Origin of the sequence: Amnibacterium sp. (genome assembly GCF_036559085.1) — a bacterium.
Classification (GTDB): Bacteria; Actinomycetota; Actinomycetes; order Actinomycetales; family Microbacteriaceae; genus Amnibacterium.
Genome location: NZ_DATBTU010000012.1, coordinates 1 through 54,164, shown reverse-complemented (window position 1 = coordinate 54,164; position 54,164 = coordinate 1). Strand labels below are relative to the sequence as shown.

The 54,164-nt window shown below is 72.6% G+C and carries 64 protein-coding genes and 1 tRNA gene (1 of these 65 running past the window's edge); 39 read left to right on the top strand and 26 right to left on the bottom strand.

Features of this window, described 5'->3' with window-relative positions:
* On the bottom strand, positions 1-227 hold the 5' portion of the coding sequence (locus tag VIG76_RS01910) for a phage holin family protein (RefSeq protein ID WP_331950463.1). Its footprint begins 190 nt before the window's first position; only the first 227 of its 417 coding nucleotides appear in the window; the start codon lies at positions 225-227; the stop codon falls past the left edge of the window.
* A gap of 63 nt (positions 228-290) precedes the next feature.
* Between VIG76_RS01910 and VIG76_RS01905 the strand changes: the two genes are divergently transcribed.
* The 14 genes from VIG76_RS01905 (at position 291) to VIG76_RS01840 (ending at position 12,496) form a co-directional block, all read left to right on the top strand.
* Positions 291-1,388 carry a histidinol-phosphate transaminase gene (locus VIG76_RS01905; protein ID WP_331950461.1) on the top strand — a complete coding sequence of 366 codons (1,098 nt, stop codon included), beginning with the start codon at positions 291-293 and terminating at the stop codon, positions 1,386-1,388.
* A gap of 78 nt (positions 1,389-1,466) precedes the next feature.
* The gene (locus VIG76_RS01900; RefSeq protein WP_331950459.1) at positions 1,467-2,582 is read left to right on the top strand and encodes a thiamine pyrophosphate-dependent enzyme; all 1,116 of its coding nucleotides are present in this window, start codon (positions 1,467-1,469) and stop codon (positions 2,580-2,582) included.
* On the top strand, positions 2,579-3,556 hold the full coding sequence (locus VIG76_RS01895; RefSeq protein ID WP_331950457.1) for an alpha-ketoacid dehydrogenase subunit beta: 978 nt from the start codon (positions 2,579-2,581) through the stop codon (positions 3,554-3,556). Before VIG76_RS01900 ends, VIG76_RS01895 begins: the two co-directional genes overlap by 4 nt.
* Before the next feature lie 9 nt (positions 3,557-3,565).
* A complete protein-coding gene (locus VIG76_RS01890) occupies positions 3,566-4,861 on the top strand; it encodes a dihydrolipoamide acetyltransferase family protein (RefSeq protein ID WP_331950455.1) in 1,296 nt (431 codons plus the stop codon).
* Between the two features lie 95 nt (positions 4,862-4,956).
* Positions 4,957-5,859, top strand: a complete 903-nt coding sequence (locus tag VIG76_RS01885; protein ID WP_331950453.1) for a metal ABC transporter solute-binding protein, Zn/Mn family — start codon at positions 4,957-4,959, stop codon at positions 5,857-5,859.
* Complete coding sequence (locus VIG76_RS01880) at positions 5,856-6,650, top strand: metal ABC transporter ATP-binding protein (RefSeq protein WP_331950450.1); 795 nt, start codon at positions 5,856-5,858, stop codon at positions 6,648-6,650. Before VIG76_RS01885 ends, VIG76_RS01880 begins: the two co-directional genes overlap by 4 nt.
* Positions 6,647-7,495: a metal ABC transporter permease gene (locus VIG76_RS01875; RefSeq protein WP_331950448.1), complete on the top strand. Its 849-nt coding sequence runs from the start codon at positions 6,647-6,649 to the stop codon at positions 7,493-7,495. Before VIG76_RS01880 ends, VIG76_RS01875 begins: the two co-directional genes overlap by 4 nt.
* Entirely contained in the window at positions 7,492-7,899 is a 408-nt protein-coding gene (locus VIG76_RS01870) for a Fur family transcriptional regulator (RefSeq protein ID WP_331950446.1), read from the top strand. Before VIG76_RS01875 ends, VIG76_RS01870 begins: the two co-directional genes overlap by 4 nt.
* A 113-nt stretch (positions 7,900-8,012) precedes the next feature.
* Entirely contained in the window at positions 8,013-8,249 is a 237-nt protein-coding gene (gene rpmB / locus VIG76_RS01865) for a 50S ribosomal protein L28 (RefSeq protein WP_331950444.1), read from the top strand.
* On the top strand, positions 8,249-8,416 hold the full coding sequence (gene rpmG / locus VIG76_RS01860) for a 50S ribosomal protein L33 (protein WP_414640596.1): 168 nt from the start codon (positions 8,249-8,251) through the stop codon (positions 8,414-8,416). Before rpmB ends, rpmG begins: the two co-directional genes overlap by 1 nt.
* Position 8,417: 1 nt before the next feature.
* On the top strand, positions 8,418-8,723 hold the full coding sequence (gene rpsN / locus VIG76_RS01855) for a 30S ribosomal protein S14 (protein ID WP_331950442.1): 306 nt from the start codon (positions 8,418-8,420) through the stop codon (positions 8,721-8,723).
* A gap of 102 nt (positions 8,724-8,825) precedes the next feature.
* The gene (locus VIG76_RS01850) at positions 8,826-9,107 is read left to right on the top strand and encodes an HU family DNA-binding protein (protein WP_331950440.1); all 282 of its coding nucleotides are present in this window, start codon (positions 8,826-8,828) and stop codon (positions 9,105-9,107) included.
* A 102-nt stretch (positions 9,108-9,209) separates the two neighbouring features.
* Positions 9,210-11,162 carry a bifunctional copper resistance protein CopD/cytochrome c oxidase assembly protein gene (locus VIG76_RS01845; RefSeq protein WP_331950438.1) on the top strand — a complete coding sequence of 651 codons (1,953 nt, stop codon included), beginning with the start codon at positions 9,210-9,212 and terminating at the stop codon, positions 11,160-11,162.
* Positions 11,159-12,496, top strand: coding sequence for an ATP-dependent DNA helicase (locus VIG76_RS01840; RefSeq protein ID WP_331950436.1), 1,338 nt, complete (start codon positions 11,159-11,161; stop codon positions 12,494-12,496). Before VIG76_RS01845 ends, VIG76_RS01840 begins: the two co-directional genes overlap by 4 nt.
* On the opposite strand, the gene VIG76_RS01835 is transcribed toward VIG76_RS01840, so the two are convergent.
* Positions 12,493-13,011: a hypothetical protein gene (locus VIG76_RS01835; protein WP_331950434.1), complete on the bottom strand. Its 519-nt coding sequence runs from the start codon at positions 13,009-13,011 to the stop codon at positions 12,493-12,495. The genes VIG76_RS01840 and VIG76_RS01835 overlap by 4 nt on opposite strands.
* Positions 13,012-13,034: 23 nt before the next feature.
* Positions 13,035-13,508, bottom strand: coding sequence for a DUF4383 domain-containing protein (locus VIG76_RS01830; protein ID WP_331950432.1), 474 nt, complete (start codon positions 13,506-13,508; stop codon positions 13,035-13,037).
* A 225-nt stretch (positions 13,509-13,733) separates the two neighbouring features.
* Between VIG76_RS01830 and VIG76_RS01825 the strand changes: the two genes are divergently transcribed.
* Positions 13,734-14,375, top strand: a complete 642-nt coding sequence (locus VIG76_RS01825; RefSeq protein WP_331950430.1) for a DUF2510 domain-containing protein — start codon at positions 13,734-13,736, stop codon at positions 14,373-14,375.
* 33 nt (positions 14,376-14,408) lie between these two features.
* Here VIG76_RS01825 and VIG76_RS01820 read toward each other — a convergent pair.
* A tRNA-Gly gene (locus tag VIG76_RS01820) sits at positions 14,409-14,482 on the bottom strand.
* Between the two features lie 72 nt (positions 14,483-14,554).
* On the opposite strand from VIG76_RS01820, the gene dcd reads away from it, so the two are divergent.
* A complete protein-coding gene (gene dcd / locus VIG76_RS01815; protein WP_331950428.1) occupies positions 14,555-15,151 on the top strand; it encodes a dCTP deaminase in 597 nt (198 codons plus the stop codon).
* On the opposite strand, the gene idi is transcribed toward dcd, so the two are convergent.
* On the bottom strand, positions 15,148-15,675 hold the full coding sequence (gene idi, locus VIG76_RS01810; RefSeq protein WP_331950426.1) for an isopentenyl-diphosphate Delta-isomerase: 528 nt from the start codon (positions 15,673-15,675) through the stop codon (positions 15,148-15,150). The genes dcd and idi overlap by 4 nt on opposite strands.
* A 111-nt stretch (positions 15,676-15,786) precedes the next feature.
* Between idi and VIG76_RS01805 the strand changes: the two genes are divergently transcribed.
* The 7 genes from VIG76_RS01805 to VIG76_RS01775 are packed head-to-tail and all read left to right on the top strand — an operon-like array spanning position 15,787 to position 21,239.
* Entirely contained in the window at positions 15,787-16,665 is an 879-nt protein-coding gene (locus tag VIG76_RS01805) for a phytoene/squalene synthase family protein (protein WP_331950424.1), read from the top strand.
* Entirely contained in the window at positions 16,662-18,260 is a 1,599-nt protein-coding gene (gene crtI / locus VIG76_RS01800) for a phytoene desaturase family protein (RefSeq protein WP_331950422.1), read from the top strand. The genes VIG76_RS01805 and crtI overlap by 4 nt, the downstream gene beginning before the upstream one ends.
* Positions 18,257-18,580, top strand: a complete 324-nt coding sequence (locus VIG76_RS01795) for a lycopene cyclase domain-containing protein (protein ID WP_331950420.1) — start codon at positions 18,257-18,259, stop codon at positions 18,578-18,580. The genes crtI and VIG76_RS01795 overlap by 4 nt, the downstream gene beginning before the upstream one ends.
* A complete protein-coding gene (locus tag VIG76_RS01790) occupies positions 18,577-18,882 on the top strand; it encodes a lycopene cyclase domain-containing protein (RefSeq protein WP_331950418.1) in 306 nt (101 codons plus the stop codon). The genes VIG76_RS01795 and VIG76_RS01790 overlap by 4 nt, the downstream gene beginning before the upstream one ends.
* Before the next feature lies 1 nt (position 18,883).
* A complete protein-coding gene (locus tag VIG76_RS01785; protein ID WP_331950416.1) occupies positions 18,884-19,744 on the top strand; it encodes a prenyltransferase in 861 nt (286 codons plus the stop codon).
* A 38-nt stretch (positions 19,745-19,782) separates the two neighbouring features.
* Positions 19,783-20,277: a DUF427 domain-containing protein gene (locus VIG76_RS01780; protein ID WP_331950414.1), complete on the top strand. Its 495-nt coding sequence runs from the start codon at positions 19,783-19,785 to the stop codon at positions 20,275-20,277.
* Between the two features lie 56 nt (positions 20,278-20,333).
* A complete protein-coding gene (locus VIG76_RS01775) occupies positions 20,334-21,239 on the top strand; it encodes a rhomboid family intramembrane serine protease (protein WP_331950412.1) in 906 nt (301 codons plus the stop codon).
* 13 nt (positions 21,240-21,252) lie between these two features.
* On the opposite strand, the gene VIG76_RS01770 is transcribed toward VIG76_RS01775, so the two are convergent.
* From VIG76_RS01770 to VIG76_RS01760, 3 genes are read right to left on the bottom strand one after another with little or no spacing between them, the layout of a single operon-like run.
* Positions 21,253-22,581: an MFS transporter gene (locus VIG76_RS01770; RefSeq protein WP_331950410.1), complete on the bottom strand. Its 1,329-nt coding sequence runs from the start codon at positions 22,579-22,581 to the stop codon at positions 21,253-21,255.
* 54 nt (positions 22,582-22,635) lie between these two features.
* Complete coding sequence (locus VIG76_RS01765; RefSeq protein WP_331950408.1) at positions 22,636-22,896, bottom strand: hypothetical protein; 261 nt, start codon at positions 22,894-22,896, stop codon at positions 22,636-22,638.
* A complete protein-coding gene (locus VIG76_RS01760; RefSeq protein ID WP_331950406.1) occupies positions 22,893-23,207 on the bottom strand; it encodes a DUF7882 family protein in 315 nt (104 codons plus the stop codon). Before VIG76_RS01760 ends, VIG76_RS01765 begins: the two co-directional genes overlap by 4 nt.
* 231 nt (positions 23,208-23,438) lie before the next feature.
* On the opposite strand from VIG76_RS01760, the gene dnaK reads away from it, so the two are divergent.
* The 6 genes from dnaK (at position 23,439) to VIG76_RS01730 (ending at position 30,366) form a co-directional block, all read left to right on the top strand.
* Complete coding sequence (gene dnaK / locus VIG76_RS01755; protein ID WP_331950403.1) at positions 23,439-25,310, top strand: molecular chaperone DnaK; 1,872 nt, start codon at positions 23,439-23,441, stop codon at positions 25,308-25,310.
* Positions 25,307-25,903: a nucleotide exchange factor GrpE gene (locus tag VIG76_RS01750; RefSeq protein WP_331950401.1), complete on the top strand. Its 597-nt coding sequence runs from the start codon at positions 25,307-25,309 to the stop codon at positions 25,901-25,903. Before dnaK ends, VIG76_RS01750 begins: the two co-directional genes overlap by 4 nt.
* A gap of 2 nt (positions 25,904-25,905) precedes the next feature.
* Entirely contained in the window at positions 25,906-26,880 is a 975-nt protein-coding gene (locus VIG76_RS01745; protein ID WP_331950399.1) for a DnaJ C-terminal domain-containing protein, read from the top strand.
* Between the two features lie 133 nt (positions 26,881-27,013).
* Positions 27,014-27,433 (top strand): heat shock protein transcriptional repressor HspR, encoded by a 420-nt coding sequence (locus VIG76_RS01740; RefSeq protein WP_331950631.1) that lies wholly within the window; start codon positions 27,014-27,016, stop codon positions 27,431-27,433.
* A gap of 56 nt (positions 27,434-27,489) precedes the next feature.
* Positions 27,490-29,664 carry an ATP-dependent Clp protease ATP-binding subunit gene (locus tag VIG76_RS01735; protein WP_414640595.1) on the top strand — a complete coding sequence of 725 codons (2,175 nt, stop codon included), beginning with the start codon at positions 27,490-27,492 and terminating at the stop codon, positions 29,662-29,664.
* A gap of 33 nt (positions 29,665-29,697) precedes the next feature.
* Complete coding sequence (locus VIG76_RS01730; protein ID WP_331950397.1) at positions 29,698-30,366, top strand: DUF1345 domain-containing protein; 669 nt, start codon at positions 29,698-29,700, stop codon at positions 30,364-30,366.
* Positions 30,367-30,414: 48 nt separating this feature from the next.
* On the opposite strand, the gene VIG76_RS01725 is transcribed toward VIG76_RS01730, so the two are convergent.
* Entirely contained in the window at positions 30,415-31,002 is a 588-nt protein-coding gene (locus tag VIG76_RS01725; RefSeq protein WP_331950395.1) for a nitroreductase family protein, read from the bottom strand.
* A 128-nt stretch (positions 31,003-31,130) separates the two neighbouring features.
* On the opposite strand from VIG76_RS01725, the gene VIG76_RS01720 reads away from it, so the two are divergent.
* The 3 genes from VIG76_RS01720 (at position 31,131) to VIG76_RS01710 (ending at position 33,384) form a co-directional block, all read left to right on the top strand.
* Positions 31,131-32,183, top strand: coding sequence for a zinc-dependent alcohol dehydrogenase family protein (locus VIG76_RS01720; protein ID WP_331950393.1), 1,053 nt, complete (start codon positions 31,131-31,133; stop codon positions 32,181-32,183).
* 102 nt (positions 32,184-32,285) lie between these two features.
* Positions 32,286-32,765 carry a DUF4383 domain-containing protein gene (locus tag VIG76_RS01715; RefSeq protein ID WP_331950390.1) on the top strand — a complete coding sequence of 160 codons (480 nt, stop codon included), beginning with the start codon at positions 32,286-32,288 and terminating at the stop codon, positions 32,763-32,765.
* A gap of 115 nt (positions 32,766-32,880) precedes the next feature.
* Positions 32,881-33,384: a GNAT family N-acetyltransferase gene (locus VIG76_RS01710; RefSeq protein WP_331950388.1), complete on the top strand. Its 504-nt coding sequence runs from the start codon at positions 32,881-32,883 to the stop codon at positions 33,382-33,384.
* 6 nt (positions 33,385-33,390) lie between these two features.
* Here VIG76_RS01710 and VIG76_RS01705 read toward each other — a convergent pair whose 3' ends face one another.
* From VIG76_RS01705 to VIG76_RS01685, 5 genes are all read right to left on the bottom strand, one after another.
* Positions 33,391-34,761, bottom strand: coding sequence for a flavin monoamine oxidase family protein (locus VIG76_RS01705; RefSeq protein ID WP_331950386.1), 1,371 nt, complete (start codon positions 34,759-34,761; stop codon positions 33,391-33,393).
* A gap of 90 nt (positions 34,762-34,851) precedes the next feature.
* Complete coding sequence (locus tag VIG76_RS01700) at positions 34,852-35,634, bottom strand: metal-dependent hydrolase (RefSeq protein WP_331950627.1); 783 nt, start codon at positions 35,632-35,634, stop codon at positions 34,852-34,854.
* A gap of 63 nt (positions 35,635-35,697) precedes the next feature.
* Positions 35,698-36,741, bottom strand: coding sequence for a threonine aldolase family protein (locus VIG76_RS01695; protein WP_331950384.1), 1,044 nt, complete (start codon positions 36,739-36,741; stop codon positions 35,698-35,700).
* A gap of 287 nt (positions 36,742-37,028) precedes the next feature.
* The gene (locus tag VIG76_RS01690) at positions 37,029-38,381 is read right to left on the bottom strand and encodes a DUF6421 family protein (protein WP_331950625.1); all 1,353 of its coding nucleotides are present in this window, start codon (positions 38,379-38,381) and stop codon (positions 37,029-37,031) included.
* 190 nt (positions 38,382-38,571) lie between these two features.
* Complete coding sequence (locus VIG76_RS01685; protein ID WP_331950382.1) at positions 38,572-38,919, bottom strand: hypothetical protein; 348 nt, start codon at positions 38,917-38,919, stop codon at positions 38,572-38,574.
* Positions 38,920-38,953: 34 nt separating this feature from the next.
* On the opposite strand from VIG76_RS01685, the gene VIG76_RS01680 reads away from it, so the two are divergent.
* A complete protein-coding gene (locus VIG76_RS01680) occupies positions 38,954-39,877 on the top strand; it encodes an AEC family transporter (RefSeq protein ID WP_331950380.1) in 924 nt (307 codons plus the stop codon).
* On the opposite strand, the gene VIG76_RS01675 is transcribed toward VIG76_RS01680, so the two are convergent.
* The 4 genes from VIG76_RS01675 to VIG76_RS01660 form a co-directional block, all read right to left on the bottom strand.
* Positions 39,866-40,396, bottom strand: coding sequence for a low molecular weight protein-tyrosine-phosphatase (locus VIG76_RS01675; protein ID WP_331950378.1), 531 nt, complete (start codon positions 40,394-40,396; stop codon positions 39,866-39,868). The two genes, VIG76_RS01680 and VIG76_RS01675, sit on opposite strands and share 12 nt — an antisense overlap.
* Before the next feature lie 124 nt (positions 40,397-40,520).
* On the bottom strand, positions 40,521-40,886 hold the full coding sequence (locus VIG76_RS01670; protein ID WP_331950376.1) for a cupin domain-containing protein: 366 nt from the start codon (positions 40,884-40,886) through the stop codon (positions 40,521-40,523).
* Between the two features lie 42 nt (positions 40,887-40,928).
* Complete coding sequence (locus tag VIG76_RS01665; RefSeq protein ID WP_331950374.1) at positions 40,929-41,786, bottom strand: sulfurtransferase; 858 nt, start codon at positions 41,784-41,786, stop codon at positions 40,929-40,931.
* Between the two features lie 20 nt (positions 41,787-41,806).
* Complete coding sequence (locus tag VIG76_RS01660; RefSeq protein ID WP_331950372.1) at positions 41,807-41,965, bottom strand: DUF1059 domain-containing protein; 159 nt, start codon at positions 41,963-41,965, stop codon at positions 41,807-41,809.
* A 69-nt stretch (positions 41,966-42,034) separates the two neighbouring features.
* Between VIG76_RS01660 and VIG76_RS01655 the strand changes: the two genes are divergently transcribed.
* Positions 42,035-42,793, top strand: coding sequence for an AfsR/SARP family transcriptional regulator (locus tag VIG76_RS01655; RefSeq protein WP_331950370.1), 759 nt, complete (start codon positions 42,035-42,037; stop codon positions 42,791-42,793).
* Between the two features lie 10 nt (positions 42,794-42,803).
* Here the strand turns inward: VIG76_RS01655 and VIG76_RS01650 are convergent, their stop codons facing one another.
* Complete coding sequence (locus VIG76_RS01650) at positions 42,804-43,643, bottom strand: exodeoxyribonuclease III (protein WP_331950368.1); 840 nt, start codon at positions 43,641-43,643, stop codon at positions 42,804-42,806.
* Between the two features lie 59 nt (positions 43,644-43,702).
* Between VIG76_RS01650 and pyrE the strand changes: the two genes are divergently transcribed.
* Both pyrE and VIG76_RS01640 read left to right on the top strand, forming a co-directional pair.
* Positions 43,703-44,254: an orotate phosphoribosyltransferase gene (gene pyrE, locus VIG76_RS01645; protein WP_331950366.1), complete on the top strand. Its 552-nt coding sequence runs from the start codon at positions 43,703-43,705 to the stop codon at positions 44,252-44,254.
* The gene (locus VIG76_RS01640) at positions 44,251-45,207 is read left to right on the top strand and encodes an asparaginase (RefSeq protein WP_331950364.1); all 957 of its coding nucleotides are present in this window, start codon (positions 44,251-44,253) and stop codon (positions 45,205-45,207) included. Before pyrE ends, VIG76_RS01640 begins: the two co-directional genes overlap by 4 nt.
* 4 nt (positions 45,208-45,211) lie before the next feature.
* Here the strand turns inward: VIG76_RS01640 and VIG76_RS01635 are convergent, their stop codons facing one another.
* Positions 45,212-46,462 carry an MFS transporter gene (locus tag VIG76_RS01635; protein WP_331950362.1) on the bottom strand — a complete coding sequence of 417 codons (1,251 nt, stop codon included), beginning with the start codon at positions 46,460-46,462 and terminating at the stop codon, positions 45,212-45,214.
* Positions 46,459-47,259: an HAD-IIA family hydrolase gene (locus tag VIG76_RS01630; protein WP_331950360.1), complete on the bottom strand. Its 801-nt coding sequence runs from the start codon at positions 47,257-47,259 to the stop codon at positions 46,459-46,461. The genes VIG76_RS01635 and VIG76_RS01630 overlap by 4 nt, the downstream gene beginning before the upstream one ends.
* Positions 47,260-47,319: 60 nt before the next feature.
* On the opposite strand from VIG76_RS01630, the gene cls reads away from it, so the two are divergent.
* Positions 47,320-48,789 carry a cardiolipin synthase gene (gene cls / locus VIG76_RS01625; protein ID WP_331950358.1) on the top strand — a complete coding sequence of 490 codons (1,470 nt, stop codon included), beginning with the start codon at positions 47,320-47,322 and terminating at the stop codon, positions 48,787-48,789.
* 117 nt (positions 48,790-48,906) lie between these two features.
* On the opposite strand, the gene VIG76_RS01620 is transcribed toward cls, so the two are convergent.
* Together VIG76_RS01620 and VIG76_RS01615 are read right to left on the bottom strand one after the other, a co-directional pair.
* Positions 48,907-49,755: a DNA-methyltransferase gene (locus VIG76_RS01620; protein WP_331950356.1), complete on the bottom strand. Its 849-nt coding sequence runs from the start codon at positions 49,753-49,755 to the stop codon at positions 48,907-48,909.
* Between the two features lie 20 nt (positions 49,756-49,775).
* Positions 49,776-50,738 (bottom strand): quinone oxidoreductase family protein, encoded by a 963-nt coding sequence (locus VIG76_RS01615; RefSeq protein ID WP_331950623.1) that lies wholly within the window; start codon positions 50,736-50,738, stop codon positions 49,776-49,778.
* Between the two features lie 69 nt (positions 50,739-50,807).
* On the opposite strand from VIG76_RS01615, the gene VIG76_RS01610 reads away from it, so the two are divergent.
* On the top strand, positions 50,808-51,443 hold the full coding sequence (locus VIG76_RS01610; protein WP_331950354.1) for a TrmH family RNA methyltransferase: 636 nt from the start codon (positions 50,808-50,810) through the stop codon (positions 51,441-51,443).
* Positions 51,444-51,510: 67 nt separating this feature from the next.
* Here the strand turns inward: VIG76_RS01610 and VIG76_RS01605 are convergent, their stop codons facing one another.
* The 3 genes from VIG76_RS01605 to VIG76_RS01595 form a co-directional block, all read right to left on the bottom strand.
* Positions 51,511-51,786, bottom strand: coding sequence for an SHOCT domain-containing protein (locus tag VIG76_RS01605; protein WP_331950352.1), 276 nt, complete (start codon positions 51,784-51,786; stop codon positions 51,511-51,513).
* A 128-nt stretch (positions 51,787-51,914) separates the two neighbouring features.
* Positions 51,915-52,583, bottom strand: a complete 669-nt coding sequence (locus tag VIG76_RS01600; RefSeq protein ID WP_331950350.1) for a response regulator transcription factor — start codon at positions 52,581-52,583, stop codon at positions 51,915-51,917.
* Positions 52,580-53,725: a sensor histidine kinase gene (locus tag VIG76_RS01595; protein WP_331950348.1), complete on the bottom strand. Its 1,146-nt coding sequence runs from the start codon at positions 53,723-53,725 to the stop codon at positions 52,580-52,582. The genes VIG76_RS01600 and VIG76_RS01595 overlap by 4 nt, the downstream gene beginning before the upstream one ends.
* Positions 53,726-53,840: 115 nt before the next feature.
* On the opposite strand from VIG76_RS01595, the gene clpS reads away from it, so the two are divergent.
* On the top strand, positions 53,841-54,125 hold the full coding sequence (gene clpS / locus VIG76_RS01590; RefSeq protein WP_331950346.1) for an ATP-dependent Clp protease adapter ClpS: 285 nt from the start codon (positions 53,841-53,843) through the stop codon (positions 54,123-54,125).
* The last annotated feature ends 39 nt before the right edge of the window (positions 54,126-54,164 follow it).

Sequence of the window (54,164 nt, the reverse complement as noted above, 5' to 3'; positions counted from 1 at the left end):
GTGAGCAGGTACAGGGGGAACGCGACGACTCGGATCGCCTGTCCCAGCACGCCGTTCACGACCCCGAACAGGAGGCCGAGCAGCAGGTACGTGAGCACCACCGCGACCGGATCGGACGCGTAGGGCGAGACGTGCAGGGCGGCGGAGGCGCCGACGGCCGCGAACACGAGCGTCTCGAGCCACAGCGCGATCGCGTTGCCGATGACGCGGACGACGAAGCGGCGCATGGCCCCAACTATGGCAGGGGTCGGCCGGACACGACCCGTCCGCGCTCGTAGGATCCTTGATCCATGACCACCCTCCCGCCCGTGCGGCTCCGGCCCGAGATCGCGGCGCTCGCGGCCTACCGGCAGGGCCGCGTGCCGCCGGAGGGAGGGTTCAAGCTCTCCTCGAACGAGAACCCCTTCCCGCCCCTGCCGCAGGTGGCCGAGCGGGTCGCCGCGGCGACCGCGCTGAACCGGTACCCGGACGGCGCGGCTGTGGCGCTGCGGGAGCGGCTCGCGGCCCGGCACGGCGTCGATCCGGCGGCCATCCACGTGGCGGCGGGCTCCGTCTCGCTGCTCGCCCAGTTCATCCAGGCCGCCGCCGGCCCGGGCGACGAGGTGCTCTACAGCTGGCGCGGCTTCGAGGCCTACCCGGGCCTCGTCACCGTCGCCGGGGCGACCAGCGTCCGGGTGCCGAACGACGCGGACGGCGGCCACGACATCGACGGGATGATCGCGGCGGTCACCGAGCGGACCCGCGTCGTGATCGTGTGCTCGCCGAACAACCCGACCGGCGCCGTCGTCCCGGCCGCCGGCTTCGACCGGCTGCTCGCGGCGGTCCCCGGCGACGTGCTCGTGCTGCTCGACGAGGCCTACCGGGAGTTCGCGATCGGCAGCGGCGGCGCGGACGGCGAGGCGGTCGTCGCGGCCCAGCGCGAGGGGCGGCTGCGCAACGTCGTGGTGCTGCGGACCTTCTCGAAGGCGTGGGGCCTCGCCGCGCTCCGCATCGGCTATGCGGTCGGCGACCCCGCGGTGCTCGCCGGGGCCAGGTCGACCGCGATCCCGCTCTCCGTGACCGAGCCGGCGCAGCTGGCGGCGCTCGTCTCGCTCGACCACGAGGACGCCCTGCTCGAGCGCGTCGCGGCCATCGCCGAGCGGCGGGACGTCGTCTGGCGGGCGCTCGTCGACCAGGGCTGGCCGGTCCCGCGCCCCTGGGGCAACTTCGTCTGGCTGCCCGTCCCCGGCGACACCGGGCGGGCGGCCGACGCCTTCCACCGCCGCGGGCTCAGCGTCCGGGAGTTCGCCGGCGAGGGCATCCGCGTGAGCATCGGCGAGCAGGAATCCGTGGAGGATCTGCTGCTCGCGGCCCAGGAGGTTGTCGGATCCCGACAGGCGACGGCCTGACGCCGTCGGTACTGTAGGCCGGGGCCGTCAGGGCCGAGGCGATTCCGGGGCAGCGCGTGCTCCGGGGCGAGGAGTGGCGTGGCGTCGACCGATCCCACCGTCCGCATCATCGGGGACGACGGAGTCGTCGCACCGACCGAGGCGGCCGAGCCCTACGCGGAGCGTGCGCTCGCGCTCGGTGAGGACGACCTGCTGGGGCTTCTGCGCGACATGGTGCGCACCCGCGCGGTGGACGTCGAGGCCGCCAACCTGCAGCGGCAGGGGCACCTCGCGCTCTGGGCGCCGAGCTACGGCCAGGAGGCGGCCCAGATCGGTTCCGGCCGCGCGGCGCGCAGCCAGGACTCGATCTTCCCGGCCTACCGGGAGCACGGTGTGGCGATGGTGCGCGGCATCGCGCCGGTCGACCTGGTGCGGATGATGCGCGGGCTCACGCACAGCGGCTGGGATCCCAAGGAGCACGGCAACTTCCGCCAGTACACGCTCGTGATCGGCTCGCAGACGCTGCACGCCACGGGCTACGCCATGGGCGTGCAGTTCGACAAGGCGACCGCGACGGGGAGCCCCGAGACGGACGAGGCGGTCCTCGTCTACTTCGGCGACGGCGCCACGGCGCAGGGCGACACGAACGAGGCGTTCGTCTTCGCGGCGAGCTACCAGACGCCGCAGGTCTTCTTCCTGCAGAACAACCACTGGGCGATCTCCGTCCCGGTCTCCCGCCAGTCCCGCACGCCGCTCTACCGCCGTGCCGCCGGCTTCGGGATGCCCGGCGTGCAGGTGGACGGCAACGACGTGCTCGCCGTGCTCGCCGTCACCGGCGCCCTGCTCGACGACGCCCGCGCGGGCAACGGGCCCGCGCTCATCGAGGCCCTCACCTACCGGGTCGGTGCCCACACGACCGCGGACGACCCCACGCGGTACCGCACCGAGCAGGAGCTCGCCGAGTGGACCGCGCGCGACCCCATCCTGCGGATGCGCCGGCACCTCGAGAGCCGCGGCGCCGGCCCCGAGGTCTTCGAGGCCGTCGACGCCGAGGCCGCCGAGCTGGCCTCCGAGCTGCGCACGCAGGTGCTCGCGCTGCAGGATCCGCCCCGCTCCCTGATCTTCGACCACGTCTACAGCGAGCCGAACCCCGACGTCGCCGCCCAGCAGGCCTGGCTGGCCGACTACGAGGCGTCGTACGGGGAGGGCGCATGACGCAGCAGCTGCCGCTCGCCCGCGCCCTGAACGCCGGCCTGCGCCGCGCCATGGAGGACGACCCGAAGGTCCTGCTGATGGGTGAGGACATCGGCCGGCTCGGCGGCGTCTTCCGCGTCACCGACGGGCTGCTGTCGACCTTCGGCGAGGAGCGGGTGCTCGACACCCCGCTCGCCGAGTCCGGCATCGTCGGGGCGGCCATCGGGCTCGCCCTTCGGGGCTACCGGCCCGTCTGCGAGATCCAGTTCGACGGGTTCATCTACCCCGGCTTCGACCAGATCACCTCGCAGCTCGCCAAGCTCACGAACCGGCTCGAGGGGACCCAGTCGTTCCCGATCGTGATCCGTGTGCCGTACGGCGGCCACATCGGCTCCATCGAGCACCACTCCGAGAGCCCCGAGACCTACTTCGCGCACACCCCCGGCCTCCGCGTCGTCACCCCCTCGAACCCGAACGACGGCTACTGGATGATCCAGCAGGCCATCGCGTCGAACGACCCGGTGATGTTCTTCGAGCCGAAGAGCCGCTACTGGCCGAAGGGCGAGGTCGACCTGGCCGCACCGTCGGTCGACCTGCACGTGTCCCGCGTCGTGCGCCCGGGGACGGACGCGACCCTCATCGGCTACGGGCCGATGGTGAGCGTGCTGCTGGCCGCCGCCGAGATCGCCGCGGGCGAGGGCCGCAGCCTCGAGGTCGTCGACGTGCGCTCCCTGTCGCCGATCGACTGGGGTCCCATCCTCGGCTCGGTCGAGAAGACCGGCCGGGCGGTCGTCGCCCACGAGGCGCCGACGTTCCTCGGGATCGGCGCCGAGATCGCGGCGACCATCCAGGAGCGCGCGTTCTACTCGCTGGAGGCGCCGGTGATCCGCGTGGGGGCCTTCGACGTGCCGTATCCGCCTGCGAAACTCGAGAAGCTCTACCTCCCCGACGCGGACCGCGTGCTCGACGCGGTCGATCGCACGCTGGCGTACTAGGAAGGCGTCATGTCCATCTCTCGCTTCGCGCTGCCGGACGTCGGCGAAGGCCTCACCGAGGCGGAGATCGTCTCCTGGAAGGTCGCGCCCGGCGACCACGTCTCCGTGAACCAGGTGATCGTCGAGATCGAGACCGCCAAGTCGCTGGTCGAGCTGCCGTCGCCGTATGCCGGACGGGTGGACGCCCTGCTGGTCGCCGAGGGGGACACCGTCGCGGTCGGCACCCCGATCGTCGCGGTCGCCGCCGCGGGCACCGAGCAGCTGAGCGGACCGCTGATGACGCCCGCCCAGGCGGCGCTGCCCACCGAGGTCGAGGTGAACGAGCACCCGGAGCCGCAGCAGTCCGGCGCCGTGCTCGTCGGCTACGGCACGGACGTGCACGCGCAGAGCCGCCGCAGCAACCGGCGCGGCACCGGCGCTCCCCCGCCACCGGTGCGCCGGGCCGTCGCCGCACCCGCGAAGCCGCCCATCCGCAAGCTGGCGAAGGACCTCGGGGTCGACCTCGCCGGCGTCGTGCCCACCGGTCGCTCCGGCGAGGTCACCCGGGAGGACGTGATGCGGAGCAAGGAGCAGGTCAGCGTCTTCCGGAACATCGAGACGCCGGCGTGGCCCGACACCCGTGACGAGCGGATCCCCGTGAAAGGCATGCGCAAGGCGATCGCGACCGCGATGGTGACGAGCGCCTTCACGGCACCGCACGTGAGCGTCTTCGTCGATGTCGACGCGACCCGGACCATGGAGTACGTGCGCCGACTGAAGGCGTCGCCCGACTTCTCCTCGGTGCGGATCTCCCCGCTGCTCGTGATGGCGCGCGCCGTCATCTGGGCCGTGCGCCGCAACCCCAGCGTGAACTCGACGTGGACCGACGCGGAGATCGTGGTCCACCACTACGTCAACCTCGGCATCGCCGCGGCGACCCCGCGGGGGCTCATCGTGCCGAACGTCAAGGACGCCCAGGCGCTCTCGATGCGGAATCTCGCGGGCGCGCTCGAGCACCTCGTGGTGACGGCCAGGGACGGCAAGACCCAGCCAGTCGACATGGCCGACGGCACGATCACCATCACGAACCTCGGCAGCTACGGGATGGACACCGGCACACCGATCCTGAATCCCGGCGAGGTGGCGATCGTCGCGCTCGGCACAATCCGGCAGAAGCCCTGGGTGGTCGACGGGGAGGTCGTGCCCCGGTACGTCACCACCGTCGGCGCGAGCTTCGATCACCGCGTCGTCGACGGCGACGTGGCGAGCCGCTTCCTCGCCGATGTCGCCAGCGTCCTGGAGGAGCCGGCGCTCCTGCTGGACTGACCTCGAAACCGGCCGCGCAGCCACCGGTTGTCGCGCCGGAGGATCCGTCCTGGCTGATTTTGACAATCGTTCTCATCTGGCCGTAGGTTCGCCCTATGAGGACGGAACGGCGACGCGTCGCTGCGGCCGCCGGCGCGCTCGTCGCAGCGACGCTGCTCGCCGGCTGCACGGCCTCGTCGGGCGCCACCACGGATGACCGGGTGGCCGTCGTCGCGTCGACGGACGTCTGGGGGAGCGTCGTCGAGGCGGTCGGAGCGGGTCACGTCGCCGTGACGTCCCTCATCGGCGACCCGTCGCGGGATCCGCACGAGTTCCAGGCGAGCGTGCGCGATCAGCTCGCGGTGTCGCGCGCGGCGATCGTCGTCGAGAACGGGGGCGGGTACGACGACTTCATGCGCCGGCTGGCCTCGGCCGCGCACGCACCCGTCGTGCTCGACGCGGTCCGGCTGTCCGGGCGCGATGCAGGTGCGCAGGACTTCAACGAGCACGTCTGGTTCGACCTGCCGACCGTCCGGCGCGTCGCCGATGCCGTGAACACAGCGCTGATCAGGGCGGATCCCGGCCATCGCGCGGACTACGCCACGGCGCTCGCGACGTTCCACGGGGAGCTGGGCCGCTTGCAGGGGGAGGAGTCGACGATCCGGAGCACGGCCGAGGGACGCGGTGTCGCCATCACGGAGCCGGTCCCGCTGTACCTCACCGCCGCCTGCGGGCTGGTGGATCTGACCCCCCGCGGCTTCAGCGCGGCGGTCGACGACGGCCGGGACGTGCCGCCGGCGCTGCTGCAGGCGCAGCTGGCGCTGGTCCGCTCGCCCCGCGTCGCGCTGCTCGCGATGAACAGCCAGACGGAGGATCCCGTCACCGATCAGGTGGTGGCCGCGGCGAAGGCGGCGGGCCTGCCCGTCGTCGGATTCGGCGAGACGCTGCCGCAAGGTGAGTCCTTCGCGCGCATGTTCCATGGGGAACTCGCCGCCGTTGCCACGGCGGTGCGGCGATGACCCCGGCCGTCTCCTTCCAGGACGCCGCCCTGGGCTTCGGCGGCCGCACGCTCTGGCAGGGCCTCACCCTCGACATCGCCCCCGGGGAGTTCCTCGCGGTGCTCGGCCCCAACGGGTCAGGCAAGACGACGCTCATCAAGGCCGTCCTCGGGCTGCAGCCGCTCAGCGCGGGCAGCCTCACCGTGCTGGGCGCCCCACCGCGGCGCGGGAACCGCCGCATCGGCTACGTGCCGCAGCAGCGCCTGCTCGACGCCTCCACCCCGGTGCGCGGCTCCGACCTCGTTCGCTTCGGCGTGGACGGCGGCCGGTTCGGCTTCCCGCTCCCCCGTCGCGCCACCCGGGAGCGCACGGCCGAGCTCGTCGACGCCGTCGGTGCGGCGGAGTTCGCCGGGCGCCCGGCGGCGCTGCTGTCCGGCGGCGAGCAGCAGCGGCTCCGGGTCGGCCAGGCCATCGCCGACGACCCGCCCCTGCTGCTCTGCGACGAGCCGCTGATCTCCCTCGACCTCGCGAACCAGGCCGCCGTCAGCGCCCTGATCGACCGGCACCGCCGGGGGCGGGACGCGGCGGTGCTCTTCGTCACCCACGACGTGAACCCGGTGCTCGACCTCGTCGACCGGGTGCTTTACCTGGTCAACGGCCGCTTTCGTGTCGGGATGCCGCAGGAGGTGCTTACCTCCGAGGTGCTCTCCGAGCTGTACCGCACGCACATCGACGTGGTCCGCGTGCACGACCGGATCGTCGTCGTCGGCGCCGGTCACGAGGAGCACGAGCACGCCGGGGAGCGCGGATGAGCACCCTCTTCGACTTCAGCGACTACGGCGCCCTGCTCGCACTGGTCTCCCATTCCCTCATCGCCGGCGCCCTGCTCGGCCTCGTCGGCGGCCTCATCGGCTTCTTCGTGATGGCCAGGGACCTGCCGTTCGCCGTGCACGGCATCAGCGAGCTCTCCTTCGCCGGCGCCGCGGCGGCCCTGCTGATCGGCGCGGACGTCGTGACCGGCTCCATCGTCGGCTCGCTGATCGCGGCGCTGCTGGTCGGGCTGCTCGGTACCAGGGCTCGCGAGCGCAACTCGGTGATCGGCGTGCTGATGCCGTTCGGCCTGGGCCTCGGCATCCTCTTCCTGTCCCTCTACCCCGGCCGCAGCGCGAACCGATTCGGCCTCCTCACCGGCCAGGTGGTGTCCGTCGACACCCCCCAGGTCGTCACCCTCGCCGTCGTGGCGGGCGTCGTCCTGGTCGCGCTGCTGCTGATCTGGCGCCCTCTGCTCTTCGCCAGCGTGGACGAGGACGTGGCCACCGCCCGCGGCGTACCCGTGCGCACGCTGTCGCTGGTGTTCATGGTGCTGCTGGCGCTCACGGTCTCGATCGCGGTGCAGGTCGTCGGGGCGCTGCTCGTGCTCGCCCTGCTCGTGACGCCCGCCGCGGCCGCGCTCCGGGTCGCCTCCGGTCCGCTCGCGGTCAGCCTGCTGAGCATGGCGTTCGCGGTCGTCTCGATCGTGGGCGGCATCCTGCTCGCCCTGGGCGCGGCGATCCCGATCAGCCCCTACGTGACGACGATCTCGTTCGCGATCTACCTGATCTGCCGCCTGATCGGGCGGCGCGGCCCGCGCCGCGCGGACGTAGGCTTCCGGCCGTGAGGCGGCAGACCTGGCAGCGCGCGGCGGTGCGGGATGCGCTGAGCGAGCGGGAGGGCTTCGTCAGCGCGCAGGACCTCCACACGGCGTTGAAGGCGACCGGCTCCCCCATCGGGCTCGCCACCGTCTACCGGGCGCTCGCGGACCTCGCGGTCGATGGCGACGCCGACTCCCTGCAGTCCGGCGACGGGGAGAACCTCTACCGGGCCTGCGTGTCCCAGGGGCACCACCACCACCTCATCTGCCGCTCCTGCGGGCGGACCGTCGAGATCGAGGCGGATGCGATCGAGGAGTGGGCCGCTGACGTCGCGGCGCGCAACGGGTTCCGCGACCCGCAGCACGTCGTGGACGTGTTCGGCACCTGCGAGCGATGCGCGGCGGCCGCCTCGGCGTGCGAGGTCGTGTAGGCTCATCCGTCGGCCGCATCGCGGCAGTGGACGGCGCCACCCGGTCCGTCCGCAGACAAGTGATCTTGGGTGGGTCGGTGCTTCAGCGCCTGCCCACGGTAGGAGGAGGAGCCATGGCCGCAGTGTGCCAGGTGACCGGAGCCGGCCCCGGCTTCGGCAACACCATCTCGCACTCGCATCGGCGCAACAAGCGCCGGTTCGACGTGAACATCCAGAAGAAGACCTACTTCGTGCCGTCGCTGCGGCGGAGCGTCACCCTGAACGTGTCCGCCAAGGGCATCAAGGTGATCGACGTGCGCGGCATCGAGTCCGTCGTCGGTGAGATCCTCGCCCGCGGGGAGAAGATCTGATGGCCAGGCAGCAGGACATCCGCCCGATCATCAAGCTCCGCTCCACGGCGGGCACCGGCTACACCTACGTGACGCGCAAGAACCGTCGCAACAATCCCGACCGGCTCGTGCTGAAGAAGTACGACCCGGTCGTCCGCAAGCACGTCGATTTCCGCGAGGAGCGCTGACATGGCGAAGAAGAGCAAGATCGCGCGCAACCAGCAGCGCGCAGTGGTGGTCGAGCGCTACCAGACCAAGCGGGCCGAGTTGAAGAAGGCCCTGGTCGACCCGACGTCGAGCGACGAGCAGCGCGAGGCCGCCCGCCTGGGCCTCCAGAAGCTCCCGCGCAACGCGTCGCCGGTGCGCCTGCGCAACCGCGACGCGATCGACGGGCGCCCCCGTGGCAACCTCCGTCTGTTCGGGATCTCCCGTGTGCGCTTCCGCGACATGGCCCATCGCGGCGAATTGCCTGGTATCACGAAGTCTTCCTGGTAACTTGCTGTCCGGCCCGCGGCCGACCCGCCGCGGATCGACAGACGTTCAGTACCCAGCCGCCGTGTTTTCTGCGGCCGAACCGTCCGCAGGGAGGACACACATATGGCATCGCTCAACCGCACCGACCTCGTCGCTGCAGTCGCCCAGGAGTCGGGGCAGAGCCAGGGAGCGGTGAACGGCGTGCTCGACGCGCTCTTCTCCACCCTCGCGAAGTCCGTCGCCGACGGCACCAAGGTCACGATCCCGGGGTGGCTCGCCGTCGAGCAGACCTCCCGTGCCGCTCGCACGGGCCGCAACCCGCAGACCGGTGAGCCGATCGAGATCGCCGCGAGCAAGGGCGTCAAGATCAGCGCCGGCAGCAAGCTCAAGGCCGCCGTCAAGTAGTCCGGCCGTCGAAGCGCCCATCCCCGCATCCCGCGGGTGGTGGGCGCTTCGTGCATCCGGGCTCGCGCAGCCGCGTCGGAGCCCCGGCGTACCCTGAGGGCGATGAACCGCGCCGCGCGGGTCGCCTCGCCGGCCCTCCTCGTCGTCGCCGCGCTCGCGGCGCTCATCGTCGCGCTCGCGATCGGTGGCGCCGCGCAGCCCGCGGGCGGCTACGACCCCGGTGCGGCGGTGCGCTACGGCCTGCCGGTCGTGCTGCTGCTCGTCAACCTCTCCGTCTCGGTGACGGTGGGCACCCTGGTGATCGCGGCCTTCGCGCTCTCCCCCGCCGATCCGCGCTGGAACCGCGCCCTGGACATCGCCGCGGCCGCCGCGGCCGTCTGGACCGTGACGGCCGGGTCCGCCGGCGTCCTGGCCTTCATCGACACGTTCCTCGTGCCCGTCTCGGATCCGCGGTTCGGCCCCCAGGTGCTCTACTACCTCTCCTCGATCGCCCTCGGGCAGTCGTGGCTCGCCACCACACTCGCCGCGGCGCTGATCACCGTGCTCGCCATCGCGATCCGCTCCCACACCGGGGTGGCGCTGCTCGCCGTGGCGTCCGTCGCGGCCCTGATCCCGATGGCGCTGCAGGGCCACGCGGCCTCGGCGCCGGGGGACCACGAGACCGCGATCACCGCCTTCGGGCTGCACATCGTCTTCGCGGCGGTGTGGCTGGGCGGTCTCATCGCGGTCGTGCTCCTGGGCAGCCGCTCCCGAGGGGGGCGGCTCGTCGCCCTCGTCAGCCGCTACTCGACCGTCGCGCTCGTCTGCTACGGGGTGGTCGCCCTCACCGGCATCGTCTCGGCGGCGATCCGTCTGGGCGGCTGGGGTGCGCTGCTGACGCCTTACGGCGCGCTGATCGTCGTGAAGTCGCTCGCGCTGCTCGCCGCCGGCGCCTTCGGCGCGCTGTACCGGCTCGTCCTGATCCCCCGACTCGGCGGCGACCGCGGACCCCGGGTGTTCTTCGGCGTCGTCGCCGGGGAGATCGTCGTGCTCGGGGTCGCCTCCGGGTTCGCCGCGGCGCTCAGCCTCTCCGCGCCGCCCGACCTACCGGTGAGGCCCCTCACCACACCCGCCGAGATCCTCACCGGCCGCCCGCTGCCGCCCCCGCTGAGCGCGGTCCAGCTGGTGGAGCAGTGGCGTCCCGACCTGCTCTGGATCCTGATCTGCGCGACCATGCTGATCGCCTACGCCGCCGGCGTGATCCGCCTGCGTCGGCGCGGCGACCGGTGGCCCATCCACCGCTCGATCGTCTGGACCCTCGGCGTGCTCGTGCTCGCCTGGCTCACGAACGGTGGCCTGAACACCTACGAGCAGGTCCTGTTCAGCGCGCACATGATGCTGCACATGACGCTCACGATGCTCGTGCCGCTGCTGCTCGTGCCGGCTGCGCCGATCACCCTGGCGCTGCGGGCGGTGCGCAAGCGCACGGACGGCACCAGGGGCGTGCGGGAGTGGCTGCTGATCCTCGTGCACTCACGGGTGTCCGCCGTGCTCACCAACCCGGTGGTCGCCGGGGTCCTGTTCGCCGGATCGTTGCTCGTCTTCTACTACACGCCGCTGTTCAGCTGGGCGACGACCGACCACGTCGGGCACGAGTGGATGACCGCGCACTTCCTCGTCACGGGCTACCTCTTCGTGCAGTCCCTGATCGGTGTCGATCCCTCCCCCGTCCGGATCGCGTACCCGTTCCGCCTCCTCGTGCTGCTCGCGACGATGGCGTTCCACGCCTTCTTCGGGCTCTCGCTCATCCAGGGGCAGGGCCTGCTGCTGGCGGACTGGTACGGGGCGATGGGCTGGGGCACGAGCGCGCTCGCCGACCAGCAGACCGGCGGCGGCATCGCGTGGGGCGTCGGCGAGATCCCCACGGTGGCGCTCGCGATCGCCGTGGCGGTCAGCTGGGCGCGGAGCGACGACCGGGAGAGCCGCCGATCGGATCGCGCGGCCGACCGGAACGGCGACGCCGACCTGAACGCCTACAACGAGATGCTCGCGCGGCTGGGGCGGACCCGGGCGTGAGCGCCGTCAGCACCGCGGGAGCCGAGCTCGAGCTCACCGAGAAGCAGCGCCGCGTCGCCGAGGCCGTCACGGAGGACCGCGGGCACCTGCTCGTCACCGGGCGCGCCGGCACCGGCAAGTCCACCCTGCTCGAGCACATCGTGGCGTCGTCGAGCCGGCGGGTCGCGGTGTGCGCGCCGACCGGCGTCGCCGCGCTGAACGTCGGCGGGCAGACCATCCACTCGCTGTTCAAGCTCCCGATCGGCCTCATCGGTCCCGCGCCGCTCGTCCAGGACCGTGCGCTGCAGCGGCTGCTGTCCGCGATCGACGTGCTGATCATCGACGAGGTGTCGATGGTGAGCGCCGACCTGCTCGACGCGGTCGACCGCAGCCTGCGGCTGGCCCGCGCGCGGCAGGAGCCGTTCGGCGGGGTGCAGGTCGTGCTGTTCGGTGACCCGTACCAGCTCGCGCCGGTGCCGGGCAGCGCCGAGGAGCGGGCGTACTACACGGACGTCTACCGCTCGATGTGGTTCTTCGACGCGAAGGTGTGGGAGGAGACGGAGCTCGGCATCGTCGAGCTCGACCTCATCCACCGGCAGCGCGACGAGGAGTTCCGCTCGTTGCTCACCGCGGTGCGGCACGGCCGGGTGACCGCCGAGATGGCCGCGCGCCTGAACGGGATGGGTGCCCGGCCGGTCCCGGCGGATCCGCCGCTCACGCTCGCCAGCCGCAACGACACCGTCGCCGCGATCAACGCGGCCGCCCTCGCCCGGCTGCCGGGCAAGGAGGCGCTGAGCCTCGCCGAGGTGGAGGGCGACTTCGGCGGCCGCGCCTACCCGGCGGACGAGGAGCTGCGGCTGAAGGTCGGCGCGCACGTGATGATGCTGCGCAACGACGCCGACGGGCGCTGGGTGAACGGGTCGATGGGCGTGGTGTCGCGGATGCGGCAGTTCCACCTCAGCGTCGAGATCGACGGCGTCGAGCACGACGTGGATCCGGTGAGCTGGGAGCGGCACCGCTACGCCTACTCCCCCGGGTCGAAGGAGCTGAAGCGCGAGGTCGTGGCCGAGTTCCGGCAGCTGCCGGTGCGGCTCGGCTGGGCCGTCACGATCCACAAGTCGCAGGGCAAGACCTTCGACGCGGCGCGGATCGACCTCGGGCGCAAGGCCTTCAGCCCGGGGCAGACCTACGTGGCGCTCAGCCGGCTGACGAGCCTCGAGGGGCTGTACCTCACCCGGCCGCTGGTGCCCGGCGACGTCATCGTCGACGCCGACGTGCGCCGGTGGATGGGTGAGCGGCGGGCGGCCGCGAGGGCGGCGGCAGAGGCGTCCGCTGCAGGCGTCGCGCCGGCCTAGTGCCCCATGTCCATGCCCTGCATGGCGAGCGCACCGACCGGGGTGGCGCCGAGGCACGCCGACGTGATGCCTGCGACGACGGCCGCGCCTGCGACGACGCCGCCGAGGTAGGACCAGACGCCGGGCTGGCGGACGACCGCGGGCCGGCCGCGCCGGACGACGACGGCGAGCGAGGCGGCGCAGGCCAGATCGAGCGCCGCGGCGCCGAGCATGGGCAGAGCGGGCAGCGCGATCGCGACGCCCGACGACATGCCGGCCATGTGCGACATCGCCCCTGCACCGAGGAACAGCACCACGATCCATGCGGCGACCGCGAGGACGGCGCCGGCGAGGGCGAGCCGCGGTACCGGGACGTGCTCGCGGGCCAGGGCGATCACGGCCCACGTGACCTCGAGCGCCCCGATCGCAGCGAGCAGCAGGGTGGCGACGAGGGGAGCCCCGGCGGCGACGGCGAGGTGCACGAGCCCGGCGCCGAGCGCGGCGAAGCCGAGCCAGGTGCGGACCATCGTCGTCATCGAAGGCTCCCCTCGTCCGGCGCTCAGGCCGCGGCCATGCGCTCGGCGGGAGCGGTGCGGCGGTCGGCGCCGAGGCCGACGGCGAGCAGGACGATCGCGGTGGCGAGGTGCAGGAAGTGGTCGGGCGTGTTCAGCGACAGGAAGTTCAGCGCCGAGTCGTGGTTCGCCGCGAGGAAGAACCCGAAGATGCCGAGGATCAGGTAGACCGCCCCGACCGTGGTGTTCGCGGCCTTCGCCGCCGGCGCGTTCGCCGTGCCCGCGATGAGCAGCGCGATGCCGATCAGCAGGTGGGCGACGTTGTGCAGCGGGTTCACCTCGAAGATGCCGAGGATGAGGTTGCTGGAGCCGTCGCCCGGGCCCGCGAACGGGACGCCCGAGGTCCAGAAGAAGCCGAGCAGGCCGACGAGCGCGTAGACCGCGCCGAAGAGGGTCGCGACGATGCGGTTGGGCGAGGCGCCGAAGCGGGTACTCCGGGCCGGGCCCGCGGTGGTGGACATGGGTGGTTGCCTCCTTCAGTGCACGGGACGTGCCGTGCACGGTGGTGTTCGGATACCTGGGACCGTACGGATTGCTCCCATCCGGCGCCGATACGGCGCCAAGGATGCAAGCGAGCGTTGAGGGTTTCCTGATGCTTCACCAGGCCCGAACTGGGGGACGCGACGACGCGCCGCCGCTGACCACCATGGACGTGTTCCGCCTGACCGGAGAGGCATCAGCACCGCATGACGCGTCTCGATATCGCGCCGAGGGCCGCCGGGTGGTACCCGGACCCGCGCGGCACGTCGGCGACCCGCTTCTGGGACGGGTCGGAGTGGACCCAGCACGTGAAGGGCACCGGCATGCGCTTCGCTCCCCCGGCCACCGGGACCGCCGTGGAGCCGGGTGCCATCGCGCCGCTCGTCACCCTGCCGCGGAACGGCGCCGCGACGGCGGCGCTGGTGCTCGGGATCGCGTCGCTCGTCGTGAACCTCCTGCTGATCCCGTCGATCCTCGCGGTCGTGCTCGGCGTGGTCGGGCTCGTCCGCGGCACACGGTTCGGCGGCTCGGGCGAGGGCCGGGCGATCGCCGGCATCCTGCTCGGTGTCGGCGGCGCGCTGGCGGTGCTGGTGGAGCTCGTGCTGCTGGCCCCGGTGCTGCTCGGGCTGCAGCACGAGGCTCGGATCCCGGCGCTGCGTTCCACGGTGATCAACCAGGCGGCGACGCAGGGCGTTCGGCTGAGCGACGTCACGTGCCCGGCGACGGTCGACCCGCGCACCCCGGGGCGCTTCACCTGCGAGGCGTTCGGCGCCGACGGGGCGCATCTCAGCATCGCGGTGACGGTCGCCGAGGGTGGCGCGTGGACCTGGCGGGCCTCCCGCGGCTGAGCGTCCGGGGGAGGAGATCCCGGGGAGAGGAGGTGGAGCGGGCGACGGGAATCGAACCCGCACTACCAGCTTGGGAAGCTGGAGTTCTGCCATTGAACTACGCCCGCATGACGCCGCATCGGCGCCGGGTCCCGATGGTACCGGACGGGCCGTCCCGACGCGTTGCTAGGGTCGTGCCCGTGCTGCTGTCGGACCGCGACATCCTTTCGGAGCTCGACCAGGGGCGCGTCGTGCTGGACCCGTACGATCCGGCGCTGCTGCAGCCGTCGAGCTTCGACGTCCGGCTCGACCGGCTCTTCCGCCTGTTCGACAACCACAAGTACGCGGTCATCGACCCGGCCGAGCACCAGCCCGAACTGACGCGGCTGGTGGAGACGCGGGGGGACGAGCCGTTCATCCTGCATCCGGGGGAGTTCGTCCTCGGGTCGACGTACGAGCAGGTGACGCTGCCCGACGACATCGCGGCGCGGCTCGAGGGCAAGAGCTCGCTCGGCCGGCTCGGGCTGCTCACCCACTCGACGGCCGGGTTCGTCGATCCCGGGTTCACGGGCCACATCACCCTCGAGCTCTCGAACGTCGCGACGCTGCCGATCAAGCTCTGGCCGGGGATGAAGATCGGGCAGCTCTGCTTCTTCCGGCTCAGCTCGCCGGCGATGCGCCCCTACGGGTCGGGGGAGTACGCGTCGCGGTACCAGGGGCAGCGCGGCCCGACGGCGTCCCGGTCGTACCTCAACTTCCACCGCACGGACGTGCCCTCGCATGAGGGCCACTCCTAGCGGGCGGCGGCGGCCAGCGCGGGGAGCTGCAGGGTCAACCACGGGCTGAAGGCCCACGGGGTCGCCGTGACCGCCTCGGCGAGCCGCACCGGGTCCGCCCAGCGGAACTCCATCACCTCGTCGGGGTCGGGCAGCACGTCGTCCTGCGTCGTCGCGGTGTACACCGGGCAGATCTCGTTCTCCACGATGCCCGCAGCATCCGTGGCGATGTACCGGAAGTCGGGCACGGCGAGCTCGAGCGCCGAGACCGTGATGCCGAGCTCCTCGAGGGCGCGGCGGCCGACGGCCTCCTCCATCCGCTCGCCCGGCGCGGGATGCCCGCAGAACGAGTTCGTCCACACGCCGGGCCAGGTGCGCTTGCCGATGGCGCGACGCGTGACGAGCAGGCGGCCCTCGTCGTCCGAGACGTGGCAGCTGAAGGCGAGGTGCAGGGGCGTCTCCGCGCTGTGCACCGTGGCCTTGTCGGCCGTGCCGATGGGGGTCCCGTCGTCGGCGAGCAGGACGACCAGCTCGGGATGGTCCACTGTTCGCTCCGCTGTACCCTTGGCTCCGTGACCAGCGGCGGCGCCCCCCTGCGGGGGCATCGCGCTGCGCTGACGTCGAGACTAGTCCCGGCGCGGAAGGTCGACTGAGCCGTGGTCGCGGGTGCCTTGAAGCGCTACGAGCGCGCCGCCTGGCGGTCCTCGGCCGTCGTCATCGCCGAGTACTCGACCTCGTTCGGGCTCGCGACCCGCATGCTCCGCCCGACCACGCGGCGCCACATCCGTGACGTGTACGCCCTGGTCCGGCTCGCCGACGAGGTGGTCGACGGCGTCGCCGCCGAGTCCGGCCTCGGGCCCGACGAGGTCGCCGCGGCGCTCGACGCGCTGGAGGTCGACACCTACCGGGCGATGGCGACCGGCTACTCCACCAACCTCGTGGTGCAGGCGTTCGCGTCGACGGCGCGGGCCGTCGACATCCGCGAGGAGATCGTGCGGCCGTTCTTCACCTCGATGCGGATGGATCTCGACCACGCGACCCACACGCCCGAGTCGTTCGCGACCTACGTCTACGGCTCCGCGGAGGTCGTCGGGCTCATGTGCCTCCAGGCGTTCCTCGCTGAGGGACCGCCACCCTCTCCGGAGAACCGGCCGACGCTCGAGGCCGGCGCCCGACGGCTGGGGGCGGCGTTCCAGAAGGTCAACTTCCTTCGCGATCTGGCCGCCGACTCCGGCGGCCTCGGGCGCGCGTACTTCCCGGGAGTCGAGCCGGCCGAGCTCGACGAGGCGGCCAAGGCCGCGATCCTCGACGACATCGACGCGGACCTCGACGCCGCTGCGGCGACCCTGCCGCTGCTGCCCCGCGGGCCCCGGCGGGCCGTGGCGCTCGCGCACGCGCTCTTCGCCGAGCTCGCCGAGCGGATCCGCCGGACGCCGGCCGAGCGGCTGCGCACCACGCGGGTGCGGGTGCCCGACCTCGTGAAGCTGCGCCTCGCGGCGCTCGCCGTCGTCGACCGCCTGCCGAGGAAGCGATGACCGGCCAGCGGGCCGTCGTGATCGGCGGCGGGATCAGCGGGCTCGCGACCGCCGCGCTGCTCGCGGAGGAGGGCTACGAGGTCACGCTGCTCGAGGCTCGCGACGCCGTCGGCGGCCGGGCGGGGGAGTGGGACACCGACGGCTACCGCTTCGAGACCGGGCCGTCCTGGTACCTGATGCCGGAGGTGTTCGACCACTTCTTCAAGCTGCTCGGCACCAGCGCCGACGAGCAGCTGGAGCTGACGAAGCTGGACCCCGGGTACCGCGTGGTGTTCGAGCCCGAGGGCGGGCGGCCCGCCGAGGTGGTCGACGTGCTCGGGGACCGCGAGCGCAACCTCGCCGTGGCGGAGTCGCTCGAGCCCGGCGCCGGCAAGCGCCTCGACGCCTACCTCGACTCCGCCGCGTGGGTGTACGAGACGGCGAAGCGGTTCTTCCTCTACACGACGTTCGCCGACCTGAAACCGCTCGCCACCCGGGAGGTCCTCACGGGGCTGCCGCGGCTCGTCCCGATGCTCGCGCTCTCGCTGCACCGGTACGTGACCCGCCGCTTCAAGGATCCGCGGCTCGCGCAGATCCTGCAGTACCCGGCCGTGTTCCTCGGGAGCTCGCCCTATGCCACTCCGGGTATGTACCACCTGATGAGCACGCTCGACTTCGAAGGGGGGGTCCTGTACCCCAAGGGCGGCATCACCGCGCTGATCGACGCGGTGCGGCGGCAGGCGGAGGAGCGGGGCGTGCGGATCCGCACGGGCACCGCCGCGGACCGCATCCTCACGGATGGCGCGGTCGGTGCGAAGCCGCGGGTGACCGGGGTGCGCACCGAGGACGGCGACGTCGTGCCGGCCGACGTGGTCGTCGCCGCCATGGACCTGGAGGCGGCCGAGCGCCGCCTGCTGCCGCAGGCGCTCCGCACCTACGACGCCGACTGGTGGCGTCGCCGCACGCCCGGCCCGAGCGCGGTGCTGGTCCTGCTCGGCGTCCGCGGGGCGCTGCCGGAGCTGCTGCACCACACGCTGCTGTTCACGAAGGACTGGGACGCGAACTTCGCCGCGGTGATGCCGAAGCGCGGGGCGCCCGTCCCGCCGCTGCCCGAGCAGCTCTCGATCTACGTCTGCCGGCCGAGCGCGACCGACGACGTCGCGCCGCCGGACCACGAGAACCTCTTCGTGCTGGTGCCGATGACGCCCGATCCGGCGATCGGCCGCGGCGGCGTCGACGGCACGGGCTCGGCCGAGGTGGAGCGGATCGCCGACGGTGCCATCGACCAGATCGCGCAGTGGCTCGACATCCCCGATCTCCGGGAGCGCATCGAGGTGCGCCGCACCATCGGGCCGGCGGACTTCGCCGAGGACCTCGCCGCCTGGCAGGGCACCGCGCTCGGGCCGGCGCACACACTCGGCCAGAGCGCGCTGTTCCGCGCGGGCAACGTGAGCCGCCGGGTCGACGGGCTGCTCTTCGCGGGCGGGTCGACGATCCCCGGGATCGGCCTGCCGATGTGTGTGATCAGCGCCGAGCTCGTGCTGAAGCGGCTCCGCGGCGACACCACGGCCGGTCCGCTGCCCGAGCCGGTGCCGGCGCCCGTCCCCACCGCATGAACGGGCTCTACCTGGCGGCCCTCTGCGTCTCGATCGCCGGGCTGCTCGTCCTCGACGCACGGCTGCGCCTCTTCGTGTTCGCCGCCCCGCTCCGCGCGCTCGCGGTGCTCGCGGTGGGCGTCGCGGGGTTCCTGCTCTGGGACCTCGCGGGCATCCGGCTCGGCATCTTCTTCGAGGGGAACCACGCGCTGCTGGTCGGCGTGGACCTCGGCCGGAACCTGCCGCTCGAGGAGGTCTTCTTCCTCGTGCTGCTCTGCCTGACCGCGATGGAGGCCGCCACGTTCGCGGCGCGGCTGCTCACCGCGAGGGCTCGCCCGTGACCACCTACGCGCTGCTCGCCCTCGGCGTGCTGATCCCGGTCGCCGCGGTGTCACTCGTCGTGCTCGTCCGTGCGGGCCGCGTCGTGCTGCTGTCCGCCTTCGCGGCGGTGGGAGTGCTGCTCGTCGCCACCGCGGTCTTCGACTCCGTGATCGTCGCTACGGGCATCGTCGGCTACGACGGCTCCCGCATCCTCGGGCTCCGCATCGGGGCGGCGCCGATCGAGGACTTCGCCTACCCGCTCGCCGCCGGCCTCGCCCTCCCGGCGCTCTGGTGGCTGCTGCGGCCCCGCGGACGGGCGTGACGTGCTCCGCCAGCTGCTGACCGCATCCCGCCCCCTCTCCTGGGTCAACACGGCCTATCCGTTCGCGCTCGCGCTCCTGCTGCTGCAGCAGCCCGTGGCGCTCCTGCCGCTCGTCGTCGGCACCCTCTACTTCCTCATCCCGTACAACCTGGCGATGTACGGGATCAACGACGTCTTCGACTACGAGTCGGATCTGCGCAACCCGCGCAAGGGCGGCGTCGAGGGCGCGGTGCTCGACCCGCGGTATCACCGCCCGATCCTGATCGCGGTCGCCGCCACGAACGTGCCCTTCCTCGTCGCGCTCGTGCTCCTCGGCGGTCCCGCCTCATGGCTCGTGCTCGCCATCTCGGTGTTCGCGGTCGTCGCGTACAGCGCGCCCCGGCTCCGCTTCAAGGAGCGCCCGGTGCTCGACTCGATCACCTCGAGCACGCACTTCGTCAGCCCCGCCGTCTACGCGGTCGCCCTCGCCGGGCACGCCCCGGACGCCCGGACCGTGCTGCTGCTCGTCGCGTTCTTCTGCTGGGGGATGGCGAGCCACGCGTTCGGGGCGGTGCAGGACATCCCCGCCGACCGGGCGGGCGGCATCGGCTCCATCGCGACCGTCTTCGGGGCCCGCGCGACGGTGCTCATCGCGTTCGCCCTCTACGCCGCCGCAGGGGTGCTCGCCGCATGCTCCGGATGGCCGACGTCGCTCGCCGCGGCCGTCGCCCTGCCGTACCTCGCGATGTGCGCGCCGTTCCTCCGCATCGACGACGCCCACGCCGAGGAGGCCAACCGGGGGTGGCGGCGCTTCCTCGCGATCAACTACGGCGCCGGGTTCCTCGTGACGATGCTGGCGATCGGCGGGGTGGCGCTCTCCTGACGCGCAGCGGCGCTGCCGACCGCGCGCACAATGGGGAGATGCGCAGCGTGCAGCGGGTCGAGCCCGGCCCGGGCCAGGAGTCGGTCTGGGACTACCCGCGGCCGCCGCGGGTCGAGGCGACCACGGACCGCATCCGCATCCGGCTCGGCGGGGAGACGGTCGTCGACACGACCGACGCCGTCCGTGTGCTCGAGACGAGCCACCCGCCCGTGTACTACGTGCGGCGCGACGAGGTGCACGCCGACCTCGTGCCCGCCCCCGGCGCGAGCTTCTGCGAGTTCAAGGGCGCTGCCCGCTACCTCTCCATCGCCGCCGGGGACCGCGCCGAGGCGGGTGCGGTCTGGTACTACCCGTCCCCGGCGCCCGGCTACGAGGCGCTCGCCGACCGCGTCGCGGTCTACCCGGCGCGGATGGACTCGTGCGAGGTCGCAGGCGAGACCGTACAGCCGCAGGACGGCGACTTCTACGGCGGCTGGATCACCTCGCGGGTCGTCGGCCCCTTCAAGGGAGCGCCGGGGACCCTCGGTTGGTGAGTCGCCCGACGCGCCGGGTCGCGGGATCCGCCCACACCAGGCAGAATCCCTGACTTGTGACCACCGAGCGCACCGACCTCGAGGTCGACCCCTCCGTCTGCTACCGGCACCGTGACCGGCACAGCTGGACGCTCTGCGCCCGCTGCGGTCGCACCATCTGCCCCGAGTGCCAGATCCCGGGCGCCGGTGGCGTCCGCTGCGCGCCCTGCGTGGCGGAGGAGGGCGGCCGCGTCTCGTGGCAGCCGGTCGGCGGCCCGCCGCCGAAGGCGGCACGCACCCGCCGCTCCCGTGCCCGGGCGCGGTCCCTGCCGATGGCGGCGCCGTCGTGGCTGACGGCCACGGGCGCGCCGGTCAGCATCGGCGTGCTCGGCGCCTCCGTCGCGGTCTGGCTCGCCGGGTTCTTCACGGGGGACCTGCCCGTGATCTGGCTCGCGGCGCTGCCCGGCACCGGCTGGCAGCTCTGGCGGTTCATCACGGCGCCGCTCGCCTCGCCCGCCGCGCTCGACATCAGCGTCATCCTCTCCTTCGTGCTCCAGAGCGCGTTCTGGTTCCTGTCCGCGCCGCAGGCCGAGCGGATGCTCGGGCGCCGGCCCTTCGTCGAGCTGCTGATCGCCTCGACGCTCGTGGGCTCCGCGGCCGCGCTCCTCTCGGGGCAGGCCGCCTACGGGCTCTTCGGGCCCCTGTTCGGCGTGTTCGCCGCCGTGCTCGTGCTCGTCTGGCCCGAGGCCCAGGTGCGCAACCGGTTCCTCGTGATGATCGGCGTGAACCTGCTGCTCATCCTCGTCATCTCCCGCGGCCAGGGGCTGCCCGAGGTCATCGGCGCGATGCTCGCGGGCGCCGGCCTCACCGCCTTGCGCCAGCGCGCCGCCGATCGGCCGCTGCCGAAGCCGTGGACCCCGCAGCTCATCGTCGGGGGCGCGGCGGCCGTGCTCGTGCTGCTCGCGGCGCTCGCCGCCTCCTGAGCCGGGGCGGCCGTCAGGTCGCGCGCGCGCCCCGCACGGGGATCAGCAGCACGAGCCCCACGGCGAGCACGAGCACGATGCCGAGGATCCCGAACGACCGGTCGCCGGTCACCTGGATGAAGAGCGCGAACAGCGCGGGCGCCAGGAAGGTCGCCACGCGGCCCGTGGTCGCGTAGAGCCCGAACAGCTCGCCCTCCCGGCTCACCGGCGCCAGGCGGCCCAGCAGCGATCGACTGGCCGATTGCGCGGGCCCCACGAAGCAGCAGAGCACCAGGCCGCCGATCCAGAAGGCGATCGTGCCGGCGTCGCGCGCCACGAACACGGCGAGGCCCGCCACGACGAGGCCGACCAGGGACACGAGGATGACCGGCTTCGGACCGAAGCGGTCGTCGAACCGGCCGGACAGCAGGGTCGACAGCCCCGCGACGACGTTCGCGGCGACACCGAAGATCAGCACCTGACCGAAGCCGAAGCCGAACACGGTCGAGGCGATCACGGCGCCGAAGGTGAAGACGCCGGTGAGCCCGTCGCGGAAGACGGCGCTGGCGACGAGGAAGCGGAGCAGGTTGCGGTCGGTGCGCCACAGCACGGCGACGTCGCTGAGGAGCTTGCGGTAGGCGGCGAGCACCCCGCGTCGCGGCAGCCCTGCGGCCGGCGGCGAGTCGGGCACCGCGAGCAGCACCGGGACGGCGAACACCGCGGTCCACACGGCGCAGACCAGCGCGCAGATCCGGATGTCGAGCCCGCCGTCGTCGGTCACGCCGAGCAGCTGCGGGCCCTGCGGGATGAGGGTCGCGTAGAGGACGAGCAGCAGCACGATGCCGCCGAGGTAGCCGGACGCCCAGCCGACGGCGCTCACGCGCCCGATCGTGCGTGGCGTGGAGATCGTGAGGAGCATCGCGTTGTAGTTGACGCTCGCGATCTCGTAGGCGACGGTGCCGACGCAGACCAGCACGACGCCCGGGACGAACCAGCCCGGCTCCGCGGCGACGAGCGACATGGCGAGCATCGCGACGACGACCACAGCCGTGCCGAGGCCCACCCCGCGGCGGCGGCGACCGGTCGCATCCGCCCGCTGGCCCAGCACGGGCGCGAGCACGGCGACGACGATGCCCGCGATCGCGAGGCCGAGCCCCAGGCCGCTCGACAGCGCCGACTTCGCGGACTGGAACGCAGTGGAGCCGTGCGGGGCGCTCGAGGCGACGAACCGGTCGCCGGTCAGGTAGACGGTGAACACGAAGGTCGTGATCACGGCGTTGAACGCCGCCCCGCCCCAGTCCCATGCGGCCCAGGCCGCCACCACGCGACGTCGGATCGTGGGCGCCTGCGCCAGCGCGGTCATGCGCTCAGCGTAGGGGCGGCGGACGAGCCGAGGAGCGCCCAGTTCGGGGCCGGGTCAGAGGAGCGGGTCGTGCTCGACCGGCGGCTCCGCCACGGCGGAGTCCGACGCCTCGGTCGCCTCGTCGTACAGTGCGATCGGTACCCCGGGCGAGATCCGCAGGAAGGCGACCACACCGCGGCCGAAGCCGGAGGTCACCTCGAGCCAGGGGTCGTCACCGGTCAGCGCCGCGTCGATGCGGCGGCGGATGTCGACGCTGTCGACATCCGGGATGGTGAACTCGTGGCCGTCGTAGAGGATCCGGACCCGCTGCTTCACGTCTCGTGCCTCGGCTCGGGGGGCTCGGGCACCACATGCAGCCCGGCGGAGGAGTTGGCGGTCTGCAGCAGCGCCTCGACCCAGACCCGGTTGATGACGGGCTGCTTGCCGCCGAAGTACTTGAACACGAGCGGCAGCGCCGGGTGCAGCCAGATCGTCGTGCGGCCGTCGCCCACCGCGGCCTCGTCGCGCCAGCTGAAGGCGAACGACTCGCCGCGCCGCAGCTTCGTCGTGATGACCATCTGCAGGTGGGCGAGCAGGCGGTCGTCGAAGTCGACCACGATCGTGGAGTCGTACGTCAGCTTGCCCATGGCGCGCACCTCCCGCCGTCTGGCCCAACCTTCGCAGGAAACCCGGGGTTGTCAACCGGGACGATCCCGGGAATGCATGCCGCGCCTGCGAGTTGAGTATCAGTGACTCAACTTCTGTGATTCGGATTCGACATCGTCGAGCGCCGGACGTAGGGTTGAGCCCTCAGGACGCAACTCCGTACAGGACGACCCGTCCTGCCCACAGACCCCCAGATGAAGGAGAACAACCCCATGGCTCGTGCCGTAGGCATCGACCTCGGAACCACGAACTCGGTGGTGTCCGTGCTCGAGGGCGGCGACCCGGTGGTCATCGCGAACGCGGAGGGCTTCCGCACCACCCCGTCGGTCGTCGCATTCACGAAGGACGGCGACGTGCTCGTCGGCGAGACGGCGAAGCGTCAGGCCGTGACCAACGTCGACCGCACCATCTCGTCCGTCAAGCGCCACATGGGCACCGACTGGACGACCACGATCGACGGCAAGAAGTACACGCCGCAGGAGATCTCGGCCCGCATCCTCGGCAAGCTGAAGCGCGACGCCGAGCAGTACCTCGGCGACACGGTCACCGACGCCGTGATCACCGTGCCGGCGTACTTCAACGACGCCGAGCGCCAGGCCACGAAGGACGCCGGCGAGATCGCGGGCCTCAACGTGCTCCGCATCATCAACGAGCCGACCGCTGCGGCGCTCGCCTACGGCCTCGACAAGGGCCGCGAGGACGAGCTGATCCTGGTCTTCGACCTGGGCGGCGGCACCTTCGACGTGTCCCTGCTCGAGGTCGGCAAGGACGAGGGCTTCTCGACCATCCAGGTGCGCGCCACCGCCGGTGACAACCGGCTCGGCGGCGACGACTGGGATCAGCGCGTCGTCCAGCACCTCATCAAGAAGTTCAAGGAGACGACGGGCGTCGACGTCTCGAAGGACAAGATCGCGCTGCAGCGCCTCAAGGAAGCCGCGGAGCAGGCGAAGAAGGAGCTGTCGAGCTCGACCTCGACCTCGATCCAGCTTCCCTACCTGTCCCTGACCGAGAACGGCCCGGCGAACCTCGACGAGACGCTCACCCGCGCCCAGTTCGAGAACCTCACCTCGGACCTGCTCGACCGCACGAAGAAGCCGTTCAACGACGTCATCGCCGAGGCCGGCGTGAAGGTCGCCGACATCGCGCACGTCGTGCTCGTCGGCGGCTCGACCCGCATGCCCGCGGTCGGCGAGCTCGTGAAGTCGCTCACCGGCGGCAAGGAGCCGAACAAGGGCGTCAACCCGGACGAGGTCGTCGCCGTCGGCGCCGCCCTGCAGGCCGGTGTGCTGAAGGGCGAGCGCAAGGACGTCCTCCTCATCGACGTGACCCCGCTCTCCCTCGGCATCGAGACCAAGGGCGGCATCATGACGAAGCTCATCGACCGCAACACCGCGATCCCGACCAAGCGGAGCGAGACCTTCACCACCGCGGACGACAACCAGCCGTCCGTCGCGATCCAGGTCTTCCAGGGCGAGCGCGAGTTCACGCGCGACAACAAGAACCTGGGCACGTTCGAGCTCACCGGCATCGCGCCGGCGCCGCGCGGCATCCCGCAGATCGAGGTCACCTTCGACATCGACGCGAACGGCATCGTGCACGTGTCCGCGAAGGACAAGGGCACCGGCAAGGAGCAGTCGATGACGATCACGGGCGGCTCGAGCCTCCCGAAGGACGACATCGAGCGCATGGTCCGCGAGGCCGAGGAGCACGCCGCGGAGGACAAGCGGCGTCGCGAGGCCGCCGAGGTGCGCAACTCCGCCGAGCAGCTGGTCTACTCGATCGAGAAGCTCATCAAGGAGAACGACGACAAGCTGCCCGCGGACGTGAAGGACGAGGTGCAGGGCGACGTCGACTCGCTGAAGACGGCGCTCGCCGGCAGCGACGACGACGCGGTGAAGGCCGCGTTCGACCGGCTGTCGCAGAGCCAGACGAAGCTCGGCCAGGCGATCTACGCCCAGTCCCAGGCGAGCGAGTCGACCGGCGGCGCCGAGTCCGGCCAGCAGGCAGGCGCGTCCGGCTCCTCCTCCGACGACGACATCGTCGACGCGGAGGTCATCGACGAGGAGAACGGACCGCATCGATGACCGATCCGAACGAGCAGAACGAGGGGATGCCCGGTCAGGTGCCGGGCACCCCGGACGGCGACGAGTTCATCGCCGCTGAAGGCCCGGACGTCGAGACCAAGTTCAGCGACGCCGACCAGGCGTTCCTGGACGGCCTCGACGCGGGTGACGCGGGCGAGCCCGGCGAGTCCGCCGGTCCCGTCGATGAGCACCTCGAGGACCTCCGCCGTGTCACGGCGGAGTACGCGAACTACCGGCGCCGCGTCGAGCGGGAGCGGACCGTGGAGCGGGAGCGCGCCGTCGGCGACGCCGCCCGCGTGATCCTGCCGGTGCTCGACGACCTCGACCGGGCGGAGGCCCACGGCGACCTCGCCGAGGGCGGTCCGCTCACCGCGATCGCGCAGAAGCTGCGCGGCGCCGTCGGCAAGCTCGGCGTCACCCCGTTCGGGGAGAACGGGCAGGTCTTCGACCCGCGTGAGCACGACGCGATCTTCCAGCGCGAGAACCCGGCGGTCGAGCGGGCCACGGTGTCCGACGTCGTCGAGCGGGGCTACCGCATCGGCGACACGGTCCTCCGCCCCGCGAAGGTCGTCGTCGACACCCCCGCCTCGTAGCGATGGCCAGCCAGGACTGGTTCGAGAAGGACTTCTACAAGGTCCTCGGCGTCGACAAGTCGATCACGCCAGCGGACCTGAAGAAGGCCTACCGCAAGCTCGCGCGGCAGTACCACCCGGACTCGAACCCGGGTGACGCGAAGGCGGAGGCCCGGTTCAAGGAGATCAGCGAGGCCTACAGCGTGCTCTCCGACGAGGAGCAGCGGCGCGAGTACGACCAGGTCAGGGCGATGGGGTCCGGTGCGCGGTTCACCGCCGCCGGCCCGGGCCAGGGCGGGTTCGAGGACGTCTTCGGGTCGATGTTCGGCGGCGCCGGCCGCGGCCGGGCCCGGGGCGGGTTCGAGGACCTCCTCGGCGGGATGTTCGGAGGCGGCAACGGGGGCTTCGGGCAGACGTCCGGCGGCTTCCGCGGCTTCGGCGGACCGACCCCCGGTCGCGACGTCACCGCCGCGGTCACGGTCGACTTCCTGACCGCGACGCACGGCGACACCGTGACGCTCTCGGGCGGTGGCGGCAAGCCGATCACCGTGCGCATCCCCGCGGGGGTGACGGACGGGCAGAAGCTGAAGCTGCGCGGCAAGGGCGAGCCGAGCCCTGACGGGGGCGAGGCCGGCGACCTCGTGCTCACGGTCAACGTGTCGAAGCACCCCGTCTTCGAGCGCGACGGGTTGAACCTGAAGGTGAACGTTCCGGTCACCTTCGCGGAGGCGGCACTCGGCGCCACGATCGAGGTCCCGACGCTCGGCGGCGAGCCGGTGCGGATGAAGATCGCGCCCGGCACCTCGAGCGGGCGCGTGCTGCGGGTCAAGGGCCGTGGCGTCGCCACCCCGCGCGGCACGGGCGACCTGCTCGCCCGCGTCGAGGTCGCGGTGCCGAACCACCTCACCGCGGCGCAGAAGGAGGCGCTCGAGCGCTTCCAGGCGTCCGGCCCCGCGGAGAACCCGCGCGACGACCTCATCGCCAAGGCGCGCGGATGATCACGCCCGCCTCACGCGGTACCCGTGGCGTGACGCGGTGTGCATGCCCCTCCGCAGCCCGGAAGGGGCGGTGGGCCCAGCGTCACGCCGCGGGTACCGCGCGACGATCGCATCGGGGGGAGGCCGGGTGGTGATGGACGTGAGTCCCGACGACCCGGTGTTCGCGATCGCGGTCGCCGCGGATCTGGCGGGGATGCATCCGCAGACCCTCCGGCAGTACGACCGGCTCGGGCTCGTCTCCCCGCGGCGCACGGCGGGCAAGTCCCGGCGCTACTCGCTGCGGGAGGTGGCACAGCTGCGCGAGGTGCAGCGGCTCTCGGGGGAGGGCGTCTCCCTCGAGGGCATCCGGCGCATCCTCGAGCTCGAGAACGAGGTCGTCGCGCTGCGCGGCCGCGTGCGGGACCTCGAGTCCGCGCTTGCGACGGAGCTGCTGAACCGGCCCGGGTCGCGGGTGTTCGCCTCCACCGCCGACGGGGACGTCGTGCCGCTGCGGCACGGCACCCGCACGCGACGCAACGAGGTGGTCGTCTGGAGTCCGCGCAGCTTGGAATAAAGTTGAGTCCCTGATACTCAACTTGAATGTCCGCGAAGGAAGTCGAAGGAGGCACCGTGGCGAACATGCGAGGGGCAGCAGCCCCGCAGGAGGAGACCGGCAGCGCGCTGAAGCGCTACGGGATCAACCTCACCGAGATCGCGCGCGCCGGCAAGCTCGACCCGGTGATCGGCCGTGACTCGGAGATCCGCCGGGTCAGCCAGGTGCTGACGAGGCGCACCAAGAACAACCCCGTGCTCATCGGCGAGCCCGGGGTCGGCAAGACCGCGGTCGTCGAGGGGCTCGCGCAACGCATCGTCGCGGGCGACGTCGCCGACTCGCTGAAGGACAAGCAGCTCGTCTCGCTCGACCTGGCGGCGCTCGTCGCCGGCGCGAAGTACCGCGGTGAGTTCGAGGAGCGGTTGAAGGCCGTGCTGAAGGAGATCAACGACTCCGAGGGCCGCATCATCACGTTCATCGACGAGCTGCACACCCTGATGGGTGCCGGCGGCGGCGAGGGCAGCGTCGCAGCCGCGAACATGCTGAAGCCGATGCTCGCCCGCGGCGAGCTGCGGATGATCGGCGCCACCACGCTGAACGAGTACCGCGAGTACATCGAGAAGGACGCCGCGCTCGAGCGGCGCTTCCAGCAGGTGTTCGTGGGGGAGCCGAGCGTCGAGGACACCGTCGCGATCCTCCGCGGCCTGAAGGAGCGCTACGAGGCGCACCACAAGGTCGCCATCGCCGACTCGGCGCTCGTCGCCGCGGCCGCGCTGTCGAACCGCTACATCACGGCCCGCCAGCTGCCCGACAAGGCGATCGACCTCATCGACGAGGCCGCGAGCCGCCTGCGGATGGAGATCGACTCCGCTCCCATGGAGATCGACGAGCTCCGTCGCGCCGTCGACCGGCTGCGCCTCGAGGAGCTGGCGCTGAAGCGCGAGAAGGACGACGCGGCCAAGGAGCGGCTCGCCAAGCTGCGCGAGGACCTCGCCGGCCGCGAGGCCGTGCTGCAGGGGCTCGAGGCCCGCTGGGAGCGCGAGCGCGCCGACCTCAACCGCGTCGGCAACCTGAAGGAGAAGGTCGACTCCCTGCGGATGCGCGCCGAGCGTGCCGCTCGCGAGGGCAACCTCGAGGAGGCCTCCCGCCTGCTCTACGGCGAGATCCCCGCTATCGAGCGCGAGCTCGCGGCCGCGGAGCAGGCCGAGGAGGAGCCCGGCCAGCCGAAGATGGTGAACGACCAGGTGACCGACGAGGACATCGCCGCCGTCGTCGCCCAGTGGACGGGCATCCCCGTCGGGCGCCTGCTGCAGGGCGAGACCCAGAAGCTGCTGCGGCTCGAGAGCGAGCTCGGCCGGCGGCTGATCGGCCAGCGGCCCGCCGTCCGCGCCGTCGCCGACGCGGTGCGCCGCACGCGGGCCGGCATCGCCGATCCCGGCCGCCCCACCGGCTCCTTCCTCTTCCTCGGCCCCACCGGCGTCGGCAAGACCGAGCTCGCCCGGGCGCTCGCGGAGTTCCTCTTCGACGACGAGCGCGCGATGGTCCGCATCGACATGAGCGAGTACGGCGAGAAGTTCTCCGTCTCGCGACTCGTCGGCGCCCCTCCCGGGTACGTCGGCTACGAGCAGGGCGGCCAGCTCACCGAAGCCGTACGTCGTCGTCCTTACTCGGTCGTGCTGCTCGACGAGGTCGAGAAGGCGCACCCCGAGGTCTTCGACGTGCTGCTGCAGGTGCTCGACGACGGCCGCCTCACCGACGGCCAGGGCCGCACGGTCGACTTCCGGAACACGATCCTCGTGCTCACCTCGAACCTCGGCAGCCAGTACCTGATCGACCCGTCGATCAGCAACGAGCAGAAGGAGGAGGCCGTGCAGGCGCTCGTGCGCCAGGCCTTCAAGCCCGAGTTCATCAACCGGCTCGACGACATCGTCGTGTTCCAGTCGCTCACCGAGACCGAGCTCGGCGAGATCGTCGAGCTGTACATCGACCGGCTCACGAAGCGGCTGGCCGATCGACGCCTCGACCTCGCCGTGACGCCCGCCGCGCGCCGCTGGCTCGCGGAGCGCGGCTACGACCCGATGTACGGGGCCCGGCCGCTGCGCCGGCTCATGCAGCGGGAGATCGACGACCGGCTGGCCAGGGCGCTGCTCGCGGGTGAGGTCCGCGACGGGGACACGGTGCGGGTCGACGTCTCGCCGGCCGGCGATGAGCTCGCCGTCGGGCGCTCCCAGGTGCCGGTCGCCGATCTGTGAGGATCCTCATCGTCGACTGGCCATGATCGGAGCATGAGCCGCGCCCAGGACCATCCCGACGCGTCGACCTACGACCGCCGCAGATCCTGGCTGCGGCTCCTGGTGGCGTTCACCGCCGGCGCCGCCGCAACCACGGCGACGCTGCTCCTCGGTGGCGACTCGTTCGCCTTCGACGTCGGCTGGGTGGTGCTGTGCGCCGTCTACCTGCTGTGGGTCTGGCTGAAGGTCGGCCGGATGGATGCGGACGCGACCTCGCGCCACGCGACGCGGGAGACCCCGAACCGCAGCATGAGCGACGTGCTCCTGGTCATCGCGGCAGTGGCCAGCCTGGTGGCGGTGATCGTGGTGCTCTCCGAGGCCAAGAACGCGCAGGGCGCCGGCAAGGAGCTGCTGTCGCTGCTCGGCGTGCTGAGCGTGGCGATGTCGTGGTTCCTCGTGCACACCCTGTTCACGCTGCGCTACGCGGTGCTCTACTACACGGGCGAGGACCGGGGGATCTCCTTCAACCAGGAGCAGCCGCCGCGGTACGTCGACTTCGCCTACTTCGCGTTCACGATCGGGATGACCTTCCAGGTCTCGGACACCGACATCAGCGACTCGGTCATCCGGGCGACGGCGCTGCGCCACGCCTTGGTGGCCTACCTCTTCGGCGCGGTCGTGATCGCCTCGGCGGTCAACCTCATCGCCAACATCGCGGGCTGAACGAGGCAGGGCCGGAGTCGATCGGCCCGGGCCCCTCCTCGCCGGCGATCAGTCGTCGACGACGACGAGCTCCTCGAGCGGCAGGCGGGTGCGCGGCGCGGCCTCGCGCGAGCGGTACCGCTCGGGCAGCAGGTCGGCCGGTGCTGCGGCGCCGATCGCGTTCACGCTGACCGCGACGGCGCCCTCGGGCAGCTCGAACGAGAGCGCGATCGCCTCGGGGTCGAAGCCTCCCATCGGGTGCACGTGCAACCCGAGCGCATGCGCCTGCACCGTGAGGTGGGCGATCGCCTGGCCCGCGTCGTACTCCGCCCAGCGGTAGGGCTTGCCGTCCGCGTCCTTGGTCAACGCGATCGCCACGACGAAGAGGGAGGCGTTCGGGGCCCACGGACGGTTCCCCTCGGAGAGCGCGTCGGTGACGGCCTGGAAGGCCTCGCTGCCGCGGCGCGCGACGATGAATCGCCGCGGCTGGAAGTTGGCGGCGGACGGCGCCCAGCGGGCGGCTTCCATCAGGGCGGTGACCGCCTCGTCCGGCACGACGAACTCGGGGTCGAACGAGCGCGGGGACCAACGCTCGGCCAGCAGGTCGTGGAGCGGGGCGGCCGTCTCGGCGCGGCGGGTGTCGGTCAGGAGCGTCATGGCGCTGCATTCCTTTTGGGTGAGGGATCTCGGGACGACGCGCCATTGCGCCTGACGCGTCAACCATCTCATGGCACGCTGTGTTCCCCGAGAGGAGCGCCGAGCCGGACGTCGTACGCTCGAGGACCGTGCAGGCGACTCTCATCCACGCTCCCGGCGACATCCGACTCGAGACGGTTCCCGACCCCGTGCTCTCCACCGGCGGCGACGCGATCGTGCGCGTCGTGGCGGCCTGCGTGTGCGGATCCGACCTCTGGCCCTACCGCGGCGTCACCCCGACCAAGCGTCCCCACCGCATCGGGCACGAGTTCGTCGGCGTCGTCGAGGAGGTCGGCGCCGAGGTGTCACGCATCCGCGTCGGCGACTTCGTGATCGCGCCCTTCTACGACTGCGACATGACCTGCCCGAACTGCCTGAACGGCGTGAGCACCTCGTGCCTCCACGGCGGATGGTGGGGCGCGGACGACCGGATGGGGGGCTTCGCCGACGGCGGCCAGGGCGAGCGCGTTCGGGTGCCGCACGCGGACGGCAGCCTCGTCGCGGTGCCCGGCGGTGAGCCGGCACCCGAGCTCGTGCCGCACCTGCTGACCCTCTCCGACGTCATGGGCACCGGTCACCACGCGGCGCACGCCGCGGGCGTGACGGCGGGGTCGACCGTCGCGGTCGTGGGCGACGGGGCCGTCGGCCTCTGCGCCGTGCTCGCCGCGAAGCGCCTCGGCGCCACCCGGATCGTGGCGATGTCGCGGCACGAGTCGCGCCAGCGCCTCGCGGTCGAGTTCGGAGCCACGGACGTCGTCGCCGAGCGCGGCGACGAGGGCATCGCCCGCATCAAGGAGCTCTTCGACGGCATCGGCCCCGATGCCGTGCTCGAGTGCGTCGGGACGAAGGAGTCGATGGACCAGGCCATCCGCTCCGTGCGCCCCGGCGGCGTGGTCGGCTACGTCGGCGTGCCGAACGGCGGCGCGGAGCTGCCCATCCGCACGATGTTCGGCTCGAACGTCGGTGTGCGCGGCGGCGTCGCGCCCGTGCGCAACTACGTGGAGGAGCTGCTGCCCGAGGTGCTCGACGGCCGCATCCAGCCCGGCCGCGTGTTCGACCTGGACCTGCCGCTGTCCGAGGTGGCGGAGGCGTACGCCGCCATGGACGAGCGCCGCGCGATCAAGGTCCTCCTGCGCCCCTGACCCTCAGCGCCCTCCGGGTGCGCGTCCGCCGTCCGTCCAGCAGCACGGGGTCTCCTCGGTCGCGAGGGACGGCGCATCGCGCCGTGGATGGGGAGGGCCGGGATGACCGACGACGGCAACGATCGCGGCAGGGGCTACGCGAGGCGCGACCACCAGAAGGTCGCGCTCGGCTTCGGGATCGTCTTCGTGCTGGTGGGGATCGCCGGCTTCGTCCCGGGGATCACGACGGGGACCCTCTCGTTGGCCGGTCCGATGTCGGGGGCGAAGCTGCTCGGGATCTTCGAGGTGTCGGTGCTGCACAACCTCGTGCACCTGCTCTACGGGATCGTGGGCATCATCGCCGCCGGCAACGGCACGTTCTCCCGCTACTACCTGATCTGGGGCGGCGTGGTCTACCTGCTCCTCTGGATCTACGGGCTGATCGTCACGGGCGTGCGGACGCCGGTGAACTTCGTGCCGCTGAACGACCCGGACAACTGGTTGCACTTCGGGCTCGGGGTGATCATGGCCGGCATGGGGCTCTTCGTCGGGCGATCTGCGCCGACCGACATCCCGGGCCGGCCCCGCTCGGCCTCCCGCTGACCGCCCGCCTGCTGTCCGCACGGACAACTGTCGGCGTTTCAGCGGCAGCAGTTGTCCGTGCGGACAGCAGTCGCGAGGGGGCCGGTAGAGGCCGAGCGGTCACTAGGGTGACCGCGTGATCATCCGCGAGGCGCAGCCGGGCGACTGGCCGCAGATCCTGCCGTTCTTCCGCGCGATCGTCGAGGACGGGGAGACGTACGCCTATCCGGAGGACCTCACGGACGACGAGGCCGAGCGTCTCTGGATGGGCCAGCACCGAGTCGTGGTCGCGGTGGACGACGACGGGCGGGTGCTCGGGTCGGCGACCATGGGCCCGAACCGGCCCGGCCGGGGATCGCACGTGGCCACCGGCAGCTTCATGGTCGACCCGGCCGCTACGGGCGGCGGCGTGGGCCGCGCGCTCGGGCGGCACGTGATCGAGTGGGCGACCGCGTCCGGCTACGAGGCGATCCAGTTCAACGCGGTCGTGGAGACGAACGCGCGAGCGGTCCAGCTGTGGCAGTCGCTCGGCTTCCGGGTCGTCGGCACGGTCCCGAAGGCCTTCCGCAGCCGCCGGCACGGTCTCGTCGCGCTCTACGTGATGTGGCTCCCGCTGCAGAAGCGGGGCCTCGCGCTCTAAGGCGCCTCAGACGACCACGGGGGCCGGCAGCGAGGCGAGCACCTCCGCGGCGACCCGTCGGCCCATGCGGATCGCGCCGTCCACGTGCTGGTAGCCGTGCCCGGCCAGGTCGCTCGAGGCGAACCGGATAGGGCCGACGGGCGAGTGCAGGTCGGCGCCGAATCGCGCCAGGCCGCCCATGTCGAAGCTCGCCGCGTAGGCGCCGCGGGTCCACTCCTCGCTCGCCCAGTCGCTCTCCACGTACACGGTCGGGTGCCGTGCCTCGTCGCCGTAGTAGCCGGCGAGGGAGTCGAGGATGGCCGCACGGCGCTCGTCCTCTGGCAGCGCGAGCATCGCATCCGCCTTCTCGTCGGAGACGAAGCCGACGAGCACGCCGCGGGGGTCGCCGTGGTTGGAGTTGTCGTAGGACTCGTGCACGACGGCGTACGGGCTGAACGCGGTGCCGGAGAGGCCCTGCGCGCGCCAGAACGGCGTCTCGTAGACGGCGTGCACCTTCATCACGAGGCCCAGCGACAGGTGCTGGTGCATCACGTGGCGGCGGGCGGGCAGCGGGGGCACGTAGCTGATGCGGTCGTACAGGTTCGGCGGGACCGCGACGATCGCGCGGCGGGCGCGGATCACCAGGTCGCCGTCGGCGTGCACGACGACGCCGTCGTCCGTGCGCTCGACGGTGCGGACCGGCCGGTTCAGCAGCACGTCGTCGCCGAGGGCGTCGGCGAGGCGCTCGGGCACCTGCTGCAGGCCGCCGACGACACGCTTGTCGAGGATGAAGTCGGCGTCGACGAGGTTGCTGAAGCTGCCGGCGGAGGCCGCCATGAGCAGGGCCTGGAGGGCCGAGAACGCGTGGGCGGGCTTCGTGATCATCGCCTCGGCGATGAAGAGGGCGACGTTGTCGCGCGCCTCCGCGTCGTCGGACAGCTGCTCGAGGAAGGCGCGCCAGGTGATCGCGTCGAGCTCGCGGGCGCGCGGATGGCGCCACGGCTCGTCCGGGTCGATCTCGGCGACGAGCCCGTCGAGCACCCCGATCATCCGCTCGATCTCGGCCTCCGTCGTGGGGGAGGCGGGGAAGATGTCGCCGGTGAAGCGACGCGGGACGCCGTCATGGCCGACGTAGACGCTCTCGCCCTCGCGGTAGCGCGAGAAGAGCTCGAGGCCGAGCTCCTGGACGGTCTCCTGCAGCGCGGTCTGGTCCGGCGAGACCCACTGGCCGCCGAGCTCGAGCAGGGCGCCGGTGGCGGTGTCGGTCCAGAGGCGGCCGCCGACCCGGTCGCGCGCCTCGAGCACCGCGACGGTCAGGCCGGCCCGTCGCAGGGCGGTGGCCGCCGTCAGCCCGCAGGCACCGGCACCGATCACGACCACGTCGCGTTGCAGATCCATGCGGTCAGGATACGACGGATCCGGCCGCTTTCGGGGTCCCCTTGTGCGGAATCCGTCGATCCGGCGTGCGAACGGCACGGGTTCCGTCGATCAGTGCATGGCGAGCAGGTCGACGTGACCGGCCTGCATAGCGACGGCGACGAAGGCGTACACGCAGTACAAGGCGAGGGCGACGCCGAGCAGGTGCTCGCGGACGGAGCCCGCATGGCCGAGCACCGGTACGGAGACGTACCCGTTGCGCTTCCAGATGGCCCGGAGGCCCGGGGTGCGGGCCCAGGCCTTCGGCGGCTTCACCTGGATCGGCCAGATGAGGCTCGGCACGCCCTCGACGGTGAGCAGGTCGCCCGCGATGTGCGTGACGAACCCGAGCGCCACGGCGACGGGGAACCAGACGGGGTTGTCGGGGGAGAACAGCAGCACGGCCGCGGCGGCGACGAGGCCGAGGAACCAGGCGGTCGACCAGCGCTTCACGACGTCGCGGGCCTTCACGGCGAAGCAGATGAGCGCGATCGTGGCGATGGCGGGACCGACGGGCACCCTGCCGAGCAGGGGCAGCACCGTGGTGACTCGGCCGAGCAGCACGGCGAGCAGGGTGACGATCAGGGCGGCGAAGAGGGTGTGGGCGCCGTGTCGGTGACCGCCGCTGGCGTCCTCCACGGACCGGGCCACGAGGCGGCCGACCACGGGGACGGAGTGGGCGATCGTGCCGCTGTGGTGATCCGCATCCGGCAGCAGGGCCGCCCCGGCGCAGACGAGCGCGCCCGCGAGCACGCCCATCGGCGCGAGCGGGTAGAGGCCTGTGCTGAGCGCGGGCAGCGTCGCGGTCGCCGCGAACCAGACCGCGGCCCCGCTCGTGGCGTGGTTGATGCCCATCACGGACGTCGATGGTCCTCGCCGCGCCCGGGAAGGCGGGCGCGGCGCGCCGGGCGTACGGCGCTAGGCCAGGGCCTCGCGCACGGTCGCCACGAAGGCGTCGACATCGCCCTCGGTGGTGTCCCAGGCGCACATCCAACGCACCTGGCGCTTGGCGCGGTCCCAGTCGTAGAAGCGGAAGCGCTGCCGGATTCGGTCCGCCGCGTCGAGGTCGAGCTCAGCGAAGATCGCGTTCGCCTGCGTCGGGTGGCTGAACTCGACGCCGGGCACGTCCTCGAGCGCCCCCCGCAGGCGGGCGGCCATGGCGTTCGCCCTGGCGGCGGTGCGGATGCCGAGGTCGCCCTCGAGGAGGGTGAGCAGCTGGGCGCTGGTGAAGCGCATCTTGCTCGCCAGCTGCATGCTGAGCTTGCGGAGGTAGATCAGCCCGTCGACGCGTGCCGGGTCGAGCACCACGACCGCCTCGGCGCCGAGCGCGCCGTTCTTGGTGCCGCCGAGGCTCAGCAGGTCGACGCCGGCGTCGGTCGTGAACGCCCGCAGCGGCAGGCCGAGGGACGCGGCGGCGTTGAAGATCCGCGCCCCGTCCATGTGCACCGCCATGCCGCGCTCGTGCGCGAAGTCGGCGACCGCCCGCACCTCCTCCGGCGTGTAGACGGTGCCGAGCTCGCTGCTCTGGGTGATGGAAACCGCGAGGGGCTGCGCCCGGTGCTCGTCACCCCATCCCCACGCCTCCGTCTCGATGGCGGCCGGCGTGAGCTTGCCGTCGACGCCGGGCACGACGAGCAGCTTCAGTCCGCTGACGCGCTCGGGGGCGCCGGCCTCGTCGGTGTGGATGTGGGCGCTGCCCGTCGCGATCACCGCGCCCCAGCGCGGGAGCAGCGCCGTGAGGCCGACCACGTTCGCGCCCGTGCCGTTGAACACCGGGAAGACCTCGGCCTGCTCGCCGAACGCAGCCGTGACCACCTCGCCGAGGCGTGCGGTGTAGACGTCCTCGCCGTAGGCGATCTGGTGCCCGCCGTTCGCGTCGGCGATCGCGGCGAGCACCTCGGGAAGGGCGCCGGCGTAGTTGTCGGAGGCGAAGGTGCGGGATTCGGGGTCGTGCAGGATCACCCCGCCATCCTTCCCGATGCGGATGGGGGTCCCGACCGCGGCGCCTTGCGTGCCGGGAGTAGGGGAATGTGCCGGGCGTAGGCCGAAACGCGGTGTGTCGGCCTACACGCGGCACGGATGCCTACGGCCGGGACGGGCGACGGCGCTCGGAGACTCCTCGATCGGCCGGGCGACGGTCGGTGTGCCGGGTGTAGGGCGATGTGCCGGGTGTAGGCCGGAACTGGGTGGTTCTGCCTACACCCGGGGCGATCCCCTCCACCCGGGACGAAACCGCAGCGCGGGGCGGGTCAGCCGGCGGCGGTGATGCCCGCGGTCGACTCGATCACGCCGCGGAGCTTCTTGCCGAGCGCCTCGTAGAACATGGAGAGGGGGAACTCGTCGTCGAGCACCGCGTCGGTGTAGCCCTTCGGCGCACCGGCGAGGATCTCGTCGGGCAGGCCCCGCGCCCAGCGCGAGGCCGGGTTCGGCGTGAGCGTGGCGCGCACCAGGTCGTAGGCCGCGAGCCAGTGCGCGGTCTTCGGCCGGTCGATCGACGCCCAGTAGAGCTCGTTGATCGAGTCCGACAGCGCGATGACCACGTCGGGCACCTGGTCCCAGTCGATCGCGAGGCGGGTGTCGGTCCAGTGCAGCACGTGGTGCTGGTGCAGCCACGCGAACAGCAGCTGGCCGCCGACCCCGTCGTAGTTGCGGGAGCGACCGCCGGTGAGCGGGAACCGGAAGAGGCGGTCGAACAGGATCGTGTACTGGGCGAGCCGGGCGTGGTCGCGGGTGACGTCGTCCGTCGCCTCGTCACGCACGAGGCGCACGGCCTCGCGGAACGCCGTGAGGTCGCAGCGCAGCTCCTCCAACGAGTACAGGAAGTACGGCATCCGCTGCTTGATCATGAACGGGTCGAACGGCAGGTCGCCACGCATGTGGGTGCGGTCGTGCACGAGGTCCCAGAGCACGAAGCTGCGCTCGGTGAGTGCCTGGTCGTCGAGCAGGCGCTGCGCGTCGGCCGGCATCTCGAGCTTGGTGATCTCGGCGGCGGCGGCGACGACCTTGCGGAAGCGGGCGGCCTCGCGGTCGGCGAAGATCGCGCCCCAGGTGAAGGGGATGAGCTCCTTCATCGCCACGGTCTCGGGGAAGAGCACGGCCGAGTTCGTGTCGTAGCCGCCGGTGAAGTCGACGAAGCGGATGGGCACGAAGAGGGCGTTCGAGTAGTGCTCGCGCTCCAGCGCGTCGATGAACTCGGGCCAGATGACGTCGATCAGCAGCGCCTCGAGCAGCCGGTCGGGGCTGCCGTTCTGCGTGACCATCGGGAACACGACGAGGTGCCGCAGCCCGTCGACGCGGTGCTGCTGCGGCTGGAAGGCGCCGAGCGAGGCGCGGAAGTCGGGCACGTCGAAGCCGGCGGCGGCCCAGTCGGCGAGGTCGCCGGTGAGCGCCTCGAGGTACTCGGCGTCGTGCGGGAAGGCTGGGGCGAGCTCGCGGATCGCGGCGACCACCCCTTCCATGAGGCGGGCGGCGTCGGCGCGGTCGGCGTCCTCGCGCAGCGAGCCGTCGTGCTGCTGCAGCATGCGGAACGCGCTGACCGCGTCCTTCAGCCGCAGCCACACGGCGGAGTCGGCGCCGACGACGGCGATCGGGGTCTCGAGCATCGACATGGGTCGCCTCCTAGGGTTCCCCCGACGGTATCGTGCGTCTGGTGCCGCTTTGCTGCGGATGCCGTGCGCGCTGTTGCCACCTCTGCACCGATGTTGCGCCGGGGAAGGGTCAGGGTCCCCTCGCGCGCGCCGATGTCCGGCCGCCCGTCACCCTGGCGCGCCGGCGGCGGCGCGCCCTCCGCCGTCAGAAGAGGTTCGCTCCCGGCACCGCCGAGTACGCGATCGCGAGGCCGCCGAAGAAGAACGCTGCGACACCGAGCAGGCCGAGCAGCGGCACCGGGAACAGCAGCCGGCCGCGCGGCTTCCGCAGGAGCACCGCGACCGTCGCGCCGAGGACGACCACGGGCTGGCCGATCAGCGCGATCAGCAGACCGGTGCTCAAGCGCGCGTCGTCGCACGTGACATCGACGCAGGCGTCGCTGATGAAGGCCGAGAGCATCGCCATCACCACCGCGAACGCGGCGGCGGCGGCGAGGAGCAGCCCCAGCACGACCGTGATCGGCGCGTCCCAGCGCCGCGCCCCCTCCCTCACGAAGCCGACCGTACGCGTCCGGAAGGATGGACCGGTGATCGGCGTGCTCGAAGGCTTCGGGATCATCGCCGTCGTCATCCTCGCCGGGTACCTGCTCGAGCGCTCCGGGGTGATGGGCCCGGACGCCCGCCGGGTGCTCAGCCGCTTCGTCTTCTTCGCCGCGTCGCCCTGCCTGCTCTTCACCGTGCTCGCCACCGCGGACACCCGGGTGCTGCTGTCGCCGCTGCTGGTCGTGTCCGCCGGCTCGGCCGCGGCCGTGGTGCTCGTCGCACTGCTCGTCAGCCGCCTCGTCTGGCGCCGCACGGCCGCCCAGGCCATGGTCACCGCGTTCGCGTCGGGGTACGTGAACGCGAACAACATCGGGCTGCCCGTCGCGATCTACGTGCTCGGCAGCGCCGCCTACCCGGCGCCGGTCATCCTGCTGCAGCTGCTGGTCTTCGCGCCGGCCGGCCTCGTCGTGCTGGAGCACTCGCGTGGCGGCGGATCCGTGTGGCGGACCGTGCTGCTGTCGTTCCGCAACCCGTTGCTGATCGGGTCGCTGCTCGGTGCGGTGCTCGCGCTCACCCACGTGCACCTGCCGACGGTGGTGTTCGAGCCGTTCCGGCTGATCGGCGGCGCGGCCGTCCCGCTGATGCTGATGGGCTTCGGGATGTCGCTGCACGGGCAGCGGGTGCTCGAACCGGGCAGCGGTCGCCGGGACGTGGTGCTCGCCACCGGCCTGAAGCTGCTGGCCATGCCGCTTGCGGCATGGGTCCTCGGCGGTCCCGTGCTGCACCTCGACGCCCGCACCCTGCACGCCGCGGTGACCCTCGCCGCGCTGCCGACGGCGCAGAACGTGCTCGTCTACGCGTCCCGCTACGACCGCAGCGTGCTCGTGGCCCGGGACGCGGTGCTGCTCACGACCCTCGGCTCGCTGCCCGTCGTGCTGCTCGTGGCGCTGCTGCTCTCACCCGGCTGAGCGGCGCTCCAACTCGCTCAAGACGTGCGCGACGATGCCGTCCGCGGCCGCCTCGACCTGCTGCAGCACCGAGACGAAGTCGTCCCGGCCGCCGAACCACGGGTCCTCCACGTCGAGCTCCGCTTCGTCGGCCGTCGCGCGCGGGCCTTCCGTGCGGGGCGCGGCGGGGTCGAAGGAGCGGAACATGCGGATGCGGGCGGCGCTCGCGGCATCAGGGGCCAGCGTGCGCAGCACCCGGGCATGCCGCGCGGTCATCGCCAGCAGCAGGTCCCTCGAGCCGATCTCGTGGGGGGTCACCCGATGCGCCCGGTGCTCCGGCACGGCGTAGCCCGCCTGACGGAGCACGTCGGCGGCGCGAGGGTCGATCGGCTCCCCAGTCTCCTCGTCGGAGACGCCGGAGGAGTCGACGACGACGTCGTCCCCGAGGCCGGCGGCGTCGAACCGGTCGCGCAGCACGACCTCGGCCATCGGGGACCGGCAGATGTTGCCGAGGCAGACGGTCATGACGCGGTAGGGCACGGGTCGATCATCCGCCGTGATCGCCGAAGGAGCGCTCGATGCCGGTGAAGCGAGGTCGCCGGGGCCTGCGCCGCCCGGCGGCGCTCGGCGGGGGCCGGAGGGCTCGCCGCCGAGCGCCGCGGGATCAGCGTCGCTTCGCGTAGTCGGCGAAGCCCTGCCAGTCGACGAAGACGCACGGCTCGTCGCCGACGATCCACGCGTCGTGGCCCGGGGCCATGACGGCGAAGTCGCCCGGCTCGAACTCCATCCGCTCTCCGTCGTCCATCTCGACGACCATGCGACCGCTGACGAAGTAGCCGAGGTGCGCGGCCTGGCAGCTCGCGGTGCCGGCGATCGGCTTGACGTGCGTGGACCAGCGCCAGCCGGGCCGGAACGTCGCGCGGCCGACCACGCCCGCGTCGAGGTTCACCACCTCGAGGTGGCCGCTGCCGTCCTCGAACGGCCGGTCCTCCTCGGGCGTGTTCAGGCTCTTCCTGATGAGTTGGGACATGGTGCTACCTCCGAGAGGGGTCGAGGGGATCGCTCGGGCCGGTCAGGCCCGGGCGACGGGTGCACCGGGCGTTCGACCCCATTCCGCCCAGGAGCCGTCGTAGACGGCGACGTTGGATCGGCCGAGCAGGTGCGTCAGCGCGAACCAGGCCGTGCTCGCTCGGCCACCGATCGTGCAGTAGGTGATGATCGGGAGGTCGCCGGCGAGGTCGACGTCGGCGAAGACCTCGCGGAGGGCCGCGGTGTCGCGATAGCGCCCCCGGTCGTCCTTGAGCCCGTCGATCACGACGTGCCGTGCAGTGGGCACGTGTCCCGCCCGACCCCCGGGCTCCGATCCGCCCGACGGCCAGAACGCATCGCCGCGGAACTCGGCGTCGCTCCGGACATCGAGGATCGTGACGTCCAGGTCGTCGATCGACCGGAGGACGCGCTCGCGGCTCGCCCGGATGCGGTCGTCCGCGGCGCCGAGCACGGTGTCGACGGGGGTCGGCGCCGTCGTGCTGGGCACGAGGGCGCCGCCGGCCGCGAGCCACTCGTCGCGGGAGCCGTCGAGGATCCGCACGTGGTGATGGCCGTACCGGCGAAGCAGCCAGAACCCGAGCGCGGCCGCGTACCCGAAGCAGACGACGGTCGTGCCGGGCGTGATCCCCGACCGCCGGAGCAGCCGCGCGAACCCGCCGGCATCCACCGTGGCGTAGTCGCCGTCCTTCAGATCGGTGTAGGCGTTCCAGAGGACCGCGCCGTCGATGTGCCCGGCGTCGTAGGCGGCGGCGCTGACGTCGATCTCCACGACGCGGAGGCCGGGATCGCGGAGGTGGGCTCTGAGGCTGCCCGGGTCGACCAGCACCTCCTCCCGGTCCGGCTCCGCCGGCGTGACCGGCCGTTGACGGGTGATGGTCATCGTGCACCTCCAGGGATCGGCTACTCCACCTGGATCCAGCCGAGCAGGTCCTCGCGCGCGACCGCCTCCAGGAGGGCGGGATGGTCGGTGCGCATGTGCGCTCGGATCGCCGTGATGACGTCGTCGTCGCTGTCCCCGCGAGCCACGTAGCCGCACTCGCATCGGATCGTCCTGGCCATCTCGTCCTCCATTCGGTGTACGCGGACACCCTTGTCCCGTTGTGGCCCCGGCGTGGTCACAATGTTGCTGTGACGTTGCCGTCCCGAGGGCCGGAGCGGGTCCAGCTGTGCGGCCCGCTCGTCATCGAGCGCGGCGGGGCTCGGGCCGAGTCCGGCGTACGCGGACGTCAGGCGCGGATGCTCTTCGGGTACCTGACCCTCAACCGGCATCGCAGCTGCAGCCGTGGGGAGCTCGCGCACGCGATCTGGGGTGGGACCGCTCCGGATGCCGCCGGCCCGGACCTCAACGCCCTCGTCTCGAAGCTGCGCCGGGCGCTCGGCCCCGAGACGATCGAGGGCCGGTCGAGCATCCGGCTGGTGCTCGGGCCCGACGCCTTCGTCGACGTCGAGGTGGCGGAGAAGGCGGCCCACAAGGCGGAGTCCCGGGTGGTGCTGCAGGACTGGACGCACGCGTGGGGTGCGTCGCTGTCGGCCCTGTTCATCACCGAGCGTGTCCTGCTCCCGGACGACGAGGCCGACTGGATCGAGGAGCGGCGCGCGTGGCTCGGCGAGATCCACCTGCGTGCGCTGGAGGCGTATGCGGCGGCCGCGCTCGGAACGGGCGGGACGGAGCTGAACGCGGCGGTCCGCGCCGCGCGCCGGCTCATCCGCCTGGCCCCCCTGAGGGAGAACGGCTACCAGATCCTCATGCACACCCTCGCGGCGCAGGGCAACGTCGGGGAGGCCCTCCTCGTCCACGCGGAGCTCTCGCGGCTGCTGCGCGAGGAGCTCGGCGTGCCCCCGAGCGCCGCGACCCAGGCGGTGCACCAGGAGCTGCTGCGGGGCTGAGGGCCCGGCGTCAGAAGATCATCGGGCGGTCGTCGTCGAGCGGCGAGTCCGCGTCGAGGTCCACGACGACCGGCACGTGGTCGCTCGGGGCGTCACCCTTCCGCTCGTTCCGCTCGATCGACGCCCCTGTCACCAGGTCGGCGAACGCGCGGGAGGCGAGGACGAAGTCGATCCGCATCCCCTCGTTCCGCGGGAAGCGCAGCTGCTTGTAGTCCCAGTAGGTGTAGCCGGTGGGCACGAGCGGCCGCACGACGTCCCTGAGGCCCGCCGACTCGAACGCGACGAACGCGTCGCGCTCCGGCTGGGACACGTGGGTCGATCCCTCGAAGACGGCCATGTCCCACACGTCCGCGTCGAGCGGCGCCACGTTCCAGTCGCCCATCAGGGCGATCGGCTCGTCCGGGTTCGCCGCGAGGCGCTCGGCGGTCGCGAGTCGCAGGCGATCGAGCCACGTCAGCTTGTAGGGGTAGTGCGGGTCCGCGAGGTCGCGCCCGTTCGGCACGTAGAGGCTCCAGACGCGGATGCCGTCGCCGACGGTCGCCGCGAGGGCACGGGCCTCGAGGGGGAGGGTGCCGTCGGGGAGCGGCTTGCCGAACCCGGGCATGCCGGGGAAGTCGGGCTGCACATCCGTGAGGCCGACGCGGCTCGCGATCGCGACGCCGTTCCACTGGCTGTGGCCGTGCGTGACCACCTCGTAGCCCGCCGCCTCGAACGCCTCGTGCGGGAACTGGTCGTCCCGGCACTTGGTCTCCTGCATCGCGAGCACGTCGACGTCCGCGCGCTGCAGCCAGTCCGTGACGCGCCCGACTCGGGCCCGGATCGAGTTGACGTTCCAGGTGGCGATCCGCACCCGTCCACGGTAGCGGGGGCGCCCGACGCCGGACCGAGGACGCCTCCTAGGCTGGAGCCGTGCCCGGCGCCCGCGAAGAACTCATCGCCCACATCACCGAGAAGGCCGTGTTCCACGGCGACTTCATCCTCACCTCCGGCAAGCAGGCCTCGTTCTACGTGGATCTTCGCCGCGTGAGCCTCGACCACCGCGTCGCACCGCTGATCGGCCAGGTGATGCTCGACCTCATCGCGGGCGTTCCCGGCGTCTCGGCCGTCGGCGGGCTCACGATGGGGGCCGACCCGATCGCGGCCGCGATCCTGCACCAGGGGGCCGCCCGCGGCGTGCCGCTCGACGCCTTCGTCGTGCGCAAGGAACCGAAGGACCACGGCCGCGGCAGGCAGGTCGAGGGCCCCGACGTGGCCGGCCGGCGCGTGATCGTGGTGGAGGACACCTCCACCACCGGCGGCTCCCCCCTCAAGGCGATCGCCGCGCTCGAGAAGGTCGGCGCCGAGATCGCCGCGGTCGCCGTCGTGGTCGACCGCGCGACCGGTGCGCGCGAGGTCATCGAGGCGGCCGGCTACCCGTACCTCGCGGCGCTCGACCTCGCCGACCTCGGTCTCGAGGCGTGAACGGGCCGCTCGATGCGGCCGGATCCGCCCCGCTGGCGGTCGTCGAGCGCAGCGGGTTCCCGGAGTCGGTGCATCTCGGCGCGGCGGTCGTGCTCGCGCCCGACGGCGCCGAGCGCCGGCGGATCGGGGATCCGGACCGCCTGATCTACCCGCGCAGCGCGCTGAAGCCGTTCCAGACCGTCGCCGCGCTGCGCGCCGGCGCCCGGTTCACCCCCGAGCAGCTCGTGATCGTGACCTCGAGCCACGGAGGCACGCCCCAGCACCTCGAGGTCGTGCGCGAGGTGCTGCAGGCCGCTGGGCTCGGCGAGGAGGCGCTCCGCACGCCGGAGAGCTGGCCGTCCGCCACCGAGGCGGCGCGGGAGCGGGTGCGGGCGGGGCTCGGGCCTGCGCGGATCACGATGAACTGCTCCGGCAACCACGCGGGGATGCTCGCCGGCAGCGTCGCCGCGGGCTGGCCGACCGACGGCTACCTGGACCCGGCGCATCCGATCCACGCGCTCGCCGCCGAGGTGCTCGCCGAGTACGGCGGCGCGACGCCGGCGCATCAGGGCGTCGACGGCTGCGGCGGCCCCGTCTGGGCGGTGTCGGTGGGGGCGCTCGCCGAGGGCCACCGGCGGCTCGTCGCCGACCAGCCGGAGCTCGCGGCGGCCATCCGGGCCTATCCGGACCTCATCGAGGGGCCCGGCACCCCCACCTCCCGGGCGATCGCCGCCGTCGGCGTGGTCGCGAAGTCGGGGGCCGAGGGCGTCTTCGCCGCAGTCGCGCCCGACGGCACCACCGCCGCGGTGAAGGTGCTCGACGGCTCCGGAAGGGCGCCCGCCGCGGTGGCCGTCGCCCTGCTCGCGGACGCCGGTGCCGTCGACCGGGTCGCGGCCGACGCCTACCTCGACGACCTCCCGCTGGCCGTGCTCGGCGGCGGGGAGCCCGTCGGGCGCATCCGCGTGCTGAGCTGATCCGCTACGCCGGATCCGGATCCGTCACGCCGCGGGGGAGCGCACGCACGGCCGGCACCGCGAGCACGCCGAGCGCGGTGCAGACCCCGACCGCCGACATGAGGACCATCGCGGGCTGCAGCCCGAGCGCTGCGGTGAGGGCGCCGCCGAGCAGGGTGCCGAGCGGGATGAACCCGGTGCTCGTCAGGTAGTCGTAGCTCGAGACGCGGGCCAGCTGCGCGGCGGGGATGTGCTCCTGGAGGCTCGTCTCCCAGAGGGTGAAGCAGCCCGTCACGCAGATCCCGGCGACGAGCTCGAGGCCGGCGATCGGCCAGACGCCCATGCCGCTGCCGATGATCGCGGCCTGGCAGGAGGCGCCCACCAGGGCGAGGGCGCCGATGCGGAGGGCGAAGCGCGGCCGCCACGCGAGCAGGATCAGGTCGCCGAGCACGGAGCCGATCCCGTAGCCGGCCGTGATGATCGCCCAGCCCGGGGCGCCCCCGTAGTCGCGCGCGGCGAGCGCCGGCCCGAGCGCGAAGATCGACGGCAGCACGAGCACCGAGTACCCGGTCCAGCCGGCGAGGAACGCGAGCACCCAGCGGCGGCTCACCACCTCGCGCCAGCCGCGCGCGAGGCTCGGCAGGAACCGCTCGGTCATCGGTGTGGCCGTCTCCAGCGCCGCGTCGAGCACCGCCGGGCGCAGTCGCAGGAGGCACGCCACCGAGACCACGAACGTGGCCGCGTCGAACGCGAAACCCCCGCCGGGGCCGAGCAGCGCGACCAGCACGCCGCCGATCGCCGGCCCGAGCACGGAGCCGAGCGAGAAGGTGAGGCCGCGCAGCGCGTTCGCGGGCTGCAGGTTGCGCGGCGAGACGATCGCGGGGACGAGGGCGGTGATGGCGGGGGAGAAGAACGCGTCAGCGGCGCCGTAGAGCGCGGCGAGGGCCGCGAGCAGCGGCACGGTCGCCGTGCCGGTGAAGAGCGTCGCTGCGGCCGTCGCCTGGGTGACCATGCGGACGGCGTCGGAGGCGATGACGATCCGCTTGCGGTCGAAGCGGTCCGCCCACACGCCCGCGGGCAGCGCCAGCACGACGAACGGCAGGAACTGCGCGACCGACACCGCGACCACCCCCGTGACGGTGCCGCCGACCGCGAGCACGGCGAACGGCAGCACGAGCATGCTCACCCGGTCGCCGAAGATCGACAGCAGCTGGCCGGCGAAGAGCAGGCGGTACTGCGGCTCGTCCCGCAGGACGGCCGGCACCAGCCGGGTCACGACCGGGCGGCGTCGGCCTCCGGCTCGAGGAGCGCCGCGACCGACTCGATCACCTCGTCGGGGCGGAACGGGTACCGCTCGATCTCCGCCCGGTCGCTGATCCCGGTGAGCACGAGGAACGTGTGCAGGCCCGCCTCGATGCCGGCGACGATGTCGGTGTCCATCCGGTCGCCGATCATGGCGGTGTTCTCGCTGTGGGCGCCGATCCGGTTCATCGCCGACCGGAACATCATCGGGTTCGGCTTGCCGACCACGTAGGGCTCGCGGCCCGTCGCCCGGGTGATGAGCGCCGCGACGGCACCCGTCGCGGGCAGCGGCCCCTCGGGGCTCGGGCCCGTCGCATCCGGGTTCGTGACGATGAACCTGGCGCCCTTGTCGATCAGGCGGATGGCCTTCGTGATCGCCTCGAACGAGTAGGTGCGGGTCTCGCCGATCACCACGTAGTCGGGGTCCGTCTCCGTCATGATGAAGCCGGCCTCGTGCAGCGCGGTCGTGATGCCGGCCTCGCCGATGACGAAGGCGCTGCCGCCCGGGATCTGCGACTGCAGGAAGTCCGCGGTCGCGAGCGCCGAGGTCCAGAGCGACTCCTCCGGCACCTTCAGCCCGGATGCGCGGAGCCGCGCGGCCAGGTCGCGGGGCGTGTAGATCGAGTTGTTCGTGAGCACGAGGAACCGCTGGCCGCGGTCCGTCCACTGCTGGATCAGCTCGGCAGCGCCGGGGACCGCCTGGTTCTCGTGGACGAGCACCCCGTCCATGTCGGTGAGCCAGCAGTCGATGTCGTCGCGCGACCGCGCCATCGGTCCTCCCATCCTCGATCGCTCTCAGGCTAGGGGAGGCGGATGCGCTAGGGATGACGCGTGCTCCTGCTCCAGCTCGTGGAGCAGCACTGGTCGACGATCGTGCTGGTGCTGCTCGAAGTCGCGCTCCTCGTCACGGCGCTGCTCGCGGCGCCGCGGAACCGGCAGCCGTCCGCCGCGCTCGCCTGGATCCTCGTCATCGTCGCCGTGCCGGTCCTCGGGCTGCTGCTGTTCCTGCTGATCGGCAACCCGAAGCTGCCGGAGCAGCGCCGGGAGCGGCAGCGGACGATGAACGACCGCATCGAGCAGGACTCGGACACGGTCGAGCACGTGGTCGCGGGCCCCGACGTGCCCACGTGGCTGCCCGCGATCGTGCGCCTGAACCGGGAGGTCGGGGCCTTCCCGCTCGTCGACGGCAACCGGGCGCGCGTGCTGGCCCATCGATCCGAGCAGCTCGAGGCGCTCGTCGCGATGCTCGACTCGGCGGAGCGGTACGCGAACGTCGAGTTCTACACGTTCGCCCTCGACGACGCCACGCGTCCCGTCTTCGCGGCGCTCGAGCGGGCGAAGCGGCGCGGGGTCGCGGTTCGGGTGCTGGTCGACCACCTCGGGTCGAAGAAGTACCCGGGTTTCAAGCCCGCCTGCCGGGAGCTCGATCGGATCGGGATCCCCTGGCGCCTCATGCTGCCGGTGCAGCCGCTGCGGGGGCGGTACCAGCGGCCCGACCTCCGCAACCACCGCAAGCTGGTCGTGGTCGACGAGCGGGTCGCGATGCTCGGCTCCGCGAACCTGATCGATGCGAGCTACGAGCGCGGCCGGCACAAGAAGCCGCTGACCTGGCGGGACCTGCTCGTCGAGGTGCGCGGGCCGGTCGTGCAGCAGGTGGACGCCCTCTTCGCGACGGACTGGTTCAGCGAGTCCGGCGAGGTGCTCGCGACCTCCGCCGTCGGCGGCGTCGCGGACGACGAGGACCCCGAGACGGTGCTCTGCCAGATCGCGCCGTCGGGGCCGGCCTTCGAGGCGGAGAACAACCTCGCGCTGTTCAACTCGCTGATCTACGCCGCCGAGCGCCGGGTCGGCATCACGACGCCGTACTTCGTGCCGGATCCGTCGCTCTTCGGCGCGATCCTCACCGCCGCGCGCCGCGGGGTCGAGGTGGAGCTCTTCGTCGGCGCGATCGCCGACCAGGCCCTCGTGCTGCACGCGCAGCACTCGTACTACGAGGCGATGCTCGACGCCGGCGTGATCATCCAGCGGTACGCGGCGCCGACGGTGCTGCACGCGAAGCACATGACGGTGGACGACACGGTGACCGTGGTGGGGTCGTCGAACATGGACATCCGCTCGTTCCAGCTCGACTTCGAGCTGACGATGCTCGTCTCCAACCGCTCCTTCACTGAGCGGATCCTGGCGGTCGAGGACGAGTACCGGGCGCAGTCGCGGCGCCTGACGCTAGAGGAGTGGGGCGGCCGGGCGGCGGTCCACCGCATCGCCGACGACCTCGCGCGGCTCACCTCGTCGCTGCAGTAGTCCCCTGCGCAGACCACTGCGCGGACCACTGCGCAAACGACGGACTTCTAAGCCGAAACGGCGGCGGATCCGCATGGACTGGACTCGCGGATGCGGTTTCTCCGTCGATTGCGCAGCTCACGCCTGGGATACGAGGGCGTGCGGGAGGCGGGCGCGCATCGTCGCGATCGCGTCCGGGCTCTCGTCGAGAAGGAAGAAGCGCCGGTTGAGGGCGAGCGCGGCAGCGCCCGTCGTCCCGCTGCCCGCGAACGGGTCGAGCACCCAGTCGCCCGGCCGGCTCGACGCGGCGACGATCCGCCGCAGGATCCCGACCGGCTTCTGCGTCGGGTAGCCGGTCTTCTCCGCCCCCGTCGGCGACACGATCGTGTGCCACCAGACGTCCGTGGGCAGCTTGCCGCGGGCGTTGCGCTCGGCGGTCTGCAGGCCGGGCGCCATGTAGGGCTCGCGATCGACCGCCGCCGCGTCGAAGTGGTACCGCTCCGGATCCTTCACGTACACGAGCACGGTGTCGTGCTTCGGGGGCCAGCGGCGGCTCGTGCGGGCGCCGTAGTCGTACGCCCAGATGAGCTCGTTCAGGAAGCACTCGCGGCCGAAGAGCCCGTCGAGCAGCACCTTCGCGTAGTGCGCCTCCCGGTAGTCGAGGTGCAGGTAGAGCGTCCCGGTCGGATCGAGGAGGCGGTGCACCTGCTCGAGCCGCGGCTCGAGGAAGGCCCAGTAGTCCGTGAACCGGTCGTCGAAGGCGGCCGCGAGGCGGCGGATGCGGTCGTAGCGGGTGCCGCCGAAGCCCGCGGTGCCCGTCTCCGCGCGGGTCGAGACCACCTCGTGCCGCTCCTGGCGGCGCCCGGTGTTGAACGGCGGATCGAGGTACGCCAGCTGGAACGCGGCGTCGGGCAGGGCGGCGAGCACGGGGAGGTTGTCGCCCTCGACGATCCGGTCCGGCCCGTTCGGGGTCCAGACCGCAGGCATCCCGGCAGGGTATCGGCGCCTCAGCCGGCCAGCAGCACCTTGCCCGTCGTGCCGCGGCCCTCGAGCGCGCGATGCGCCTCCGCGGCGTCGGCGAGCGGGAAGGTCGCCCCGATCCGCACGTCGAGGGTGCCGGCCGCGACGGCGTCGAGCAGCTCGCGGTAGCGCCAGGCGCGCTCGTCCGGGGTCCGCAGGAAGTCGCCCATGGTCGGCCGGGTGAGCACGAGGGATCCGCCGGACATGAGGCGCCGCGGGTCGATGGGTGGCACCGGGCCGGACGCGGCGCCGAAGAGGGCGAGCAGGCCGCGCGGCCGGAGCGCGCCGAGGGAGCCCTCCCAGGTGGTCGCCCCGACGCCGTCGAACACGACGTCGAGACCGAGGCCGCCGTTCAGCTCCCGCACCCGCTCGCTGAAGCCGTCGTAGTCGAGCACCGCGTCCGCGCCGGCGCCCGCGGCGAGGTCCCGCTTCTCGGGGCTGCCGACCGTCGTGAACACCGTGGCGCCGCGCGCCTTCGCGAGCTGGATGAGCAGCAGTCCCACGCCGCCCGCGCCCGCGTGGACGAGCAGGCTCGTGCCGGCCTCCACCGGGTAGACGGAGGTGAGCAGGTAGTGCGCGGTGAGGCCCTGCAGCGCGAGCGCGGCGGCGGTCTCGTCGCTCACCCCCTCGGGAACGGCAGCGGCGGCATCCGCCCGCACGGTCGCGAAGCGCGCGTAGGCCTGCCGGCCCTCCGCCGTGACCACCCGGTCGCCCACGGCGAAGCCGTCGACGCCGGCGCCCACCGCCGCGACGCGGCCCGCGAACTCGGTGCCCGGCACGTGCGGGAACGGCACGTCGTAGGTGCCGTTGCGGCGGTAGACGTCGACGAAGTTCACGCCCGTCGCCGCGACCTCGACGAGCAGCTCGCCCTCGCCCGGCTGCGGCACGTCGAGCTCGACCGCCTCGAGCACCTCGGGGCCGCCCGCCCGCACCGCCTGAACCGCCTGCATCCGCGTCGTCACGAGGAACGAGTCTGCCCCCGTCCGGCCGAGCGGCCGCCGGACGGCATACTCGGCCACGTGCAGGCGGAGGACGAGACGGAGCGCGAGCTGCCGGGCGTCGGACCGTGGCCGGGGGAGCGGCCGGTCGACGACCGCTACGACCCCGAGCTGCTCGAGCACGGCGACCGCCGCAACGTCGTCGACCGCTACCGATACTGGCGGATGGCGGCGATCGTCGCCGACCTCGACCTGCGGCGGCATCCGTTCGCCGTCGCGATCGAGAACTGGCAGCACGACATGAACATCGGGTCGATCGTGCGCACGGCGAACGCGTTCGCGGCCGACGCCGTGCACATCGTGGGTCGACGGCGGTGGAACCGTCGGGGCGCGATGGTGACCGACCGGTACCAGCACGTCGTGCACCATCCGGAGGTCGCGCACTTCGTCGCGGTGATGCGGGAGGAGGGCCGGCCGATCGTCGCCGTCGACAACGTCGAGGGCGCGGTGCCGGTGGAGTCGTTCGCGATGCCGGAGCGGTGCGTGCTGCTGTTCGGTCAGGAGGGTCCCGGCCTCAGTGAGGAGGCACGGGCGGCGGCGGACGCGCTCGTCGAGATCCCGCAGTTCGGCTCGACCCGATCGATCAACGCCGGCGCGGCCGCCGCGATCGTGATGCACGAGTGGATCCGCCGCTGGGCCCTCCCGCCCCAGCCGTGAGTTGCCACTTCTGGCCCTCGAGGCGCCCGCTCGAGGGCCAGAAGTGGCGACTCACCGGGTAGCGGGGTCAGCGCAGCGGCTCGCGGTTGGCGCGCAGCACCTCGAGGCGGGCGCGGTACTCGACCTCGTCGATGTCGCCGTTGGCGTAGCGCTCGCCGAGCGTCGTCTCGGCGCTCCGGCCCTGCCAGCCGCCTGCGGCCATCCACCGGCGACGCCGGCGCCCGAACACGGCGAAGAGCACGACGAACACGAGGATCCAGAAGAGGGGGATGAGGAAGAAGAACGGGAAGAACACGAACCCCGGCCCGTGGACGAAGGCGGCGGTTGCGGTGGTGGCGAGCATGATCACTCCAGGTGAGGGCATCCGATGCGGCCCGATCGGACCGTGACACCGACGATCCGCCGAACCGCTCGCGATCGCGTCGGCCGGGCGGATGCACCTCGCCTGCTCCGCCCGGCGTACGCGGAGGGTTACGCCTCGCGCCAGCCCGGCCGCACGAGGCCCGTCTCGTAGGCCACGACCACGAGCTGCACCCGGTCGCGGGCGCCGAGCTTCGTGAGCATCCGCGACACGTGCGTCTTCGCGGTGAGCGGCGAGAGGAACAGCCGGGCCGCGATCTCGTCGTTCGTCAGCCTCTCCGCGACGAGTGCGAGCACCTCGCGCTCGCGGTCGGTGAGCACGGCGAGCCGCTCGGCGTCCTCGGGCGGCCGCAGGCCGGCGGCCACCCGGGCGAGGAGCCGCCGGGTCGGGCCGGGGCTCAGCAGCGCGTCGCCGGCCGCGGCCACCCGCACGGCCCGCAGCAGGTCGGCGGGCTCGGTGTCCTTGACGAGGAACCCGCTCGCCCCCGACCGCACGGCCTCCGCCACGTACTCGTCGAGCTCGAACGTGGTGACCACCACCACGCGGCAGCCCTCGAGCTCGGGGTCGCCGACGATCTCGCGGGTCGCCCAGAGGCCGTCGCCGTCCGGCATCCGGATGTCGACGAGCAGCACGTCGGGCCGGGTCGCCCGCACGAGCTCGACGGCGCCGCGGCCGGTCGCGGCCTGCCCGACGACCTCCAGGTCGGGCTCGGAGGCGAGCAGCGCGGAGAAGCCGGCGCGGATGAGGGCCTGGTCGTCGGCGACGGCGACCCGGATCACGCCGGCACCTCCGCGGGGATGCGGGCCTCCACGACCGTCCATCCGTCCCCCCTCGCGACCGTCAGGCCGCCGCCGAGCAGCGTCGCCCGCTCGCTCATCCCGGTGATGCCGTTGCCCGGCTCGAACCCGCCCGCGCCGGGGCCGGCATCGCGGACCCGGGCCACCGCGTCGCCGTCCTGCCAGGCGAGCCGCACCTCGACCGCGGAGCCGGGGGCGTGCCGGCGGGCGTTCGTCAGCGCCTCCTGCACGATCCGGTACAGCGCGAGCTGCACGGGCAGGGACGGCCGGGGGAGCAGGTCGTCCCACAGGTCGATCCGTCCGCCGGACCGCCGGATGTCGGCGACGAGGCCGGCGACCGCGTCGAGGTCGGGCCCCGGCCGGACGGGCGCGTGCTCGTCGCCGCGGAGCAGGCCGAGGACGCTCCGCACCTCGTCCAGGGCGTCCTTGCTCGTGGTGCGGATGGTCTCGAGCGCCTCGGTCGCCGCCTCGGGGCGGGTCTGCGCGAGGTGCAGGCCGACGCCGGCCTGCACGGTGATCGACGACAGCGAATGCGCGAGCACGTCGTGCAGCTCGCGGGCGATCCGCACCCGCTCCTGCTCCGCGGCGAAGCGCCGGCGGTCGGCCGCGGCGGCCGCCGCCTCGCGCATCCGGAGGAACCGCGCCCGCGCGAACTCCCCGGCCCCGACCGCCGCGAGCAGCAGGATCACCTCGCCGAGCGCGCGCACCGCGGTCAGCGGGTCGTGGGTGAGCAGGAACTGGGCGATCGGCAGCGCGATCGCGCCGGCCGCGGATGCGATCGCCCACGTCCGTGCGCCGCGGACCGTGGCCGCGACGATCGCGAGCAGGAACGGCAGCAGCGCGACCGGGGGGATCGGCATGAGCAGGAGCGCCGTGACCGAGGAGACGCCGACGATCACGACGGCGGGGCCCGGGTGACGTCGCAGCAGCACGAGCGCGAGGCCGCCGGCCACCACGCAGGCGGCGTAGGCCAGGGCGACGGCCGGGCTGCGCTGCACCGTGGCCGCCGCCACGATCAGCTCGATGACGAGCACCACCGCGACGGGCACGGTGAGCCGTCGGCGCGCCCGGTGCGCCCAGGGCGGCCCCCAGGGGGGCACCTGGTCCGCGGGGCGGTCGTCCACCGTCGCACCGTACTGCCCGGCCGCGCTCCGGCGCGTCGTCCCGGGGGAGCAGCGGGCCCTGCTCCCTGCGGAGTAGGCGACCGCCGGTGTCGCCGATCGGTGTCAGGCTTGCCCGGTGACCGATGTGCTCGAGGACGTCCGGCTGGACGAGCAGCTGCGCCTCGGCAAGCCCTGGGCCTTGATCGTCTGGGATGACCCCGTGAACCTCATGACCTACGTCAGCTGGGTCTTCCGCAGCTACTTCGGCTTCTCGAAGGAGAAGGCCGAGCGGCTCATGATGCAGGTGCACACCGAGGGGCGCGCGGCCGTCGCATCCGGCAACCGCGAGGAGATGGAGCGGCACGTCGAGGCGATGCACGGCTACGGCCTGCAGGCGACCCTCGAGCAGGTGGAGCAGTGAAGGTGCTCGGCGAGTTCACGCGCCGCCACGGCGGCATCG

Coding starts and splice junctions, on each gene's coding strand:
- VIG76_RS01905 (WP_331950461.1), top strand. CDS start 291: ATGACCACCCTCCCGCCCGTGCGGCTCCGGCCCGAGATCGCGGCGCTC.
- VIG76_RS01895 (WP_331950457.1), top strand. CDS start 2,579: ATGACGCAGCAGCTGCCGCTCGCCCGCGCCCTGAACGCCGGCCTGCGC.
- VIG76_RS01890 (WP_331950455.1), top strand. CDS start 3,566: ATGTCCATCTCTCGCTTCGCGCTGCCGGACGTCGGCGAAGGCCTCACC.
- VIG76_RS01885 (WP_331950453.1), top strand. CDS start 4,957: ATGAGGACGGAACGGCGACGCGTCGCTGCGGCCGCCGGCGCGCTCGTC.
- VIG76_RS01880 (WP_331950450.1), top strand. CDS start 5,856: ATGACCCCGGCCGTCTCCTTCCAGGACGCCGCCCTGGGCTTCGGCGGC.
- VIG76_RS01875 (WP_331950448.1), top strand. CDS start 6,647: ATGAGCACCCTCTTCGACTTCAGCGACTACGGCGCCCTGCTCGCACTG.
- rpmB (WP_331950444.1), top strand. CDS start 8,013: ATGGCCGCAGTGTGCCAGGTGACCGGAGCCGGCCCCGGCTTCGGCAAC.
- rpmG (WP_414640596.1), top strand. CDS start 8,249: ATGGCCAGGCAGCAGGACATCCGCCCGATCATCAAGCTCCGCTCCACG.
- rpsN (WP_331950442.1), top strand. CDS start 8,418: ATGGCGAAGAAGAGCAAGATCGCGCGCAACCAGCAGCGCGCAGTGGTG.
- VIG76_RS01850 (WP_331950440.1), top strand. CDS start 8,826: ATGGCATCGCTCAACCGCACCGACCTCGTCGCTGCAGTCGCCCAGGAG.
- VIG76_RS01845 (WP_331950438.1), top strand. CDS start 9,210: ATGAACCGCGCCGCGCGGGTCGCCTCGCCGGCCCTCCTCGTCGTCGCC.
- VIG76_RS01835 (WP_331950434.1), bottom strand. CDS start 13,011: ATGACGACGATGGTCCGCACCTGGCTCGGCTTCGCCGCGCTCGGCGCC.
- VIG76_RS01830 (WP_331950432.1), bottom strand. CDS start 13,508: ATGTCCACCACCGCGGGCCCGGCCCGGAGTACCCGCTTCGGCGCCTCG.
- VIG76_RS01825 (WP_331950430.1), top strand. CDS start 13,734: ATGACGCGTCTCGATATCGCGCCGAGGGCCGCCGGGTGGTACCCGGAC.
- crtI (WP_331950422.1), top strand. CDS start 16,662: ATGACCGGCCAGCGGGCCGTCGTGATCGGCGGCGGGATCAGCGGGCTC.
- VIG76_RS01795 (WP_331950420.1), top strand. CDS start 18,257: ATGAACGGGCTCTACCTGGCGGCCCTCTGCGTCTCGATCGCCGGGCTG.
- VIG76_RS01780 (WP_331950414.1), top strand. CDS start 19,783: ATGCGCAGCGTGCAGCGGGTCGAGCCCGGCCCGGGCCAGGAGTCGGTC.
- VIG76_RS01770 (WP_331950410.1), bottom strand. CDS start 22,581: ATGACCGCGCTGGCGCAGGCGCCCACGATCCGACGTCGCGTGGTGGCG.
- VIG76_RS01760 (WP_331950406.1), bottom strand. CDS start 23,207: ATGGGCAAGCTGACGTACGACTCCACGATCGTGGTCGACTTCGACGAC.
- dnaK (WP_331950403.1), top strand. CDS start 23,439: ATGGCTCGTGCCGTAGGCATCGACCTCGGAACCACGAACTCGGTGGTG.
- VIG76_RS01750 (WP_331950401.1), top strand. CDS start 25,307: ATGACCGATCCGAACGAGCAGAACGAGGGGATGCCCGGTCAGGTGCCG.
- VIG76_RS01745 (WP_331950399.1), top strand. CDS start 25,906: ATGGCCAGCCAGGACTGGTTCGAGAAGGACTTCTACAAGGTCCTCGGC.
- VIG76_RS01740 (WP_331950631.1), top strand. CDS start 27,014: ATGGACGTGAGTCCCGACGACCCGGTGTTCGCGATCGCGGTCGCCGCG.
- VIG76_RS01730 (WP_331950397.1), top strand. CDS start 29,698: ATGAGCCGCGCCCAGGACCATCCCGACGCGTCGACCTACGACCGCCGC.
- VIG76_RS01725 (WP_331950395.1), bottom strand. CDS start 31,002: ATGACGCTCCTGACCGACACCCGCCGCGCCGAGACGGCCGCCCCGCTC.
- VIG76_RS01715 (WP_331950390.1), top strand. CDS start 32,286: ATGACCGACGACGGCAACGATCGCGGCAGGGGCTACGCGAGGCGCGAC.
- VIG76_RS01705 (WP_331950386.1), bottom strand. CDS start 34,761: ATGGATCTGCAACGCGACGTGGTCGTGATCGGTGCCGGTGCCTGCGGG.
- VIG76_RS01700 (WP_331950627.1), bottom strand. CDS start 35,634: ATGGGCATCAACCACGCCACGAGCGGGGCCGCGGTCTGGTTCGCGGCG.
- VIG76_RS01690 (WP_331950625.1), bottom strand. CDS start 38,381: ATGCTCGAGACCCCGATCGCCGTCGTCGGCGCCGACTCCGCCGTGTGG.
- VIG76_RS01670 (WP_331950376.1), bottom strand. CDS start 40,886: ATGTCCCAACTCATCAGGAAGAGCCTGAACACGCCCGAGGAGGACCGG.
- VIG76_RS01665 (WP_331950374.1), bottom strand. CDS start 41,786: ATGACCATCACCCGTCAACGGCCGGTCACGCCGGCGGAGCCGGACCGG.
- VIG76_RS01660 (WP_331950372.1), bottom strand. CDS start 41,965: ATGGCCAGGACGATCCGATGCGAGTGCGGCTACGTGGCTCGCGGGGAC.
- VIG76_RS01630 (WP_331950360.1), bottom strand. CDS start 47,259: ATGGCGCGGTCGCGCGACGACATCGACTGCTGGCTCACCGACATGGAC.
- VIG76_RS01620 (WP_331950356.1), bottom strand. CDS start 49,755: ATGCCTGCGGTCTGGACCCCGAACGGGCCGGACCGGATCGTCGAGGGC.
- VIG76_RS01615 (WP_331950623.1), bottom strand. CDS start 50,738: ATGCAGGCGGTTCAGGCGGTGCGGGCGGGCGGCCCCGAGGTGCTCGAG.
- VIG76_RS01605 (WP_331950352.1), bottom strand. CDS start 51,786: ATGCTCGCCACCACCGCAACCGCCGCCTTCGTCCACGGGCCGGGGTTC.